The following is a 54,780-nucleotide window of genomic DNA, read 5'->3' as shown; positions in this document are numbered from 1 at the left end:
CCGCCGATGCGCGAGCTCGGACGCCGGTCCGAGGCGGCGAGCCATCCGTTCAAGAGCGAACTGCCGGTCGCGCACCGTCGTGCCGTGGTTCCGCAACAGCCCGACCATGCGCCGCTCGCGCTGGTCGGCAAGGTTGGCCGGCGCGAGGAGGTGGTCGCCGCCTGCACCGGCGCGCGCGCGCTCGGCATCCATGTCGGCATGGCGGCGACGCATGCGCGCGCATTGGTGTCCGATCTCGATTTCCGTCCGGCCGAGCCCCTAGCCGATGCAGCGCTGCTCGATCGGCTGGCGCTGCTCGCGGTGCGGCGCTGGTCGCCGATCGCAGCGGTAACGCCCAGTGACGGGTTGTGGATTGATCTTGCCGGGTGCGACCACCTGCATGGCGGGGAGGAGAGTTTCTGCCGCCGTCTCCGCGCCTTCTGCCGCCGCGCCGGCTTCACCGCGCGCGTCGCGGTCGCGGATACGCCGGGCGCGGCCTATGCGCTCGCGCGGTTCGGGCCGAGCGCGTGCAGCCGCGCCGCGCCCGGTCAGACCGCGCAGGCGCTCGCCGCCTTGCCGGTCGCGGCGTTGCGGCTTGCGCCCGCCGCATTGGTCGCCGCGCGCAAATTCGGGTTCGAGCGGATCGCGGATCTGCTCCCCGTGGCGCGCGGGCCGCTCGCGCGGCGGCTCGGGCTCGCGGCGATCACCCGGCTCGACCAGGCACTCGGCGCGGTCGCCGAACCGATCGCGCCGCGCGAGGATGCGGTGGTGCCGCGGGTCGAACGCCGGTTGCTCGAGCCGATCGGCACCGCCGAGGCGATCGAACAGGTGATGGCGGATCTGCTCGGCGATCTCGCGCTCGTCCTGCAGGCGCAGGGGCTGGGCGCGCGGTCGCTGCGGCTGACCGGGCTGCGCGTCGACGGCGGCGAACAGGTCGTCGCGATCGGCACGTCGCGCCCGACGCGCGAGGTCCCGCATCTGCTGCGGCTGTTCAAGCTCAGGATCGAACGGATCGACCCCGGCCTCGGGCTCGAGCAATTCGTGCTGGTCGCGCCGCATACCGAGCCGCTCGACGCGGTCGATCTCGGCGCGGTGCTCGCGGGCGAGACGCGCGTGCGCGATTGCGCGCGGCTGGTCGACGTCATCGCCGGGCGGATCGGCGCGCGCAGCGTGTTCCGGATCGCGCCGGTCGAGAGCCATGTCCCCGAGCGCGCGGTCACCCGGTCCGATCCGAACGACCTGCCCGGAAGCTGGCCGCTATGGCAACGCCCGGTCCGGCTGTTCGCGCGCCCCGAACCCTTGTCGCATGTCCTCGCGCTGCTCCCCGACCAGCCGCCGCGCCGGTTCGAATGGCGCGGACGGTCGCATACGGTCGTCGCGGGCGATGGCCCCGAGCGAATCCACGGCGAATGGTGGCGGCGCGACGCGGAAGTGTGGGCGGTGCGCGACTATTACCGGGTCGAGGATGCGGGCGGCGGACGCTATTGGGTGTTCCGTCGCGGCGACGGCTTCGAGGAGGACACCGGGGACCTGTCCTGGTGGATCCACGGCGTCTTCGCATGACCGATTATGTCGAGCTGCAGATGCTCACCCATTTCTCGCTGTTGCGCGGGGCCTCCAGCCCGGACGAGTTGTTCGCGGCGGCGGCGCTGCTAGGCTATCCCGCATTGGGCGTGTGCGACATCGGGACGGTCGCGGGCGTGGTGCGCGCATGGGAAGCGCAGAAGGCGACCGGAGTCCGCTCGATCGCGGGGACGCGAGTCGATCTGTCGTGCGGGCGGCGGCTGTTGCTCTACCCGACCGATCGTCCGGCGTGGTCGCGGATTACGCGGTTGCTGACGATCGGCAAGAAGCGCGCGGGGAAGGGCGGGTGCATGCTCCACTGGCCCGATCTCGCGCCCTGGTCGGACGGCATCGTCGCGATCCTGCTCCCGCACGAGGCGGATACGGACAATCTGGCGGCGCTGGCCGACCTCAAGGCGGTCTACGGCGCGCGCGGCTATATGGCGCTGTTCCAGCGGCGGCGGCCGAACGATGCGGTGCGGATCGACGCGCTCGCGCGCCAGGCGGGGGCGGCGGGGGTGCGTGCGGTGGCGACCGGCGACGTCCTCTATCACGCCCCCGATGCGCGGCTGTTGCAGGACGTGGTGACCGCGGTGCGCGAAAAATGCACCGTCGACGAGCTCGGCTACCGCCGCGAGGTCAACGCCGACCGCGCGCTCAAGCCCCCAGCCGAGATGGTCCGCCGCTTCCGCGACTATCCCGATGCACTGCGCGCGAGCGTCGACATCGCACGGGCCTGCACCTTCGATCTGGGCGAACTCGCCTACCAATATCCGCACGAACGCGTGATCGAGGGGCTGACCGCGCAACAGGCGCTCGCGCAGCTGACGCAGGAAGCGGTCGAACGGATGTTCGATGGCAACGTCCCGCAGGCCTATACCGATCAGATCGCGCACGAACTGCGGCTGATCGCCGAGCTGGAATATGCGCCCTATTTCCTGACCGTCCATGCGATCGTGCGCGAGGCGCGGCGGCGCGGGATCCTGTGTCAGGGGCGCGGATCGGCGGCGAATTCGTGCGTCTGCTTCGTGCTGGGCGTCACCTCAATCGACCCGATCAAGCATGAATTGCTGTTCGAACGCTTCGTCTCGGGCGAGCGCCGCGAGCCGCCCGATATCGACGTCGATTTCGAGCATGAGCGCCGCGAGGAGATCATCCAGTGGATCTATGAGACCTATGGCCGCAACCATGCCGCGCTGACCGCGGTCGTCACGCGCTATCGTGCGCGCGGCGCGGTGCGCGATGTCGGCAAGGCGCTGGGGTTGCCCGAGGATCTCACCGGCTCGCTCGCCGGGCTGATCTGGGGCTGGTCGGCGGAAGGAGTCGGCGAGAAACAGGTCAAGGAACTCAACCTCGACCTCGGCGACCGGCGGCTGCGGCTCACGCTCGAGCTCGCGCGCAAGCTGATCGGGGTGCCGCGCCACATGAGTCAGCATCCCGGCGGCTTCGTGCTGACGCACGACCGGCTCGACGATCTCGTCCCGATCGAACCCGCCGCGATGGAGGACCGGCAGATCATCGAATGGGACAAGGACGATATCGATGCGCTGAAGTTCATGAAGGTCGACGTGCTCGGGCTCGGCATGCTCGGCTGCATGAACCGCGCGTTCAACCTGCTCGAACAGGAAAAGGGGATCCGCGTCGGGCTCGCCGACCTGCAAAGCGACGATCCCGACGTCTATGCGATGATCTCCAAGGCCGACACGCTCGGCACCTTCCAGGTCGAGAGCCGCGCGCAAATGTCGATGCTGCCGCGGATGAAGCCGCGGCGTTTCTACGATCTGGTGATCCAGGTCGCGATCGTCCGGCCAGGGCCGATCCAGGGCGACATGGTCCACCCCTATCTGCGCCGCCGCGAGGGGTTGGAGCGGCCCGAATATCCGCGCCCCGAATTGCGCGCGGTGCTCGAGAAGACGCTCGGCGTGCCGCTGTTCCAGGAACAGGCGATGAAGGTCGCGATCGTCGGGGCAGGGTTCACGCCGTCCGAGGCGGACCAGCTTCGGCGCGCGATGGCGACCTTCAAGTTCACCGGCGGGGTCTCGCATTTCAGCGACAAGTTGATCGAGGGGATGGTCGCGCGCGGCTATCCGCGCGATTTCGCCGAGCGCACCTTCCGCCAGCTCGAGGGCTTCGGCTCCTATGGCTTTCCAGAAAGCCACGCCGCGTCCTTCGCCAAGATCGCTTATGCGTCGTGCTGGATGAAGCATCATCACCCCGACGCCTTCTGCGCGGCGCTGATGAACGCGCAGCCGATGGGGTTCTACGCGCCCGCGCAGATCGTCCGCGATGCGCGCGAGCATGGTGTCGAGGTCCGCCCCGCGTGCGTCAACGCCAGTCGCTGGGATTGTACGCTCGAGCCGACCGGGGGGCGGTATCTCGCGGTCCGGCTCGGGCTGCGGCAGATTCGCGGGCTGTCCAACGCGGATGGCGCGGCGATCGTCGGCGCGCGCGGCACGGGGGCGTTCGATTCGGTCGAGGACGTGTGGCGCCGCTCGGGCGTCCAGCGCGCGGCGATCGAAAAGCTCGCCGACGGCGATGCGTTCCAAGCCTTCGCGACCGACCGGCGGCAGGGGCTGTGGAAGGTGCGCGGACTCGGCGAAGCACCGCTCCCGCTGTTCGCCGCCGCCGATCGCGCGGCCGACAGCGTCAGCGCCGAAGGGGTGGAGCCCGATGTCGCGCTGCGCCCGCTGACCGACGGGCGCGAGGTGATCGAGGATTATCGCACGCTCCAGCTATCGCTGCGCGCACACCCGTTGAGCTTTGTGCGCGACGAACTCGCGCGGCGTGGCGTCACGCGCTGCGCCGAACTCGCGACGATCCGCGACGGGCGGCATGTCGAGGTCGCGGGGATCATCCTGGTGCGGCAGAAGCCCGGCAGCGCGAAGGGCGTGCTGTTCATCACGATCGAGGACGAGAGCGGAATCGCCAACGGCATCCTGTGGCCCGACCGGTTCGAGGCGCAGCGGCGCACGATCATGTCCGCGTCGATGGTCGGGCTGAAGGGGCGGGTGCAGAAGGAAGGCGAGGTGATCCATGTCATCTGCGACAGGATCATCGATCATGGCGACCTGCTCCACCGCGTCGGCGACATGTCCTTCCCGCATCGCACCGGGCGTGGCGACGGCGCGCAGCATCCCGGCTCGCCCGATCGCGGCGACAAGGACTGGAACCCCGCGCCGCGCAATTGCTACTGGCCGCCGCACGCAGACGGCATGGACCCGGAAGAGGTCGTGCGGTTCAAGTCGCATGACTTCCACTGATCGGTGCGGATCGCCTCCCGGCATCAGCGGATCGTGATTGCCCTGTCGGTCCATATCCTGCGCACTGCGGTCGCGCGTTGCGGGGAGCGGCGTGTCGACGGGCCTGAAGTGCGGCTTGCGCTGCGCACGTTGCTGCCGTTCTGCCCGGAGCGCTGGCCGCTCGTGCTGTACTGGGATGCCGCGGGGCAGGAGAATGAGATCGGCCGCGCGCAGGGCGTCACCGCGGCGTTCAACGGAATCGTCCGCCAGTTGCGCCGCGCGGGCTGTTACGAGGAGGTGCCGTCCGCAGGGTCCACGCCGACGCCGCCCGAAACAGGCGGTCGGCGTGAAGCGTGACCCGCGGACGGCGCCTGCTTATTCGAGGTCGTTCTCGCTGATGACGATCGTCGCCTGGTCGCTGTTGCGTGCGAGCGCGACGAGGCCGGCTTCGGCGATCGTATCCTCGAACAGGTTTAACTGCTCGACCGCATCGCCGTCGGGTACGTCGCCGCTCAGCGCTTCGAGCACGGCATATTGCACCGCGAACTGATATTCGTCGCCGTCCACCTCGGCGACGAATTCGACCAGCTTCTCGTCCTCGTTATCGAGGATGGTCGTGTGCGAAATATCCATTTTGTCGGCAGCCATGTCTTCACTCCAGATCGTGTCGGTTCGCGATGTGCGCTTGAACGGACGGGATCAAGGGTGGGTTCGCGAGGGCCGTCGAAATTCTTTCGCTCACTCGGTCCGCTGCAGCAGGTCGACCAGATCCTGCTTCCAGAAGCGCGCGGCGGTATGCGTGCCGTGCCCGCGGGTTTCCGCGCTCTCCGGGATCAAGCGGAACCGCGCATCCTTCATCCGCGCGACCGCACGCTGTGGCAGGTCGAGATTGCGCGGGTTGATGAAGTCGTCGGCGGAATTGATCCAGGTCGTCGGCACGGTGATCTTCTCGAGCTGCGCCCACGGCGCATAGGTGCGCGAGGCGTCGATCTGGTAGATCAGGTCGTTCGCATCGATCTGCGCGATCGACGCCGCGACGCGTTCCCGCGCGAACGTCTCGGCCTGCGCGCGGCGCGGATATTGCGCCTGGAAATACAGCGGTGCAGCACCCGCGACGAACAACAGGCTGGCCGCCGTCCGCAGCCCCTGTGTCGGCGGCGCGCGATAGTCGCCGCCCGCCCACGCCGGATCGGCCTCGATCCCGTCGATCGCGAGCTGCCGCCACATCCGGTTGAGCCCGGCGATCTCGACCGGCTCGCATGCGAGCGGCATCAGCGCGCGCAGGAAGTCGGGATGCGTCTCGCCCCAGACGAGGCCGTGCATGCACCCCATCGACGTTCCCATCACCAGCCGCATCCGGCGGATCCCGAGTTCGTCCTTGAGCACCCGATAGTCCGCCTCGACCATGTCGTCATAATCATAGTGCGGGAAGCGCATGTGCAGCCCGTCGGACGGCTTGGACGATTTGCCGTGGCCGATCCCGTCGGGGAGGATGATCCAGTAGCGCGTGATGTCGAGCGGCTGGCCCGGGCCATAGAGCTCGTCGGCGAATTGCGGGCTGAGGAACTGGCGTCCGGTGCCGCCGGTGCCGTGGAGGATCATCACCGCATTGTCGATCTCGCCGCGCGCGTTGCGATGCGGCTGGCCGAGCATGGTGTAGCCGATCCGCAGTTCGGGGAGTGTCTCGCCCGAGCGGAAGCGGAAATTCCGGAGCGTGGCCTGCGCATCGCGCGCTGGCCATTGCAGCGCAGGCTTCGCCGGCGCGGTCGCCGCCGCCAGGGGCGGAACCTGTGGGGGAGCGGGTGGGGTCTGGGCAACCGACCCCTGGGCGAGCGCGAGCAGCAGCGAGAACAGCATGGCGCTGTTCTGCACGCGAACGCACCCGTCGCCAAGCCACGCTTTGCATCCGCGACAAGGGACGATTGTCGTGCCTGATCCCGCCATTGCACGACCGCCTGTCTGCGCGGCAGGGATTGACCTGGCCCGTCATCGCCGCTTTTCCCTGATCGCAGTTGCGCTACAGTGCGCGGCGATGCGATCGCGAGCCTGTGGTGCCCGCTTTCCTGCTGATAGGAAGATGTACGTGACCGAACTCTGGCAGCATATCGCCACGGACTTTGCCAATATCGGGTCGCCCGCTGCGCTCGCCGCGTTCGCGCAGGTGGTGATGATCGACATCATGCTTGCCGCCGACAATGCGATCGTCGTCGGCGCGCTCGCGGCTGGGCTGCCGGCGGCGATGCGCCGCAACGTGATCCTGATCGGGGTCGCCGCCGCGCTGATCCTGCGCGTCGTCTTCGCGCTGGTCGTGACGCAGTTGTTGCAGGTCGTCGGCCTCGTGCTTGCGGGCGGGTTGCTGCTGGTGTGGGTCGCGTGGAAGATGTGGCGCGAACTGCGCTCCGACGACGGCGGGACCGACGCCGACGCGCTCGCCAGCAAGGCACCGCGCAAATTCTGGGCGGCAGCCTGGGCGGTCGCGGTCGCGGACGTGTCGATGAGCCTCGACAACGTCCTTGCGGTCGCGGGCGCGGCGCGTGACCATCCGGGGATCCTGGCGATCGGGCTGATCCTGTCGGTCGCGCTGATGGGGCTCGCCGCGAACGGGCTTGCGCGCGTGATCGAACGCTATCGCTGGCTCGCCTACGTCGGGCTGCTGGTGATCGTCTATGTCGCTGGGCGGATGATCTGGGAGGGGTTCACCGATCCCGCGCGCGGCGTGCTCACGCTGTTCGCATGACCAGGTTACCGTCCCGCCATCGCCGCCTCGACGACGCGCTGGCGGACCTCCCGCTCGAGGAGCCGATGCTTCTGAGCGAACTCGACGGGTTCCTGACCGGGGTGCTGCTATCCCCGGCCCCGATCCTGCCCGACGAATGGTTCGTCAGCATCTGGGGCATCGCGGAGGACGGCAGCCCCCCGTTCGGGGAGCCGGCGGATGTCCGCTGGTTCACCGACGCGGTAATGGCGCGTTACACCGAAATCGCGCGCGATCTCGGTCGCGGCAAGCCGCAGCCGATCTTCGAGGTCGATGAGCGCAACGGTGACGTGATCTGGGAAATCTGGATCGCGGGATTCGCCGAGGCGATGGATTTGCGCCCCGAAAGCTGGGCCGCACTGGCCGAAGGCGACGATCCGGCAATTGCCGCCGCCGTCGCCGAGCTGTCCCTGCTGATCGCGATCGTGGACAACACCAGCGCGCTCGACACGGTCCAGATCAACGCAATGCAGGACGCGTTTCCCGTGACGATCACGACGACCGTTTTGCGCCTGCACGCGGCCGGGACAGGCGGCGTCGGGGCGCCGCCGCTCTCGCTCGTCGCGCCAGCGCCTGCGAAGGTCGGCCGGAACGACCCGTGCCCATGCGGGTCGGGCAAGAAGTCGAAGCGCTGCTGCGCATAACAGGCGACGCGTTGCCTCGCTGGCCGGGATGCCGCAAGCTGGCCCGTGACGAAACGCGGCATCCGGTCGCGGAGTGAATCAATACGGAGCCGCCTCATCCTCGGACCCAGCGTCCTGCTCGCGATCCTCGGCTATTGTGCGGTGCTGTTCGGCATCGCGTGGGTTGTCGACCGGCGCGGGTTGCCGATTCGGTTGGGGCGGTTCGCCTATCCGCTGTCGCTCGCGGTCTATTGCAGCAGCTGGACGTTCTTCGGCGGGGTCGGCACCGCGGCGATGCGCGGGTGGGACTATCTCGCGATCTACCTCGGCCCTGCGCTCGTCTTCCTGCTCGCACCGCGCTTCCTGACCCGGCTCGTCCGGCTCGCGCGCGACGAGGGGTCGAGCTCGATCGCGGATTTCATCTCCGCGCGCTACGGGCGCAGTCGCGGCACCGCGGCGATCGTCGCGGGGACCGCGCTGCTCGCGTCGATCCCCTATATCGCGCTCCAGCTTCGCTCGGTGACGTTCAGCTTCGGCGCGATCACCGGGGTCGACCGCTCGTCGTCGATCGGGACGTTCGTCGCGCTGCTGCTCGCGGGGTTCGCGATCCTGTTCGGCGCGCGGCGGTTCGAGGTCACCGGGCGTAACCCGGGGGTGGTCGCGGCGATCGCGGCGGAATCGCTGATCAAGCTGCTGTGCTTCGTCGCGCTCGGCGTGTTCACCATATTGCTGCTGGTCGACGTCCCCGCCGCCACGCTCGCACCCCCGATGGCGCGGCTCGGCAGCGGGTTTACCTGGGCCGCGCTGACCTCCGATTTCTGGGTGCGCACGCTGCTGTCCGCACTCGCGATCGTGTGTCTCCCGCGCCAATTCTACGTCGGCGTGGTCGAGGCCGGGAGCCCCGAGGCGGTCCGGCAGGGGCGGTGGCCGTTCATCGGCTATATGGTGGTGATCTCGCTGCTGGTGCTCCCGCTCGCGCTTGCGGGGATGACGGTGCTGCCGGCCGATGCCGCGCCCGATCTTTACGTGCTCGGCGTCCCGCTCAGCCAGGGGCGGCACGCGATCGCGCTCATTGCGTTCATCGGCGGCTTTTCAGCGGCGACCGCGATGGTCGTGGTCGAGACGATCGCGCTGTCGACGATGGCGACCAACGACTTGCTCAGTCCCTTGCTGTTGGGCCGCCAGGGGGATGCGCGCGGCGGCGATCTCGGGCGGCGGCTGTTGCGCGTGCGGCGGCTGATCATCGCGGCGATCGTCGCGGTGGCGTTGCTCTATGGGCGCAACCTCGATGCGGATGTCTCGCTTGCGTCGATCGGGCTGATCGCCTTTGCCGGAGTCGCGCAATTCGCGCCCGCGCTGATTGCGACGGTCGGCTGGGGGTTCGCCGACGAGGAAGCCGCGCGGCGCGGGCTGGTCGGGGGGGTGATCGTATGGATCTACTGCCTGCTGCTCCCGTCGATCGGCGACGGGATCGGGCCGGCGCTCGCGCGGCTGTCGTTCGGGGTGCTCGATCCCGAGGCGCTGCTCGGGTGGCGGATGGGGTCGCCGCTGGTCAACGGCACGGTGTGGAGCCTCGGCGTCAACGTCGCGTTGATGGCGTGGCCGCAGGCGCTGCGCAGGGTCCGCCGCAATAGCGCGCTCGATCATGTCACGACGCACGGCGAACTCGAGCTGCTGGTCGCGCGCTTCGTCGGCGAGAGCGAAGCCGCCGAAGCGATGGCGGCGGTGTCGCGCGACCCCCGCGCGCCGATCGACGGCCCTGCCGCGCGCACCGCCGAGCGGCTGATCGCCGGCGTCATCGGCGCACCGTCCGCGCGCAAGATCGTCGCGTCGAGCATCGCGGGCGCGGCGATCGACGTCAGCGATGTCGTCCGCCTGCTCGACCAGCGCGGCCGCTCGCTGCGCTTCTCGCGCACGCTGCTGTCGGCGACGCTCGAGACGATCGACCCGGGGGTCAGCGTGATCGACTCCACCCTGCGGCTGGTCGCGTGGAATCCGCGTTATGTCGAGATGTTCGATTATCCCGAAGGGTATGTCGTCACCGGGCGGCCGATCGCCGATCTGATCCGCTACAATGCCGAGCGCGGCGGGGCGGGGCCGGGCGATATCGAGGCGCATGTGGCAAGGCGGATGGCGCATCTGTCGCGCGGGACGCCGCACAGTTTCGAGCGGCAACGCCCGTCGGGGCGCTGGATCAAGGCGGTCGGGCGGCCGATGCCCGGCGGCGGCTATGTCCAGAGCTTCACCGACATTACCGCCGAGAAGGAAGCGCAGGCGGATCTCGAGGCACGCGTGGCCGCGCGGACGTCGGATCTCGCGCACTCGAACACGATGCTCGGCGAGGCGCGCGCGGTGGCGGAGACCGCAACGCGCGACAAGACGCGCTTTCTGGCGGCCGCGAGCCACGATCTGCTCCAGCCGCTCCACGCCGCGCGGTTGTTCTGCGCGGCGCTCGACGAGGGGAAGGCCCCCAATCAGACCGACCTGATCCGCGCGATCGACGGCGCGATCGGGTCCGCGGATACGTTGCTGCGCGCGTTGCTCGACGTGTCGCGGCTCGATTCGGGCGGGGTGGTGCCACGGGTCGAGCGGTTCGCGCTGGGCGAGCTGATCGCGGAACTGGCGACGCAATTCCACCCGCTCGCGGCGGAGCGGGGGCTGTCGCTGGCGAGCCACCCGGGCGCGTATTTCGTGGCGACCGACCGATCGCTGCTGCGCTCGATCCTGCAGAACTTCCTGTCCAATGCCGTGCGCTATTCGGCCGACGGGCGGATCTGGATCGGTGCGCGGCGGCGCGGGGGCGATGTGGTGATCGAGGTGCGCGACAAGGGACCGGGGATCGCGGCTGCCGATCGCGATCGGATCTTCGTCGAATTCGAACGGCTCGAAAGCAAGGGGAGCGCAGGCGGCGGGGTCGGGCTGGGGCTTGCGATCGTGCGCCGGATCGCGGATCTGCTGGGGACGCCGGTCGATTTGCGGTCCGCGCCGGGGCGGGGGTCGACCTTCGCGGTGCGGGTGCCGCTGGCGACACCGGGGCGCGACCTGCCGGTTGCGGTCGCCAAACCTGCTGCGCAGGCGGTTCCGCCCGGGCTAAGGATCCTGTGTCTTGACAATGACCTGACGATCCTCGCGGCGCTCGATGCCGCGCTGCGCGCACGGCGGTGCGTGCCGTTGCTCGCCGCGACCATCGCGGAGGCGCTGCAACTCGCGGAGGACGAGGAGCCCGATATCGCGCTGATCGATTTCCACCTGGACGAGCCCGAGGATGGCCTCGCGGTTGCGACGCGGTTGCGCGCGCTCGACCCTGCGCCCGCGGTCGCGCTGGTGACGGCCGATCGCGCGATCGCGGACGACCCGCGCTGTGCGGGAATGACGGTGCTGACCAAGCCGGTCGTGCCCGCGGATCTGTGGGCATTCATCGAACAGGCGTCGCACCGCGCGGCGCAGGTCGTGGCGGTGGATTCGGGACGATGATGTAAATCGCTTCCCCGGCGAGGCCGGGGCCGAGGAGCGAGACGCCAGAAGCCGACAGACGGCGCTTCATTACATCGACCATCGCGACTGGGCCCCGGCCTCCGCGAAACCATAGGTGTTCTCCCGCGAAGGCGGGAGCCCAGGGGGCGCGCGAGCTGTACGCGGTTGTTTTGCTTGGCCCTGGATTCCCGCCTTCGCGGGAAAACAGCATACGAGGGGTCCGTAAAACCGACTTTTGCAGAGGTCACGCCGCCGCCGGGGAACCCGCTAAGAAGCGCGAACCCGCCCGGATCAATCCGCGAAATCCACGTCCATCGCGCGCGCCGCGAGCACCGCCTGCGTGCGGTTCTGAACCCCTAGTTTGCGCAGGATCGCGGTCATGTGCCCCTTCACCGTCCCCTCCGAGATGCCGAGGTCGAACGCCACCTGCTTGTTGAGCCGCCCCGCGATTACGCCCAGCAGGACCTTCAGCTCGGTCGGCGTCAGGCTTGCGACGCGTTTCGAGACGGCGTCGCTCGGGAGCGCTTCGCCGAGCGCATCGCGTTCCCCCGCAAGCGCGCGTGCGACCGCGGCCTCGAGCGTCGCGAGATCGGCGGTCTTGGAGACGAACCCGACCGCGCCATACGCCCGCACGCGCGGCGCGGTAACGGCTTCGTCGGCGGACGAGATGACGACGATCGGCGTGTCGGGCCGCTCGGCATGGAGCAAGGCGACTCCGGCAAGCCCCTCCGACCCCGGCATCCGCAGATCGAGCAGGATCAGGTCGAGCCGCGCCGCCCCGCGCGCGGCGGCGGCGGCTTCGCCCAATTGCCCCGCCTCGATCACGACCGCATCGGGTGCCGCGCGCGCGACCGCGAGCTTGAGCGCCTGGCGGAAGAGCGGATGGTCGTCGGCGATCAGGATCGTGCGGCCATCCGCTGCAGGCAATACGCGCGTCATGCCGGTTCGAGCGACGCCTCCACGCGACCCGCGATCAACGCGTCCACGACCGCCGGATCGGCGAGCGTCGAGGTGTCGCCGAGCGCGTCGAGCTGGTTCTCCGCGATCTTGCGCAGGATCCGGCGCATGATCTTGCCCGAGCGCGTCTTGGGCAGGCCGGGCGCGAACTGCAGCACGTCCGGCGTCGCGATCGGCCCGATTTCGCGGCGGACCCACTGGATCAGCTCCTTGCGCAGGTCGTCGCTCGGCTCGGCGTTCGCGTTGAGCGTGACATAGGCATAGATGCCCTGGCCCTTCACGTCGTGCGGCATCCCGACGACCGCCGCCTCGGCGACCTTTGAATGTGCCACGAGCGCACTTTCGACTTCGGCGGTGCCCATCCGGTGCCCGCTGACGTTGATGACGTCGTCGACCCGGCCGGTGATCCAGTAATAGCCGTCTTCGTCGCGGCGGCAGCCGTCGCCGGTGAAATACTTGCCGGGATAGGTCGAGAAATAGGTCTGGAAGAAGCGCGCGTGGTCGTTCCACACGGTCCGCATCTGCCCCGGCCAGCTGTCCGCGATCACGAGATTGCCCTCGACCGCGCCCTCGAGCACCTTGCCGTCGGCATCGACCAGCTCGGGCTTCACGCCGAACAGCGGCTTGGTCGCGCTGCCGGGTTTGAGCGCGGTCGCGCCGGGGAGCGGCGAGATCATGTGCCCGCCGGTCTCGGTCTGCCACCAGGTGTCGACGATCGGGCAACGCCCGTCGCCGACGACGGTGTGATACCAGTTCCACGCCTCGGGGTTGATCGGCTCGCCGACCGACCCGAGCAGGCGCAGCGAGGCGCGGCTGGTGCGCTTCACCCATGCGTCGCCCTCGCGCATCAGCGCGCGCAGCGCGGTTGGTGCTGTATAGAGGACGTTGACCTTATACTTGTCGACGATCTGCCAGAAGCGGCTGTGATCGGGATAATTGGGGACGCCCTCGAACATCACGGTCGTCGCGCCATTGGCGAGCGCGCCGTACAGCGAATAGGTGTGGCCCGTCACCCAGCCAACGTCCGCGGCGCACCAGAAGATGTCGCCGGGGCGATAATCGAACACATATTGGTGCGTCATCGACGCCCAGACGAGATAGCCGCCGCCGGTGTGGAGCACGCCCTTGGGCTGCCCGGTCGACCCGCTGGTGTAGAGGATGAACAGCGGGTCTTCCGCATTCATCGTCTCGGGCGCGCAGTCGGTCGACTGGTCCGCGACGCACTCGTGATACCAGCAATCACGACCCTCGGTCATCGTGACGGCACCGCCGGTGCGGCGGACGACGATGACGGTGTCGACGGCAAGCGCGCCCTGCGTGAGCGCTGCATCGACATTCGCCTTGAGCGGGATCGTCTTGCCGCCGCGCAGCCCCTCGTCGGCGGTGATGACGAGACGGCTGTCGCAATCGTGGATCCGGTTGCACAGGCTGTCGGGCGAGAAACCGCCGAACACGACCGAATGGATCGCGCCGATCCGCGCGCACGCCAGCATCGCGAACGCCGCCTCGGGAATCATCGGAAGATAGATCGTGACGCGGTCGCCCTTCTGCACGCCACGCGCCTTCAGCGCATTGGCGAGCTTCGACACTTCGTCGCGCAATGCGGCGTAGCTGATGCTGCGCGAATCGGCGGGGTCGTCGCCTTCCCACAGGATCGCGATCGCATCGGGGCGCGCGTCCGCATGGCGGTCGACGCAATTGGCGGCGACGTTGAGCTCGCCGTCCTCGAACCAGCGGATGTGGAAATCGGCCTCGTCGAACGACGTGTCCTTGATCTTGGTCGGGGGCGTAATCCAGTCGAGTCGCTTGGCCTCACGTGCCCAGAAGGTATCGGGGTCGTGCGCGGCTTCGGCGTACATCCGGTCATACGCTGCGGCATCGATCAGCGCGTCCTTCGCCCATGCGGCGGGGACGGGATAGCTGGCCTCGGTCATCGGACTCTCCTTTTCGCGGCATTCTAACGTGTCGCAATCGCACGAACACCCCTCACCAAGGTCAGGGATGGATGTTAGGGCGCGATCCCTCATGGTCCTGGCGCTGACATCCGCGCCAAAGACCGCTGGAGAAGCAGGGAGTTAAGGATGACACGATCGGTATGGACGACGTTGCTGCTGGGAACCGCCCTGGCCGGGGTCGTCCCGGGCGCGGCGCACGCGCAGACGGCGCATGAACTCGAACTCGAGGCCCGGCTGAAGGCCCTCGAAGCCGCGGTGCAGGATCTGCGCGGCGAACTGAACGCGGCGCGCGCGACCGCCGCCACCACCACCACCGCCCCGGCGGCGACGCCCACCACGCCGCCGGCCGCACTCGCGGCGACGCAACAGACCGCACCGACCGCAGTCCCCGGCGGCCCGACCGCGCCGACCGCGGTCGCCGAAGCGAAGCCCACCGGCAAGGGCGCAGGCCCGACCGATGGCTTCAAGGTTGCGGGGACGACGGTCAAGCTCAACGGCTTCATCAAGACCTGGGCCTCGGTCAGCCGCTACAGCGGTGGCAACATCGCCCCCGAATCGGTCGGGCGCGATTTCTATTATCCCAGCATGACCCCGGTCGGCGGGCGCAACGAGGGCAACAGCGTCGAGGCGCATGCCAAGCAGACCCGAATCGTGCTCGCGACCGAGACCCCGCTCGCCGGACACAGCCTGAAGGGCCTGGTCGAGCTCGATTTCCAGGTCGTGCCGGGAACGCAGGGCAACCAGCGCGTCGTCAACGGGTACAATCCGGGCCTGCGCCGCGCGTTCTTCACCTTCGACAACTGGTTGTTCGGGCAGGAATGGACGACCTTCCAATATATCGGCGCGCTGCCCGAGACGACCGACTTCATCGGCCCATCGGAAGGCACGGTGTTCGTCCGCCAGGCGCAGGTCCGCTATACCCGCAAGCTGAGCGACGCGTTCGCGCTGTCGGTCGCGGTCGAGAACCCCGAGACGTCCTCGACCAACGTCGCGTCCGCGACGATTGTCGAGAATTCGGACGATCGCCTGCCCGACGTGGCTGCACGCCTCAACTACAAGGCGAGCTTCGGCGAATTGTCGCTCGCCGGGATCGGGCGCAAGCTCACGATCAACACCGGCACGTTCAAGGACAATGCGACCGGCTGGGGCGTGTCGTTCGCGGGCAAGGTGCCGTTCGGCACCGCGGCGCGCTCCGACCTGCGCTTCATGGTCACGCATGGGGTCGGGATCGGTCGCTATGTCGGGCTCAACCTCGCGCCCGACGCGGTCTATGTGCCGGCCGCGGGTGCGCAGCTCTACATGCCGAGCCTGACCGCGGGCTTTGCCGCGCTGAAACTGGGGTGGACGAGCAAGCTGCGCTCGACCTTCATGGGCAGCGCGCAGGGGATCGATTACGCCACCGCCGGCACCCCCGTCGGCGCGAGCAAGTCGGCGTGGAGCGCGTCGGCCAACCTGTTCTACTCGCCGGTCGAGCATGTCGATCTCGGGATCGAACTGCGCCACGCCGAACGCAAGCTGGTTGACGGGCAAGTCGGCAAGCTTGACCGTGGCGAACTCGCTGCACGTTACTCCTTCTAAAAAACAGAAACGAACATGGAGAGGATGCCGTCATGGCTACAACGGTCGGGGATTCGCCCCTAGGACATACGAAACAAAGCCAGCCACTGATCATCATCGCGTCGTCCTTGGGTGCGGTGTTCGAATGGTATGACTTTTATCTGTACGGCCTGCTCGCGACGATCATTACCGCGCAGTTCTTCTCTGGCGTCAACGAGACGACCGGGTTCATCTTCGCGCTCGCGGCGTTCGCGGCGGGGTTTGCGGTGCGGCCGTTCGGGGCGCTCGTGTTCGGGCGGATCGGCGATGTCGTCGGGCGCAAGAACACCTTCCTCGTCACGATGGCGATCATGGGCCTGTCGACCTTCCTCGTCGGGCTGTTGCCGAGCTACGCGTCGGCCGGCGTCGCCGCGCCGATCATGCTGGTCGCGCTGCGCCTGTTGCAGGGCCTCGCGCTCGGCGGCGAATATGGCGGGGCGGCGACCTATGTCGCGGAACATGCGCCGCAGAAGAAGCGCGGGCTGTTCACCAGCTTCATCCAGACGACCGCGTCGCTCGGCCTGTTCGCCGCGCTGCTGATCGTGATCGGCGTCCGCACCGCGGTCGGCGAGGCAGCGTTCGCGTCTTGGGGCTGGCGGATCCCGTTCATCGTCTCGATCGCGCTGCTCGCGGTGTCGTTGTGGATCCGGATGCAGCTCGAGGAAAGCCCTGTCTTCCAGAAGATGAAGGAGGAGGGCAAGACCTCCAAGGCCCCGCTGACCGAGGCGTTCGCCAAATGGGGCAACCTCAAGATCGTGCTGATCGCCTTGTTCGGCGCGGTCGTCGGGCAGGGCGTCGTCTTCTACACCAGCCAGTTTTACGCCTTGTTCTTCCTCGAGAAGAACCTGCGCGTCGACGGGCCGACCACCAACATTCTGATCGCGCTTGCCCTGTTGATCGCGACGCCCGGGTTCATCTTCTTCGGCTGGCTGTCGGACCGGATCGGGCGCAAGTGGATCATCCTGTCGGGCTGCGCGCTCGCCGCGCTGACCTATATGCCGCTGTTCCACGCGCTGTCGCAGGCGGCAAACCCTGCTTTGTATGCGGCACAGGCATCGTCACCGGTCGCGGTCGTCGCGAACCCGGCGGAATGCTCGGTCCAGTTCGACCCCGTCGGCAAGAACAAGTTCGACAGCAGCTCGTGCGACATCGCCAAATCGTATCTGGCGAAGGCGGGCATTTCCTACGCCAACGTCGTGGCACCGGCGGGAACCGTCGCGCAGATCAAGATCGGTACCGCCACGATCCCGGTGGTCGATCCGGCCAAGGTGACCGGGCCTGCCCGCGCCGCCGCGATCAAGGTGTTCGGCGGCGAGGTGAAGGCCGCGCTGACCAAGGTCGGCTATCCCGAAAAGGCGAATCCTGCGCAGATCAACAAGCCGCTCGTCGTCGCGATCCTCGTCGTCCTCGTGCTGTACGTGACGATGGTCTACGGCCCGATCGCGGCGTTGCTGGTCGAGCTGTTCCCGACGCGGATCCGCTACACGTCGATGTCGTTGCCCTATCATATCGGCAACGGCTGGTTCGGTGGGTTCCTCCCGACGATCGCCTTCGCGATGGTCGCCGCGACCGGGGATATCTATTACGGGCTGTGGTACCCGATCCTCGCCTGCGCGGTGACCGCAGTGGTCGGGCTGGTGTTCCTGCCCGAGACGTTCCGACGGTCGCTCGACGGCTGACGCCTTCGTAAAGAAACATTAAACCGGCCCGGGATCGTATGGCGATTCCGGGCCGGTTGCGTAACGGGCGCGGTACAATTTACTTTGTTCGCGATCAACGCGGCGAACCTGTTCGACAAGAAGTATGTGTCGACCGGTTACCTCGATTACGCCTGGTGCTGGTACGGCAACCGCCGCACGGTGCAGGGGACGGTAGCCTTCAGCTGGTAAGCTAGCCGTTCCGCGACCTTACCGTGCGGCGCGAGAGCACGTCCGCGTACAGCGCGTGATAGTCCGCCGCCATCCGGTCCGCGGAGAAGCGCGTGATCACATCGGCGCGGCACGCGTGCCGGTCGATCCCGGCAACCCGGTCGATCGCCGCGACCGCCTGTTCGGGGGTGTCGACGACGAAGCCGGTCACGCCGTCGCGGACGATGTCGGGCATCGACCCGCGTCGGAACGCGATCACCGGGGTTCCGCAGGCCAGCGCCTCGACCACCGACAGCCCGAACGGCTCCTCGAAATCGATCAGGTGGAGGAGCGCCATCGCCGATCCGAGTGCGGACAGCCGTTCCGTGCCCCCGAGCGCACCCGAATAGCGCACGGTGACGCCGTCGATGTGCGGGCGGACCTCTTCCTCGAAATAGCGCTCGTCCTGGACGATCCCGGCGATGTGCAGCGGGATCCCCGCGGCGCGCGCGACCGCGATCGCGACCGCGGTCCCCTTGTCGGGATGGATCCGCCCGAAGAACAGGAGTTCGCGCACTGGTGTCGCGCCGAACGGGAACGCCTCGACGACGATCCCGTGCGGGATCGTCGCGGCGTAGCGCAAGACCGGGCTGCGGTCGGTCGCGCTGATCGCGACATAGTCGACGTCGTGCTGATATTCCTCGAGCATCGGCAGGATCCGCTTGGACGGCATGCCGTGGAGCGTCGTCACGATCGGGGTGCGGATCATCCGGCTGAACGCGAGCGGGACGAAATCCGCCTGGTTGTGGATGATGTCGAACGCATCCGCTTGTTCCATGACATGCGCGACGTGGCGCATCTCCCAGACCTTGGCGTCGATCCCGGGGGCATCGTTATACGGCCGCGGCACTACGCCTGCGAGCGTCCCCGCGGTTGCGCTGTCCAGCGTCGCGAACAGCGTGACGTCGACGCCGCGCGCGACCAGCGCCTCGGTCAGCACGCTCGTGCTCAATTCCCACGGGCCATAATGGTGCGGCGGGGTGCGCCACGCGATCGGCGCGAGCATGGCGATGCGAAGGGGGGCGTTCTGGGTCATGGTTTATCGACGTTCATAGGATTGCACGCGCCACCGGCCGGTGCGGGTATCGCCGACGCCACGCCAGCGCACGCCGGTCGCGGCGAGGAAGCGGGCATGGATGTGCGCGGCATGCTGGACGAAATCGGGATAATCGACGCGGTGATGCGCGAGCACCAGCCGCCCGCCGCTCCGCAGCGAGGCGGCGACATCGCGCGCGACCTGCCGCAGCGCGCGGGGCGACAGATAATATAGCACCTCGGCGACCACCACCGCGTCGTAGCGCGCCGCCGGGAAGCGTCCCGGCAGCACCAGCCGCCGGACTTGCACATGGCGATCAGCCCCCACCGCGCGACGCACCAGTTCGACCCCGCTCTCCGCGCCTTCGGTCGCATCGAGCCGCAAGGCACGATGCGCGAGCGCGACGCTGTTGGAACCGTTGCCCGCCGCCAGCTCCAGCACCCGCCCGATCGGTCCCGACCCGAGGCCGTGGAGGATCGCGCCGCGCTTGTGCGCCTCGTCGCGATTGGTGAAGGTGCTCCACGGGTCCGCGTCGCTCGCAAATTTCTGCTCGAACCCGGCGAGATCGATCGGCTTCATCGCGCCATCGCGCGATAGCGTTCGACCGGATGCGCGAAGGCGGCAAGCTCGCCGCGCGAGATGGTGAACCCGGTCGGATCGTCGTCGATCATCCCGAACTGGCTGTAATAGCGCAGGATCGCGCCCCGCTTCGCCGCACCCGACGGACCGAGCGCCAGCCGGTGCGTCGCCGGACGCGCGCGAATCTGGCGGTTGGGCCAGACGAGATATTCGAGCCGCCGCACCGCCGGGCAGTCCGCCGCGACCGCAGCGACGATCCGGTGATCGGGATGATCGTCGTCCTGCGCGGGGATGACGAGCAGGTCGTGCCCGCGTCCCTGCGCGAGCGCCCGCGCCAGCGTCGCCCGCACCATCGTGCCGCCAGCGGTCATCCCGCCATCGGGCAGCCCGAGAAACCGCACGTCGCGCGCCGCGACCCCAATCCGCGCCAGCACCGCGCGAGTCTCGCGCCGTCGCTGCGCGACCAGGCGTGCGCGCGGCCAGCGCAGGCTGTTGGGGTGCGACCCCGCGCCATCGGTCGCGATCACCACGCGGACCCGCGCCCCGCGCCGTCGCAACCGCGAGATCAACCCGAACGCGCCGATCGCCTCGTCGTCGGGATGCGGCGCGACGATCAACGCGCTGCGCACCCGGTCGAGCGAAAGCGGCTTCACAACGTGGGGACCAGCACGGCATCGACCGCTGCGGTGCCGACCCGCATCCGCTGCGCATCGGGGGCGGGCTGGCGCAGATACACCATCAGGTCGGTCATCGCCGCCGACAGCGGATGCGCGACGAACATTCCCGACAGCCCGACCGCCTGTTGCGCGAGCAAGAGTGCGCGTTCAGCCGCAGCAGCGACCGCGAGCCGCGCCGCCGCGACACGCTCGATGAACCCGGCTTCACCCCAGTGTCCGGCGGTCGACCGGACCGCAGCGGCGGCGGCGTCGGCCGCGCCGTAGAGGTCCGCGAGTCGCCCGAGCTGGTGCGGGTCGCCCGTCCGACCGGTCGCGACGAGATGCGCGCGGACATGATCGAACAGCGCTGCGACTCCACCGGCATGGCACGCGACGAACCGCAAGGCACCCCCGCTGAAATACGGCTCGCGCGCATAATCGCCCGGAGCGCCGATCGTGCGGAAGCTCGCGGAGTCCGCGCCATGCCAGCGCACCACATGCGTCTGCGACCGTTCCATCCCCACGACGTTCCACCAGTCGCGATCGATCTCGGGCGCGGAGGCGGCGAGATCGATCAGCACGAGCCGATGCCCCTCGGGCGTATCCGCGCCGGCAAGCGCATGGCTGAGGATCCCGGAACCCGACGCGAAACTCTTGCCGCCCTCGAGCCGCGTACCGGCGACGCGGAGCGGTTCGTCGGGGATCGCGGCGTTCCACACGCCGAACAGCCCGCCATCGGCAGCGGTCGCCAGCACCGACTCCGCCTGGTCGTCATAGCGCCCGATGATCTGAAGCGCGTCGACATGCCCCTCGAACAACCGCGCGAGCGGCAGGTCGTGCCGCCCGATCCGGTACAGCATCCGCAACAGGGTCAGCAGCTCGGCGGCGTCCCGCGGATCGCCGCGTACCGGGAGCAGGCCATGCAAGGCGCGTAACGTCTCCGCCATCGACCACGCTTCGGCCCGCGCGGAAGCGAGCAGCGTGTCGAGCGGATCGGGCGCGAGAGTCATGCGGCAACGCCTTGATGCTGGAGCAGGAGCGTCGCCAGCGCGGCTTCGGCGGTGGCGAGGTCGACCAGCCGTTCGCCGCCGGGAACATCGGGCACGACGCGGATCGCGAACGCCTCGGCGGTTTCCGCATCCGCCGCAGCCTCGTGGATATGGTCATGGCCGCAGCACAGGGCTTCCGCCAGCACCCCGGCACCAGCAGCGGTCACCGGCCACGCTGCCCGCGCGACCGCGTGCCGGGCATAGCGCCACGCGACGTCCTCCGGATGCGCCATTCGCGCCGAACCGCCCCCGGATTGGTCGAGATCGCGGAGATGGTCCGCCAATCCGCCCCGCGCGCGCCCGTCGCGCCGCGTCGAGGTTTCGACCCGGATCGCGCAGTCGCGCCGAACGCGTAGCCCGAGGCGATAGGCCTGATCGACCAGCCGCGCATCCTCGCCCGCCGCCACTGCTGCGAATCCGCCCAGACGCAGGTAGGTGGCACCCGAACAGCCAAGGCTCGCGGCGCTCGTATAATGATGCGGTGCTCCGTTTTCCCATGGGACGGGATCGAGCAACCGGCGCAACCGGGCGAGCCCGTCATAATAGGCCTCGATCCGGTCCTGAACCGGGCTGGCCGCACCGCCGCTGCGGACGATCAGCCCGGCTGCGATGTCGGCCAGGTCGAGCGCTTCGATATTGCTGGCGATCCAGTCCGTCGCCGGGACCGAGTCCGCGTCGGTCGACAGGAGCACACCCGTCTCGCCGACCGTCGCCAGCCCGAGCGCCATCGCCGCCGCCCGCGCGCGGCCTGCGTTGGGGGCGGTGTTCGGCGGGAGCACCTGCGTGACGACTGCGTACGGCAATGCCGCGCAACGCGCCGCGACCACCGCTGCGCTGTCGTCGGTACAGGCGTCGAAGACCACGCACAGCACGAACGATCCGGCGCGCTGCTGGCGTGCGAGCGCGTCGAGCAAACGGGGCAACAGCACCGCTTCGTTGCGGACCGGAACGCACACCGCGACCATGCCCGCCCGCGGGTTCGCGACTGTTGGTCGATTTCGCGGCAAAGGGGGGGCGTCTGCAATCGCAGAATGCGCATCGGAACGAGACATCAGGCGAATTCTCTCCCTTTCGCCCGACAAACGCCGTCGGGAGGGAAATGGATCAAATTTCATTACGGTCGCGCGTCATTTTGTTTCTGCGCTGTGACATTCGGCGGTCGTGCCCGCTCCCACCTGATGTCCATCAACCCGAATGCCCGGAACGGCCACGTCGGCCGTGGGTTCACCGACATGGTCCGTGTTGCGGGGCCGCAGCAAATCGGGGCGTGTGTGGACGATCAGGGGAAAAATGCGGACAGCCCGTGGCAGATGCCGCGCGCGGCGTGGATCGCGGTGCTCAAGCGGACATGGGCCGAGACGGGTGCCGACAATATCGGGCTGATCGCTGCGGGCGTCGCCTTCTACGGTTTTCTCGCAATCGTTCCGATGCTCGGCGCGATCGTGCTGGTGTACGGCCTCGCCGCCGACCCCGCGACCGTCGTCCACGACATGACCGAGCTGACCTCGATCATGCCGAAGGATGTCGCCAAGCTGATCGGCGAGCAGTTGATGAGCGTCGTCCAGACCTCCGACGGCAAGAAGGGCTTTGGCCTCTTGCTGGCACTCGCGCTCGCCTTGTTCGGCGCGCGCAACGGTGCGGGCGCGGTGATCACCGCGCTCAATGTCGCTTATGAGGAAACCGAGAAGCGCAACTTCTTCTGGGTCAATCTGCTCGCGATCGGAATCACCGCGGCGGCGGTGATCGGCGCGATGCTTGCGCTCGTCGCGATCGCGGCGCTCGGTTATCTCGGCACGCTGTTCCCGAACGCGCCCGATTTCGTCGTCGTGCTGGGGAAGATCGCGGTCTACCTGCTGCTGACCCTGGTGGGCGCGGCGGCGGCGGCGACGTTGTACCGCTATGGCCCGTCGCGGCGGCACGCGCGCTGGTCGTGGCTGACGCCGGGGTCGATCTTCGCCGCGCTGTCGTGGCTGCTGCTGACGATCGGCTTCGGGATCTATGTCGCGCAATTCGGCAATTACAACGCGACCTATGGCTCGCTCGGCGCGGTCGTGGTGACGCTGACGTGGCTGTACCTCTCGAGCTACATCCTGCTGTTCGGCGCCGAGCTCAACTCGGAGCTCGAGCACCAGACCGAGCAGGACACGACGGCTGCTCCGCCCGAAGCGCAGGGGGACCGGGGCGCGTGGGTGGCGGATCATGTCGCCGATACGCCTGAGACGGTTGGCACCGCGACGGGAGACAAGCCGGGACGCGTTTCGTCCTGGCAGGGTGCCGCCGGCGGAATTGCGGGCGGGCGGGCGGCGGCAGTGGCCGGCTTGCCGAAGGTCGGCTGGAAGACTTCGGCTGCCGCGACGGTTGGCCTCGCGTTGCTGCGACGCGGTCGCGGCTGGGAAGGCGCGCTGCTCGTCGCTGGCACCGCTGCGCTTGCGTGGAGCGGGCGGAAGCGCGCGCGCCGGGTGGAGGCAGTGTTCTTCGACGTCGACGGGACGCTGGTCGACAGCAACGACCTCCATGTCGACGCCTGGGACACCGCGTTCCGCGCGCACGGCTTCATCGTCGATCGCGCGGCGATCCGGGGGCAGATCGGCAAGGGCGGCGACATGCTCGTCCCCACGCTGCTGCCGGGAACCCCGGAGAAGACCGTCAAGGCCCTGTCCGACCGCCACGGCAAAGTGTTCAAGCAGCGCCATCTCGGCGCGGTCGAGCCTTTTCCGCAAGCCGCCGCGTTGCTGGAACACGTTCATGCCAGCGGCTGCCGTGTCGTGCTCGCCTCGTCCGCCGATGCGCATGAGGTCGATCATTACGTCAAGCAGCTCGGGATCAAGCGGGTGATCGACGCGCGGACGACGATCGACGATGCCGCGACGTCCAAGCCTGCGGGCGACATTTTCGCGGCGGCGCTGCGCAAGGTCGCGCCGGTCGACGCCGCCGCGACGATCGTCGTCGGCGACACGCCGTTCGACGTCGAGGCGGCGACAAAATGCGGAATCCGCACGGTCGCGCTGCGCTCGGGCGGGTTCGATGACGCCGCGTTGCGCGCGGCGGGGGCGATCGCGCTGTACGACGACGTCGCCGACCTGCTCGCGCGGTTCGATACCTCACCGCTCGCGGAGTGAGGCAGGCCGCTTGATCGCGGCGCAGCATCATGGTCTGTGTGGGGGTGATGCTGTCCGCCTCCCTGCCTCCTGTCGCCACGCCCCGCTGGCATCCCCGGTTGATGGAGGCGGCGCTCGCGCTCCACGACAACCGCCTGTCGGATGCGGAGCCGTTGCTCCGCGCGCATCTGAAGGCGGACCCGTTCGATGCGGCGGCGATGCGGATGCTGGCGGAACTCGCCGGGCGGATCGGGCGGTACAAGGATGCCGAGACGTTGCTGCGGCGTGCGCTGGAAGTGTCGCCCGCCTTCCACGCGGCGCGCGCGAACCTTGCGATCGTGCTGTACCGGCTCAACCGCCCGATGGAGGCGATCGCCGAACTCGACGCATTGCTCGAGGAGGAGCCCGACCATGCCGGGCACGCCAACCTCAAGGCCGCGGCGCTGGGGCGGGTCGGCGGATTCGACGATGCGATCACGCTGTACGAGACCGTGCTCAGGACCGCGCCCGACCAGCCGCGCGTGTGGATGAGCTACGGCCATATGCTCAAGACGGTCGGCCGGCAGGCGGACGGGATCGCCGCGTACCGCCGCGCTGTCGCGATCACGCCCAGTCTTGGTGAAGCATGGTGGAGCCTCGCCAACCTCAAGACGCTGGTGTTCACCGACGCCGACATCGCGACGATGCAGGCGGCGCTCGCGCAGGAGGACCTGAGCGACGAGGATCATTTCCACCTCGATTTCGCGCTGGGCAAGGCGTGCGAGGATCGCGGCGCGGCGGATGCGGCGTTCGGCCATTATGCGGCGGGGAATGCGTTGCGGCGGACCAAGCTCGTCTACGACGCGGATGAGACCACTGCCTTCGTCGACCGCAGCATCGCGACCTTCGACGCGGCGTTCTTCGCGGCGCGTGCGGGGCAGGGCTGCGCCGCGCCCGACCCGATCTTCATCCTCGGCATGCCGCGCGCAGGATCGACGCTGGTCGAACAGATCCTGTCGAGCCATCCGCTGGTCGAGGGCACGTCGGAGCTGCCCGACATCCCTGCGCTCGCGCGTCAGGTGGCGGACTATCCGGCGGGGGTGGCGTCGCTCGATCCTGCGGCCTTGCGCCGGATCGGGGCGGCGTATCTCGACCGCGCGGCGGTGCAGCGGCGGACCGACCGCCCGTTCTTCATCGACAAGCTGCCCAACAACTGGGCGCATGTGCCGCTGATCCTGGCAATTTTGCCCAACGCCAAGATCATCGATGCGCGGCGCCACCCGCTTGGTTGCTGCTTTTCGAACTTCAAACAGCATTTTGCCCGCGGGCAGGCGTTCAGTTACGCGCTCGACGACATGGGGCGCTATTACCGCGATTACGTCCGGTTGATGGCGCATGTCGACGACGCGTTTCCCGGCCGGATCCACCGTGTCGTGTACGAACGGATGGTGGGGGATACCGAAGCGGAAGTCCGCGCGCTGCTTGCAGCCTGCGGGCTGGACTTCGACCCCGCGTGCCTCGCGTTTCACGAAACCCAGCGCTCGGTACGGACCGCAAGCTCGGAACAGGTACGCAAGCCGATCTTCCAGGAAGGGACGCGCGCGTGGCACGCGTTCGATCCGTATCTGGGCGCGCTGCGCACCGCGCTGGGCGACGTCGTGGACTGCTACCCCGAGGTGCCGCGCTTCGGCTGAATTCGCTGCGTTGCAAAACTGTCACGCTGCACCTGCGAACGTTTCGTAGGTAAACTGTCATATTGACCACGCGCCACCACCCGTGCAGCTTCGCAACATAATTTCTGACTGGGGGGTCTGCATGCACATTTCGAAGCGTCGTTCGCTGTTCGTGGCCTTGATGGTGTCGAGCGCCGTCACTGCCTGTCCGGCGATCGCGCAGACCGCAGCGGCCCCTGCGACCACGACGCCTGCACCCGACGAGCAAAGCGACATCATCGTCACCGCGCAGAAGCGCGACGAGAATATCCAGAACGTGCCGATCAGCATCCAGGCGCTCGGCACGCGCAAGCTCGACCAGCTCAACGTCACCAGCTTCGCGGATTATTCGCAGCTCCTTCCCTCGGTCGCGTTCCAGAGCTCGCAGCCGGGCGTGACGACGATCTACATGCGCGGCGTCGCGAGCGGCGGCGACGGCAACCATTCGGGCTCGCTGCCCTCGGTCGGCGTCTATCTCGACGAACAGCCGGTCACGACGATCGGCGGCACGCCGGACATCCATATCTACGACGTCGCGCGGATCGAGAGTCTCGCCGGGCCGCAGGGCACGCTGTACGGCGCGTCGTCCGAGGCGGGGACGATCCGCATCATCACCAACAAGCCTGACGTTTCGAGCTTCTACGGCCGCGTCGATGCCGAGGCGAACACGGTCAAGTCGGGCGGGCAGGGCGGCCGGATCGAGGGGATGCTCAACATCCCGCTGTCGACGCAAGCCGCCTTGCGCGTCGTCGGTTTCTACCAGCATGACGCAGGCTATATCGACAACGTCCCCGGCACGCGCAGCTTCACCGGCGGGATCACCGCCAACAACGCCGCGTTCGTCGAGAAGAATTACAACGATTCGGACATCTGGGGCGGCCGCGCCGCGCTCAAGATCGATCTCGACGACAATTGGACCGTCACGCCGACGGTGCTGTACCAGGAACAGCGCAACCACGGCAGCTTCGGCTACGATCCCAAGGTCGGCGACCTGCAGGTCCAGCACTTCTTCCCCGAATATCGCCGCGACCGCTACGTCCAGGCGGCGCTGACGATCCAGGGCAAGGTCGGCAATTGGGACGTGACCTATGCCGGCGCCTATTTCGACCGGCGCGACACCCAGTCCTCCGATTATACTGATTATGCCGAGGCATATGACTCGCTCTATTCCTCGGTCGGCGGGATCGCGGGCTATTTCTATTTCCAGAACAATGCCGGCCAGCAGATTGATTCGCGTCAGCACATCATCGGCACCGACCATTTCAAGAAGACCAGCCAGGAACTGCGCGTCGCCTCGCCGCAGGACGAGCGCTTCCGCGTCGTCGCTGGCGCCTTCTACCAGCGGCAAAGCAACGCGATCCACCAGGATTATCAGGTGGCGGGCCTAGCCGATACGTTGTCGGTCAACGGGCATCCGGGAACGCTCTGGCTTACCGAGCAGCACCGCGTCGACAAGGATTACGCGGTGTTCGGGGAGGCGAGCTTCGACCTGCTCCCGCGCCTGACGCTGACCGCCGGGGGGCGCGCCTATATCTTCGACAATTCGCTGATCGGCTTCTTCGGGTTCGGGCGCGATTTCAACGGGCCGCCGTATAATGCCGCGGGCAGCTCGAAGACCGGGGTCGCCGGCTGCTACACCACGACCGGGCAGGTGGTGCGCGACAATCCCACCGGCACGCTGCTTCCGGCGGCGGTCGCCGGAAGCCCGTGTACCAACCTCGCGCAATATGCGAGCGGGGCGCTCTCGCCGCGCAAGATCGACGGGCAGGGCGCGACCTATCGCTTCAACGCGACGTGGAAGCCGATCGACAAGGTGATGGTGTACGGCACCGTTTCCAAGGGCTTCCGCCCGGGCGGGATCAACCGGCGCGCGACGGTCGCGCCCTATGCCGCGGACACGCTGATCAATTATGAAGTCGGCTGGAAGACGACGCTGCTCGACGGGCTGATCCGCTTCAACGGCGCGGTCTATCAGCAGGACTGGAAGGGGTTCCAGTTCGCCTTCCTCGGGCAGAACAGCTTCACCGAGATCCAGAACGGGCCGGATGCGCGGATCCGGGGCGTGGAATCGGACGTCACGCTGTCGCGCGGTGGTCTCGCGCTGACCGCGGCAGGCTCCTACACCGACGCCAAGACGCGGCGAAACCTGTGCGCGATCAACGAGCCGACCTTCACCTGTACCGGCACCGGCAACTTCATCAGCGCGCCCGCGGGGACTCGCCTGCCGGTGACGCCGCGCTTCAAGATCAGCGGAAACGCGCGCTACACAAAGCCGGTCGGGACCGCGAAGGCCTATGTCCAGGCGCTCGTGACGCACCAGAGTTCGGCCTCGTCCGATATCCGCACCGCGATCCTCCAGACGGGGACGGGCGACACCGTCAATCCGGCCGCGCTGCAGGGACGGCTTGCCGCCTACACCACCGCCAATTTCGCGATCGGCGCGGATTTCTCGGGCTATACCCTTGAGCTGTTTGCGCAAAACGCGTTTGATGAGCGCGCGCAATTGTCGCGCTTCCAGGAGTGCGGAAGCTGCGGGCAACGGCCGTATATCGTCACCAACACCCCGCGGACGATCGGCATCCGCGCCGGGGCCAAGTTCTGATCCCTTCCCTTTTCCGGAAAGACTGCTGCATGCGTTTCAATCTCTGCCTGTCCGTCGCGGTCGTTCTGGCTGCGGCGGCGGGGGCCGCGCCCGCGTCCGCCAAGACCGTCGTCGTCACCGCCGCGCACATGATCGACGTGCTCGGCGGCAAGCGTGTCGACGATGCGCAGATCGTGATCGTCGACGGGCGGATTACCACGGTCGGCAAGCGCGGCGACGCCATTCCGGCAGGCGCGGAGCGGATCGATCTCGGCAACCGCACGGTGCTCCCGGGGCTGATCGACATGCACGTCCATCTGACCAGCGACCCGACGCTCAGCGGCTATCGCGGGCTCGAGTTCACCGACAGCTACTGGACAGTGATCGGCGTTGCCAATGCGCGCAAGACGTTGGATGCCGGGTTCACCACGGTGCGCAACGTCGGCTCGAGCGGCTATGCCGACGTCGGGATCAAGCAGGGGATCGAGCGCGGCGAGATCCCGGGCCCGCGGATCGTCCCCGCAACCTATGCGCTCGGCGTGACCGGCGGGCATTGCGACGCGACCGAATTCCCGCCCTCGATCACGGTGCCGGCACCACAGATCGCCAATTCGCCCGAGGGCTTTCGCGCGGCGGTCCGCACGATCCGCAAATATGGCGCGCAGGTGGTCAAGGTCTGCATGACCGGCGGCGTGCTGTCCAAGACCGACTCGGTTGGCGCACAGCAGTTGAGTTATGAGGAGATCAAGGCGATCGTCGACGAAGCGCACATGCTCGGGATGCGCGTCGCGGTCCATGCGCACGGCACCGAGGGGATCAACGTCGCGCTGCGCGCCGGGGTCGACACGATCGAACATGCAAGCCTTGCCGACGCGACCTCGTTCAAGCTCGCCAAGGAACATGGCGCGTGGTTCGACATGGATATCTATGACGACGACTATATCCTCGGCGAAGGCGCGAAGAACGGCGTGTTCCAGGAGAGCCTCGACAAGGAACGCGCGATCGGCCTGAAACAGCGCCAGACCTTCCGCGCGGCGCATGCGGCGGGGGTCAAGATGCTGTTCGGGACGGATGCGGGCGTCTATCCCAACGGCAACAACGCGCTCCAGTTCGCCAAGATGGTCGAATGGGGGATGACCCCGATGGAAGCGATCCAGTCCGCGACGAGCAGCGCGGCACAAGCGCTCGACCGCACCGCCGACGTCGGCGCGATTGCGGCGGGGCGCTACGGCGATCTGATCGCGGTGGACGGCGATCCGCTGGCGGATATCCGGACGCTCGAGCGTCCGTCGTTCGTGATGAAGGGCGGGACGGTCGTGCGCGGCGGGAGCGCGGGGTAGGGGCTGCTTTGAGAGGTGGCGTGCTTTTTCCTGAAGCCCCTCCCCTTCAGGGGAGGGGTTGGGGGTGGGGCAGTGCCTCGCAGAGAGGCAAGGTTTGCTGAACTGCCCCACCCCAACCCCTCCCCTGAAGGGGAGGGGCTAGAGTGTTGTGAACTCTCGCCAGCCCGTTATCCGGATGCTCGATCATCCGTCGTTTGTGATGCCGAGCGGGATCGCCGTGCGTCGGGGACGGAAGGGGTGAAGGCCATGCAAAACCTCAAAGCCCCTCCCCTTCAGGGGAGGGGTTGGGGTGGGGAAGTCTAGCAGAGCGCGTTCTCGGTGAGACACTTCCCCACCCCAACCCCTCCCCTGAAGGGGAGGGGCTAAGAGTCAGTCCCGCAAAACCTCCACCACATCCCCGCACGCCGGAATAAACCCAACCATCGCCTCAAGCGGTTCCCCCGCCTGCCAAGCCCGCACCGCCGCGATCGGCCCACCATGCGCAACCACCAGCGTGGTTCCGGAACCCGGCAACCGCCCCCACGCCGCGCAGGCCCGTTCCGAGAGATCAAGCCCGGTCTCGCCCCCACCCGGACGAAACCCCGCCGGATCAGTCATCATCCGGTCCATCAGATCCCCGGTCTCGCGCCAGATCGCATGCCACGTCCGGCCCTCCCACGTCCCGAAGTCGCGCTCCAGCCAACCCGTGTCAGCCTGCACCGGAACCCCGCTCCGCGGTGCGATCATCGCGGCCAGCCGCGCCGTCCGCAGTGCCCCGGAATGAACGATCGCATCGATCCGCACCGCCGACAGTTCCTCCGCCAGCCCCCGCGCCATCGCCAGACCCGCGCGGCTCCACCCCATGTCGGAGCGCCCATAGCAGCGCTTGCGCCACGCCAGCGCGACCGGCGGATGCCGCACCAGCAGCACCGTCCCGCTCACGGCGCCGCCGCCGCGAGCAGCACGACGAGCTGCCCGACATAAGCCGCGAACCCGAGGCAGTCGCCGGTACTCCCGCCGATCCGCCGCCGCAGAAAAGCGGCCAGCCAGAGCAGGAACACCAAGCCGACGATCCCGCATGCCAGCATCGACACCGGGCGCAGCAGCACCAGCGGAACAACCCCCGGCAACGCCAAGACCACCGCCAGCAGCACCCGCCCGCGCGGCACCTTCCCCGCGCGCACCGCCATCCCGTCGCCGCGCACCGGCGCAACGACCCCTGCGAGCACCACCGCCCACAGCCGCCCCATCGTGGCGGCGGCAACGATCGCCGCGACCGCGAGTCCCGCCGGGAGCGCGACGATCGCCGCAAGCCGCAGCGCCACCGCCAGCCCGAGCCCGAGCGTCCCGTAACTCCCGATCCGGCTGTCCTTCATGATCCGCAGCGCGGTCTCGCCCCGCGCGGTGCCGCCGAACGCATCGCAGAAATCGGCGACCGCATCCTCGTGGAACGCGCCGGTCAGCAGACCCTCGACCATCAGCGCCAGCACCGCAGCCACGACCGGCGGCCACACCGCACCCGCGCCCGCGAACACCCCCGCGGTCACCAGCCCGACCAGCGACCCCACCGGCGGCAACCACGCCATCGCGCGCGCGAGGCCATCGGCGGCTTGCTCCCCCGACAGCCGCGCGAGCACCGGCACGGGCACCCGCGTCAGGAATTGCAGCGCGAGCAACGGCGGGGCCCAGGACGGGGCCAGAAACGGGGCGCGCGTCATGTCAGTCCGCCCGCTCCGCGCCGATCGCATCGAGCCGCGCGACGTCGTTCAATAGCGCGGCGGCGGCATCGAGCAGCGGCAATGCGACGAGCGCGCCGCTCGCCTCGCCGAGCCGCATTTCCCATGCGAGCACCGGATCGAGCCCCAATGCCGCAAGCGCGGCGGCGTGCCCCGGTTCGGCCGAGCGATGCCCCGCGATCATGCGGTGCCTGGTCCCGGGCGCAAGCCGCTCGGCGATCAGCGCGGCGGCGGTCGCGACATAGCCGTCGAGCAGCAGCGTACAGCCGAGCGCCGCCCCACGGGCGTAAAACCCCGCCATCGCCGCGATCTCATAGCCGCAGACCGAGGCGATCGCCGCCGTCGCATCCTCGGCGAGAAGCCGCGTCGCCCGCGATACCGCATCGGCGACGATACGCGCCTTGATCGCCAGCGTCGCATCGTCCGCGCCCGCGCCACGCCCGACCGCCACGTCGGTATCGAGCCCGGTCAGCAATGCGGTCAGGCAAGCCGCGGGGGTGGTGTTGCCGATCCCCATCTCGCCCGCGATCAGCAGCGCCGCGCGCTCCGCGACGGCGCGGTCCGCCTCGTCCGCGCCGACCTGCCACGCGGCGTCGAACTGCGCGGTGGTCATCGCCGGACCGTGCGCGAGGCTGGCACTGCCGTCGCCGACGCGCGCATCACGGAAGAAAGCGGGCGGATCGGCCATGCGCGTCCCCGCCACCCCGACATCGACCAGCCGCAACGGGCAATCGTTGGTCGCGGCGAGCGCGTTGCTCGTCGCCTGTCCGGCGAGGATCGTCCCGATCATCATCCCCGTCACCGCCGACGGCCACGCCGACACGCCGTCCGCGACGCACCCGTGATCGCCCGCGAACAGCACGACGCGGCGGGGCCGCGTGCGTGGATCGCGCCGGTCCTGCGTCAGCGCGAGCGCCACCGCGAGCCGTTCGAGCTGGCCGAGGCTGCGTCGCGGCTTGGCGAGCGCGTCGAGATGGTCCCAGAGCGTCTGTTCGTCGATCATGCGGCTTCCTTTGCGATGGCGATCAGTGCGGCCACGTCGAGCACCCGTTCCAGCGTGGCGGCGATTGCGTTCAGCGCGGCATCGATCGTCTCGCGCCGGTCGAGCCCGTCCGACACCGCGCCGAGGCTGGCGACGAGGTGCGCGCGCGCGTCCGGCTGGTCGAACAGGCCGTGGACGTAGCAGCCGCCGATCTGCCCGTCGCGCGCGGTCGCGCCGTCGTGCGCGCCATCGGCGAAGCGGAGCAGCGCGGGGGCATCGGGGTCGACGGTCGTGACCCCGGCGTGGATCTCATACCCCGCGAACGCTGCCTCGCCCGAGACGAACCGCCCCGTGATCGGCCGCGTCCGCTTGTCGCCCCGGATCACGGTATCGACCGGGAGCAGGCCAAGCCCGGCGACCGACCCCGCGTCGCCCTCGATCCCATCCGGGTCGGCGATCGTCCGCCCGAGCATCTGATACCCGCCGCAAATCCCGAGCACGCGCCCGCCGCGCCGGACATGCGCGGCGAGATCCACGTCCCACCCCTGCGCGCGCAGGAAGGCGAGATCTGCAATCGTCGCCTTGGTCCCCGGCAGGATGACCAGCGCGGCATCCCCCGGCAGCGGCATGCCCGGCGGGATCATCGCGAGCCGCACGCCGGGCTCGTGCGCGAGCGCGTCGAAATCGTCGAAATTGGCGATCCGCGCCAGCATCGGCACCGCGATCAGCGGCCCCGCGCCATCGCCGGTGTCGCGCCCGAGCGCCACTGCATCCTCGGCTGGCAGCCGCGCCGCATCGCCAAGCCACGGCACCACCCCGATGCTCCGCCAGCCGGTGCGTGCGGTGATGGCCGAGAGCCCGTCGTCGAACAGCGACACGTCGCCGCGAAACTTGTTGATCACGAACCCGCGGATCATCGCGGCATCGGCGGGGTCGATCACCGCCTGCGTGCCGACCAGCGCCGCGATCACCCCGCCGCGATCGATGTCGCCGACCAGCACGACCGGCACGTCCGCCGCCCGCGCAAACCCCATGTTGGCGATGTCGCCGCGCCGCAGGTTGATCTCAGCGGGCGACCCCGCGCCCTCGACGACGACGATATCCGCTTCGGCGCGCAACCGCCGATAGGCACCAAGCACCTCGGGCAACAGCTCGGGCTTGCGCCGCCAGTAATCGCCGCCGCGCAGCGTCCCCTGCGCCTTGCCGCGCACCACCAGTTGCGAGGTCCGGTCGCTTTGCGGCTTGAGCAGCACCGGGTTCATGTCGACGCTCGGCGCGACCCGCGCGGCGATCGCCTGCAACGCCTGCGCGCGCCCGATCTCGCCGCCGTCCGCAGTGACCGCGGCGTTGTTCGACATGTTCTGCGGCTTGAACGGGCGGACTAAGAGCCCGCGATTGGCGAACACGCGGCACAGCCCCGCGACCAGCACCGACTTGCCGACGTCCGACCCGGTCCCCTGCAACATCAGCGCAGCCATGCGATCCCCCCGACGACAAGCCATAGCAACCCGCACGCGATCCGATAGCAGCGCAGCGCGCGCGCAAGATCGCGCGCGTCGGGGAGGGGCCCATCCCCCAGGATCGCGCGCGCAGCGGGTTCACCGTCGTAGCGGACCGGACCGCCGAGCGTCCGCCCGAGCACCCCCGCCATCGCCGCCTCGGGCCAGCCGCCGTTGGGCGAAGCGTGACCAGGCGCGTCCCGTAGCATCGTCCGCCAGCCGCCCCGCCCGGCGAGACACAGCAACGCCCCCGCAATCCGCGCCGGAACCCAGTTGATCGCATCATCCGCGCGCGCCGCCGCCCAGCCGAACCATGCGTAACGCGGCGTGCGATGCCCGATCATCGAATCCGCGGTGTTGATCGCCTTCGCCGCGAACAGCCCGGGCAGGCCGAACAGCAGGAACCAGAACGCTGGCGCGACGACGCCGTCGCAGAAGCTTTCGGCAAGGCTTTCGATCGCGGCAGTGGCGACCCCGGCCTCGTCGAGCGTGTCGGTATCGCGCCCGACGATCATCGCGACCGCCGCGCGTGCAGCGGGCAGGTCGCCCGCAAGAAGCGGCCGCAACACCGCAGCGACGTGATCATGAAGGCTCCGTTGCGCGAGCCCCGTAGTGCCCACGGCAACCACCAGCACCAGCCCCCAGCCACGCCCTGCACCCCGCTCGATCCCCACGCCAAACACCGCAGACACCGCGATCAACACCGCCAGCAGCGCAACGCCCCCGATCCGCTGCCACGCCGCATCCCCCCGGTTCCACCGCCGATCGAGTGCCGCGATCAGCGCCCCCGCCGCCATCACCGGATGCCACCAGCGACGCGGATAGCCGAACGCGGCCTCCGCGATCAGCATGGCGAGCAGCATCCCGGCATGGCTCACCGCGCGATCGGCAGGATAAAGCGATGCCCCGCCGGGGTCCGCCCGATCTCGACATCCACGCCATACGCCTCGGCGATCAACGGCGGGGTCAGCACATCGTCGGCCGCCCCCGCAGCAACGACCCGGCCGCCCCGCAACAGCACCGCATCGTCCGCGATCCGCGCCGCGAGGTGGAGATCGTGGAGCACCAGCACCACCCCGCTCCCCGCATCCGCGATCGCCCGCAACCGCGCCAAAACATCAAGCTGGTGCGCGGGATCGAGGCTCGCGAGCGGTTCGTCCGCCAGCAGCCAGTCGGGCTCCCCCGCCAGCACGCGCGCGAGCAACGCGCGCCCGCGCTCGCCCCCCGACAGATGCTCGACCCCGCGCGCCGCCAGCCCGGTCATGTCGGTCGCCGCCAGCGCGCGCGCGACCGCATCGCGATCCGCCGCGCTCTCGCCCCAGCGCCCGCGATGCGGCAGCCGCCCGAGCCCCACCAACGTCGACACGTCGATGTTCCAGTGCACGTCGGCGGCCTGCGGCAACAACCCGATCGCGCGCGCACGGACCCGCCGGTCGATCCGCTGCACGTCCGCCCCGTCGAGCGTCGCCGCGCCCTCATCCGGCACACGCAGCGCGGCGAGGCAGGCGAGCAACGTGCTTTTCCCCGCCCCGTTCGGCCCGAGCAACGCGGTCACGCGCCCGCGCCGGAACGCGAAGCTGACCGCATCGAGGACACGCTTGCCCCCCAGCGACAGGCCGATCCCCTCGGCAGCAAGCGTGCTCATGCAAGCCTCCGGCGCATGCGGATCAGCAGATACAGGAAGAACGGCCCGCCCAGCATCGACATCGCAATCCCCAGCCGCAATTCGCTCACCGTCGGCGCGAGCCGGACAAGACTGTCCGCGACCGTCAGCAACACCGCCCCGCCAAGCGCGGAGGGCAGCAGGATCGCGGACGGCCGGTTGCCCGCGAACGGGCGCACCATGTGCGGCACGATCAACCCGACGAACCCGATCACCCCCGCCGACGCCACCGCCGCGCCGACGCACAGCGCGGTCCCTGCGATGACCACGAGTTGCAGCCGCCCCGGATCGACCCCGACCGAGCGCGCCGCCTGTTCGCCGAGCGTCAGCGCATCAAGCGACCGCGCGGTCGTCGCGAGCAGCGCGCTCCCGACCACGATCAGCGGCAGCGCAACCTTGACGTCGTCCCAGCTGCGATCGGTCAGCGCGCCCATCAGCCACGTCACGATCTGCGATGAAACGAACGGCGTCGGCGCAAGGCTGATCGCGAGTGCGGTGAGCGAGCCGGTGATGCTGGTCAGGATCATCCCCGCGAGCGTGAACAGGATCAAACTCCCCGAGCGTCCAGCGATCAATGCGAGCAACGCCATCGTCGCCCCGGCGCCGATCAGTGCGAACCCCGGCAGCAGCCAGAGCCGCGCCGCAAAGCCGAAATAGAGCGACACCACCGCGCCCAGTGCCGCGCCCGAGGACACGCCGAACAGGCCGGGATCGGCGAGCGGATTGCGCAGATACCCCTGCATCACCGCCCCCGACAACCCGAGCGCACCCCCCACCAGCAGCGCGAGCAAGGTCCGTGGCAGCCGCAGTTCGACGATGATGATCGAGCGCGGGTCGGCGGCGGTCCACGCGTCGAGCGGTACCCACACCTTGCCCGCCGCGACCGACAGGCACGCCGCGCAGACCAGCGCGACGACGAGTCCGAGGTTGAGCCGGGTCACGCGGTGAACCCGCGGCGGACCTGCTTCAGCCGCGCCATCGCATCGATGATCGTCGGCCCGCCGCAATTCATCAGCCGCGCCGGATAGGGCGCGACCGTGATCCGCCGCGCGAGCCGCCTGACCGCCGGGTGCGCGGTCAGCCGATCCTCGCCCGCTTCGGCGGCAGCGACCGACAGCAGCACGCGCGGCGGCTTGGCGATCAGATATTCGAGCGGGAGCACGTCCCATTTCTTGAGGCCGTACGCCGCGCTCATGTTGCGGAACCCCGCGCGGCGGAGCAGTTCGTCAGGAAGCGTCCCGCTGCCGGGCACGAGCCCGCCGGATTGCCAGATCAGCGCCGGCAGCGGCGTGGCGCGGGTCGGGGTTGCTGCCGCCGTGATCCGCGCCGCCAGCGCCACGCCGCGTTCGACATGCCCGGTCACGGCAGCGATGTCGCGGACCTGCACGACGCTTTCGGCGACCGACTCCGGCACCGTAAACTGGACGAGCCGGATATGCAGCCGCTTGAGCGCGGCAACCGTCGCGGGTTCGGTATGCGGCCCGGTCAGGACCACATCGGGCCGCAGCGCGACGACTTCCTCGGCAGTCCCCGAGGTCGCGCGGAAGCGGTTGGCGACGCCGAGCGGGATCGAGGTCGCGCGCGGGTCCTGCGAATAATGGCTGATCCCCGCAATCTGCGCAGGGTCGGCGACGCGCACCAGCACCGCGTCGATACACGGGTTGATCGACACGATCCGCGGCAGGCGCGCCGGGGCCGCCGATGCCAGCAGCGCCGCCATAATCAGCAAGGTGGGGGGCAGGGCGACCAGCCGGATCAAAACTCCACGCCCTTCTGCGCCGCGAACCCTGCGTTATACGGGTGCTTCACCTCGGTAAAATCGGTGATGAGGTCGGCAATTTCGAGCAGTTCGGGCTTCGCGCCGCGCCCGGTGATGCAGATATGCTTGGTCAGCGGGCGGTCCTTGAGAAATTCGACGATCTCCGCGATCGGCAGCGTGTCGTTGCGCAGCACGATGTTGAGCTCGTCGAGGATCACGAAGTCGATCGCCGGGTCGAGGATCATCTCCTTCGACCGCTCCCAAGCGGCCTTCGCAGCGGCAATGTCGAGTTCGCGGTCCTGCGTGTCCCAGGTGAAGCCTTCGCCCATCACCTCGAAGGTCGCGAGATCGGGATGCGCCTCGAAGAAGTTGCGCTCGCCCGTCTCCCACTTGCCCTTCACATATTGCAGGATCGCGACCTTCATCCCCCAGCCGATGCTGCGGATCGCCATCCCGAACGCCGAGGAGGACTTGCCCTTGCCGTTGCCGGTGTGGACGATCAGCAACCCGCGCTCGAGCGTGCGGCGCGCCTGCATCCGCTCGCGCGCGGCGGCGATACGCTTGCTGCGCGCATTGTGGCGGGCGAAATCCTCGGGGGTCTCGGTCATCGTGGGAACTCCTCAAGCGCGGTGGCAAGACGGACGAGGCCAGCCGCACCGCGCGGCAGGCCGATGCGGAGCCGGTCGGGCTGATCGGCGAAGGGGCGGGTCAGGATCGCGTGGCGCGCGAGCGTCTCGAACAGGCGGGTTGCCGCCTTGCAGGCAATCAGTCGGAACAACGGCGCGTGGCCGATCAGGTCGAGCCCGGCGTCGCGCAGCACTTCGTCGAGCAGCGTGCCGGTCTCCGCGATCCGCGAGGCTTGCGCCTGGCGCCAGCGGTCGTCGCGATACCCCGCCGTTCCGATCGCGACCGCGGCGGACGAGACCGGCCAGTCGCCGAGCAGCGTCCGCAAACGCGTTGCAAGATTCTGACCGGCAACGACGAAGCCGAGCCGCACGCCGGGGAGCCCGTAGAATTTCCCGAACGACCGCAGCACGATCAGCCGGTCGCTCGCGTGCGGGCAGAGGGCGGGGGCGGGGTCGGCATAGGCTTCGTCCACGACGACGGTCATCGTCGCCGCGAGTGCGCGCAGCAGCGCGGGATCGGTGACGCGTCCATCGGGATTGGCGGGCGAGGCGAGCACCAGCAGGTCGGCGTCGTTGAGCGCGCCGCGCTCCGCAAATCCCGCCGTCACCCCGGGCTTGGCCCGGGGTCCACCGGGGTGCGTATCCGCCGGCCCTTGATCGCGCGGCACGGTGGACCCCGGGCCAAGCCCGGGGTGACGCGTGGGGTGGGGGAGAGCCTGACCCCCTGCCAATGCATCCACCGCATCCGCCAAAACCGCCACCGCATCCGGCCACGCCGCCAGATGCCCCGCATAGCCCGGCCGCACCAAGCTCGACCGTTTCGCGCCCAGTAGCGGTGCCAGCACCCGCATCGCAAGGTCGGTCCCCGGCACCGCGACGACCTGCGCCGGATCGGCCACCCCGAACGCCGCCGCCGCCGCCGCCTCGAGTGCGGCGATCGCCCCCGGCTCGGGCAGCCGCTCCCAACCCGGATCGACCCCCGCCACCGGCCACGCCCAGGGCGCGATCCCGGTCGACAGGTCGATCCAGTCCGCCCCCCCGAACGCGGCCCGCGCAGCCTCGACCCGTCCGCCGTGGGCGTGAAACAGGGCGAGGTCGCGGGGTGTCATCGGGCGGTCAATAGGTCAGCCGGATGCCGCCAAAGGCAGCGCGGCCGGGTTGCCCATATTGGTAGATCGTCTGATATTGCGTATCGAGCACGTTCTCGATCCGGCCGTACACCTCGACCTTCCTGGTGACCGGGAAGGATGCGCGCAGGTCCGCGAGCACATAGCCGTCGAGCCGTCGCGCGTTCGCGGCATCGTCGAAACTGTCGCCGACCGAGGTCAGCGTCGCGCCGGTCGTCAGCCCGAAGGTCCAGCTATAGTCGGCGTTGACGGTGATGCTCTGGCCCGGCCGCCGCGCGAGCGTGTATCCGAACGTGGCGGAACCGGGCGAGCGATCGGTCGCGTCGAGATAGGTGTAGCTCGCGCTGACCGTCAGCGGCGCGACCGGGCGCAGCAGCAGCGTGAGTTCCACCCCCTGCGCGCGGGTCCGTGCGATATTGTCGTAAGTGCCGAACGGGCGGTCGGTGCAGATCCCGGTCAATGGTCCGTCGCACGATACGAAGGTGATGAGATCGCGCGAGTTGCGGTGAAAATACGTCGCGCTTGCCTCGACCGCGCCGTCCAGCGCCTTTTGCGTGATCCCGGCGTCCCAGCCGTGCGAGCGTTCCGGGGTCAGGCCGGCATTCCCATATTCGCTCTGCAGCTGGTACAGCGTCGGGGCCTTGAACCCTTCGGAATAGCTCGCACGCAGCGTGGTCGCGCCGGCGTTGGGCGAATAGACCCCGCTTCCCGAAAACGTCGTCGCACCGCCGAAGATGTTGTGGTCGTCATGCCGCACGCCGCCCGTCGCGGTCAGCCCGGCGATCGGCGTGATCGCGAGCTGGCCGTAGCCGCTGAACAACCGCGCCCGCCCGCGCGTGACCGGGCCGCCATAGCTCGACGAGGAAAAGCGCGAGACCTCGCGTTCGGCACCGAAGGTCGCGAACACCGCCTTGGTGATGTCCGCCGTCCCCTGATATTCGATCCGGTCGTTGCGGCCGAGCCCGCGGAACGTCTCGGTCGGGTCGCTGTCGGGGTCGAAATTGCGGCGGTCGGTATCGGTGTGCGCATAGCCGATGCGGTTGCGCAGGCGCCCGTCGAACAGCGCGGCGTTGAGCCCGGCATAGCCGATCCATTGTTCGGAATCGCCATATTCGCGCGTGTCGCCGAACGTGTAGTCGGGCGGCGGGAAGCCATCGAAATCGGTGCGGCTGTTGGTGTAGAAACCCCGCAGGTCGACCGAGACGGTGCTCGCGAGCGCGATCCCGAGGCTGCCGTTGGCGGCATAGCTACGGAACCCGTCGCGTTCGGTGCCGGGCGCATAGGCCGAGATCCCGCCGGTACTATAATACCCGTCGCCGAAGCTCGCCGACACCGGCCCGGCCTTGCCCGAGACGTTGGCGAACCCCTGCCCGGTGCCATCGCCGCCGCCCTCGGCACGTGCGATGATCGCGATGTTCTCGGTCGGCTGGCGGGTGATGAGGTTGACCACCCCGCCGATCGCCTGGCTCCCCCACAACACCGATTGCGCACCGCGCAGCACTTCGATCCGCGCGATATTGCCGATCAGCAGGTTGCCGAAGTTGAACCCCCCGCCCGGCGCGGACGGATCGTTGAGCTTGATCCCGTCGATCAGCGCGACGGTCTGGTCGCTCTCCGCGCCGCGGATGCTGACCGAGGTCGTGGTGCCGATCCCGCCGTTTCGGACCACGGTGACGCCGGGTGTCTGGCGGAGCAGGTCGGCCACGACCACCGCCTGGCGCTGCGTGATGGTGGCGGTGTCCAGAACGGTGACCGACTGGCCGACGGTATCGACCGGGCGGGCCGCGCGGTTGGCGGTGACGACGATCTCCTGCGCGGCATCGGCGGCCTTCTCCAGCCCAGTGGTGGACTGCGCGCTCTGCGCCAGCGCGGGCGCGGCAAGCGCTATGCACGGCAGCACGATTAGATAGGTACAGGTCTTCACATGGTTCCCCTTCGCAACAGCTCATGGGACCACGCATGGCGATATGCCGGAAAACGACTTCCCGCGACGCACGACCCCAACCATGTCGTCTCGCGAGGAAACCCTCGATCGCTCGGCACTCCCCGGCCGGACGAAGGACAACCGCGACAGGCAGGTCTCCTGGCTTCCGGGTCCTCATCTTGCCCGGCCTTCCCGGATCCGGAGATCCAGTGGCGCACGAAGGGGCAAGACTCGCCGGTCACAGTTGCGGGGACAGCCCCGGATGACGAGCCTGCGCTCGCTTCCGGGTTCCCTTTTCATCCCATCTCTGGGAACCTGTCGCAGCTGCGCGTCTAGAACGCGCGTTGGACAAGGGCAAGCCGTGGCACGATCGACACTATTCCTGGGCGGCGCACGGTCGGGCAAGAGCCGGCTTGCGCAGCAGGCGGCGGAGGCGTGCGACGGGCCGCTGACCTATCTTGCGACCGGGGAGGGCCGCGACGACGAGATGGCGGATCGCATAGCCCGGCACCAGGCGGATCGCGGCGCGCGGTGGCGGACGGTGGAATGCCCGCTCGCGCTCCCCGAGGCGATTGGCGCGGTCGGGGCCGGCGCGGTACTGGTCGATTGCCTGACGTTGTGGCTGTCGAACCTGATGCTGGGGGAGCATGACATTGCTCGCCGTACCGCGGATCTGCTCGCCGCGATCGCCGGAACGCCGCTGCCGGTAATGATCGTGAGCAACGAGGTCGGGCTGGGGATCGTGCCCGAGCATCCGCTGGGCCGGAGGTTCCGCGACGCCGCGGGGCGGCTCAACCAGGCGGTCGCGGCGCAGGTGGACGCGTCCTATTTTGTCGCGGCGGGACTGGTTTTGCCGCTGCAACCCTTTGGCGGGACGCGCTAGACGTGGTCTCGTTCTCCCGCCAGCGCAGGAGAACGAGACCGCGTCCTCAGACGCGCATCGGCATCAGGACGTACAGCGCCGCCGACTTGTCATTCTCGCGGATCAACGTCGGCGCGGCGGCATCGGCGAGGTGGACCTCGATCGTGTCGCCATCGAGCTGCCCGAGGATGTCGAGCAGATAGCGGCTGTTGAACCCGATCTCGAACCCCAGCGCGGTGTATTCGCCCGGGACTTCCTCGGCGGCGGTGCCGTTTTCGGGCGAGCTGACCGACAGGATGATCTTGTCGCGGTCGAGCGCCATCTTGACCGCGCGGGTCTTCTCGGTCGCGATCGTCGAGACGCGGTCGACGCCTTCCTCGAAGCTGCGCGGGTCGATCTTGAGGATCTTGTCGTTGCCCGTCGGGATGACGCGGCTGTAGTCCGGGAAAGTCCCGTCGATCAGCTTGGACGTCAGCAGCGCCTGGCCCAGATCGAAGCGGATCTTGGTCGGCGACATCGACACGCCGACCGAGCCGTCGATCTCGTCGAGCAGCTTGCGCAGCTCGGCGATGCACTTCCGTGGGATGATGATGTCGGGCATCGACTCCGCGCCATCCGGCCGCGGCATGGTCACGCGCGCAAGACGGTGGCCGTCGGTCGCGGCGGCCTTGAGAACGGGGAGCGGATCCTCCGACACGTGCCAGAAGATGCCGTTCAAATAATAACGCGTTTCCTCGGTCGAGATCGCGAAGCGCGTCTTGTCGATGATCTGCTTGAGCGTCTCGGCTGGCAGCTCGAAGCTGACCGGGAGCTCGCCCTCGGCAATCACCGGGAAATCGTCGCGCGGCAGCGTGCCGAGCTGGAACTTGGCGCGTCCCGCCATGATCGTCATCTTGCCCTCGGCCGCGCTGAGCGAGACCTGACTTCCCTCGGGCAGCTTGCGTGCGATGTCGAACAAGGTGTGCGCCGACACGGTGGTCGAGCCCGGCTGGTCGACCGCGGCTGCGATCGTCTCGTTGATCTGGAGATCCAGATCGGTCGCCATCAGCTTGAGGCCGCCCTCGGCAGTCGCCTCGATCAGCACGTTGGACAGGATTGGAATGGTATTGCGCCGCTCGACCACCGACTGGACGTGGCTGAGCCCCTTCAACAAGGTTGCGCGTTCGATCGTCGCCTTCATGCCGTTCCCCCGGGCCGCCGCCCCATTTTTAGCCCGTTCCGGTGCGCACCGGGGGCAATTCGCCGTGTGCCTTTCCTTAAACATAAAAGGGGCCGGAGCAAGCGCCCCGACCCCTCTTTCCCGCAGCTAAATCAGCCGTGGGCCGTCTCGTTTCCGGTCGTAAGCAACCGAATCAGAAGCGGAAGCCAACGCCGGCGAGAACCTGGTGACGGTCCGTGTCGACGCTGAAGTTGTTGGTGTTGGCACCATTCGCGAACTCAAGACGTGCGTTGCCGTAGTTCGAATAGCGATATTCGAGCTTGGCATAGGTGCGCGCCGTGATCGCCTGCTCGACGCCTGCGCCGACCCGGTAGCCGTCCAGCGTGTAATGCTGGCCGGTGGTGACCGTGCCGTTGTTCGCGGTCAGATCGAGGCGGGCGTTGGTGTAGCCGCCCTTGACGTACAGCAGCGTGGTCGGCTGAAGCTTGTAGCCGACGCGCGCGCCGGCATAGAAGTCACGACCGGCCTTGACGCGGCCGTAGCCGAGCGCGGCTGCATCGACCGGGTTGTTGGTGACCTTGCTGGTCGACCCGGTGACTTCGCCTTCGACGCCGAACACGAAGCGGCCGCCGTTGTCGATGTCATAGCCGATGTCGCCGCCATAGGTCAGGCCGTCGGCACCGCGGTCGCCGCGGATGCTCGATCCGTCGGTGCTGCCGGGCTGCAGCTTGTCATAGCCGAGCAGGACGCCGGCACGCGGGCCGTTGAACGCGCGGTCGGGGGAATTGGTGGGCGGGCCGTCCTGGGCCAGTGCGGGGGCAGCCATGCCGAGGCCGAGAACGGCGGTGGCGGCGGTGAGGACGATCTTGCGCATTGGGGTAACTCCATGGTGTTCGCCCGCCGGTTCCAAATCCTTAGCAGCGGGGAAGGCTCAGATAGGCGCCCGCCGAAGGCCTTGCATGAACCTCAGATAAACACGGAAAACCGTTGCTATTGCGCCACACGGGGTTGAAGGAACGCCCATGAATTCCAACGCCCCGATACTGTCGCAAACCGCCCCGAAGTCGCCACGCGGCGGCCGCGATTACATTGCGCGGCACGGCGAAACCGTCTTCAACGCCGCAGGGCGCCTGCAGGGCGAGCACCCGCACACGCCGCTGACCCGCGCTGGTTTCGCGCAGGCGGACGAAATGGGGCGGGTGTTGCGGCAGAAATTGGGCGCCAAGCCCGCACTGACCTTGTGGGCCTCGCCGACCGGGCGCGCATTGCAGACGCTCGCGGTGATCGCGGAGCATCTCGAGCTCGACTGGCACGGCGCGCACACCGATTCACGGCTGGTCGAGATCGGCACCGGCGACTGGGCGGGGCGCTATTATGCCGATCTCGCGGCGGAAGGGCTGAAGGTCGTGGATCGCGAGACCGGGCTGCTGCATCCCGCCCCGGGCGGCGAACACTATCCCGCGATCGCCGCACGCGTATCGGGCTGGCTCGCGGATACCGACGCCGATCCGGGCGACCGGCTCGTCATCATGCACGGCGTCTCCAGCCGGGTGCTGCGCGGGGTGATGACCGGGGGCGCGGACCTGCCGGGCTATGGCGCGCCCGCATTGCCCGGGTTGCCGCAGGGCTCGATCGTGCTGATCGAGCGCGGAGTCGAGACGCTGGTCCATCGCGGCGCGGGGCATGCGCCCGCGTGATCCGGCGGCTGCTGGCGGTGCTGGCGTTGGCCGCGCTCCCGGCGGGGGCGGGGGCGCGCGAGACGCTCGGCGTGTTCGACCGGTGGGGCGCGTTCAGCGACTCCGCGCCGCGCCGCTGCTTCGCGATCGCCGAGCCGGTGCGCGCGGGCGGCGCGTCGCGCTGGCGGCCCTTCGCGAGCATCGCGAGCTGGCCGGGGCAGGAGGCTGGAGCGGGACGGGTGCGGAACCAGCTCCATATCCGGCTGAGCCGGGAGCGCGATCGCCAGGCGCGCGTCACGCTGTCGGTCGGGGACCGCCGCTTCGACCTGACCGCGACCGCTGCCGACGCGTGGGCGCCCGATGCGCGGACCGACGCCGCGATCGTCTCGGCGATCCGCTCCAGCCGGAGCATGAGCGTCGAGACGCTGGGGCAGGCCGGGGGGCCGTTTGCGGACGTCTATGCGCTGAAGGGCGCGGCGACCGCGATCGATGCGGCGGCGATTGCCTGTCTCGGCCGGTAACGGGCGGCGCGGCGAACGCAGCGAAGGTTGCACGGACCGGGCACGGGCGTCTCATCTAAGCTATTGTTATATTGGCGAAATACCGTGATTCACGCCTGCGCGCCGACGAGGCCGTAATAGACCGTCCCGTCAGCCGCCGTGATCGTGACGATCAGCGCGACCTCGGTCCCGCGCGGGCCGTACAGCGCGCCTTCGAAGCTGCCCGTCGCGCCCGAGGCGGTGTAGGTCGCGGTGCCGCTGACCCGGCCGGTCGACGGATCGACCACGCCGACCAGCGTGATCGGCTGTGGGGTGACGGGCGGGCCGTAGATGGACGAGCCCGTTCCCCCCAGCGACGCGGGATAGAAAGCGGTGCTGCCGCTGACCGACCGCGCGCCATAGTCGATCGCGAGCGACGCCGTCGCGCCGGTGCCGCCATAAACGAAGGTCGAGGTGAGGGTGGACTGCCCGCGCAGGACCACGGTCCCCGCAGTGGGAAGGTCGCTCGCAAGCGTCCGCGCACCGAACAGCAGATAGCGCAGCACGCGATTGTCGGGGTCGGTCGGATCCTGCCACGTGACATAGCCGGCATAGGTCAGTCCGAGCCCGGGGACATTGGCATCGTATCCGAGATAGACCGGCTTGCGGGTAAAGCTTTGCGGTGAACCGTCGGATGAGTCGTAGGACGCGCTCCCGCTTCCCTGCACTTGCGTGCCGACCGTGAGCGCCGCGCTGCCGTAGCGGGCCTTGTACTGCCGCGTCGCCACCGTGAAATCGAACCCCTGCGCTGCCGACTCCTGATCGAGGCGTGTCAACGGGGACGCCCCGCGGGGTTGCTGCAACGTGTAGCCGATCGCGGTGAAGACGCGATCACGCGTGAAGTCCGACGCCGCGGCATAGCTTGGCTGGGGTGTGGGCGTGGGTGTCGGCGAGGGGGTGGGTGTGGGGGCGGCTCCCGATGGTCCGGCCGGGACGACCGCGACATCGCCGCCCCCGCCGCTGCCGCTGCCGCTGCACGACGCCGTCATCAGGCCGATGCCGATCAGCATGCACCAGTTCGTCTTTGCAAGTACCGTCATTCGTCCGTCCCCCCGACCCGGCGGGACGAATAGCGGGATCAGGAGGGGCCGACAAACCCTTCCCGCACGATGGTGAAATGCCGGATAGGCGCGGCGTGACAGATTTGAGGTGTGGGACACTTGCGGGGAACCAGGCGGCCAGTCTTCCTCACAAGGCGGCAGCGACGGCATCGGCCTGGCATCCGCGCAACTCCTCGTGGCGTGATCGTCGGCAACGGTTCGATTGCGGGGTCCGAGGCGTATCCGTCCCAGTCGCTGTATCATGCCAGCAAGGCGGCGGTTCGCTCCGTTGCACGGAGCCGGACGAACGATCTGACGGGCCGCGGCATCCGCGTGAACGTCGTCTTGCCGGGCAGCGCCGACACCCCCTTGGTGCCAAACGTCTTCGACGGCCTTCCCGATGCGGCCGGCGGAGCCTTCTCGCCGTTCGCCGATCGAGGGGCAGGATGTTCCAGGACCAGTATCGCGCACGGTATCTTCAATCGATCGAAGTCTGTCCGGCTTCGAGCGGAGCGGTGGCCGGCACGGCGTCGAGCGAGACGCTCACGGCCGCTTGCAGTTCCGCCAGACTGTACCCGTCCCGCGCCTGGATGGCCAAACCCTGCATGATCGCCGTGATGAACCGCGACAGACGCTCCGCGGGCTCTGCCGTCAGCCACTGCCGCAGTTTCTCCGCCAGCAAGGTGCGGAAGGCGGCACGACGTTGGACGAGTTCCTGCGCAAGCTCGGCATGGTCCGGATGGCTGGCGATCATCCCGGTGTTGAGCATGCAGCCGATCTCTCCCTTCGGATCGAGCAATCCCCGGGCGGTGCCGTCGAGCACGAGGTGCACCGCCTCCCGAAGCGACCCCGCCGCATCCATGAACGACAGATCGGAGGCTCCGCGGAAATCTGCGTACCGGTCGAGCGCTTCGCGATAGAGCGCCGCCTTGTTGCCGAACGCGGCATACAGGCTGGGTGCCGCGACGCCCAGCTCCGCCGTGAGCTGCTGGAACGATACACCCTCATAACCGTGCCGCCAGAACAGACGCATGGCGCTGTCCAACGCTGCGTCCCGGTCGAACCCGCGGGGTCTTCCACTCGGTCGGTTTGACGGGGTTTCCATAATGCCCGTTAAACAACGATTGACAGGCGGAAGCAACCACTCCATTCTTTTATGACCGTTAAAGAATACTGAGGTGATACCAATGCCGTCAGCCAATCCCATCGCCGTCATCACCGGGGCATCCTCTGGCATCGGTGCGGTGTACGCCGATCGCCTCGCCGCGCGCGGCTATGATCTCGTGCTGGTGGCGCGCCGGATCGATCGCTTGCGAATGCTGGCGGAAACCTTGTCGGCGGCGCACAACGTCGAGGTCCAGGCGATCGAGGCCGACCTTACCGACGAAACAGGTCTTGCACGGGTCGAGCAGCTGCTCCGCTCCGACGAGCGGATCGCGCTGCTGGTGAACAACGCGGGCAATGGCAAGCTGAGCGGTACCCTCGACATGTCCGATGCGGATACGGCCTCGACGATCGCGCTCAACCTCGTCGCGCCTACCCGGCTGGCTCGCGCCGTCCTGCCTGCGTTCGTGAAGCGGAATGCCGGTGCGATCATCAACATCGCGTCGGTCATGGCGCTGCACGCGCTTCCCATCACGACGCTGTACAGCGCGACGAAGAGCTACGTGGTGATGTTCAGCCGTGGGCTGCAAGGCGAGTTGCAGGGGACCGGCGTTCGCGTCCAGGTAGTCCTTCCGGCCGCTACGGTCACCGAATTCTACGACCAGGCCGGTCTTCCGCTTTCGGCGCTCGATCCTGCGGTCGTCATGACGGCGGAGAATCTGGTCGATGCTGCGCTCGCCGGGTTCGATGCGGGCGAGGCGGTGACGCTTCCTTCGGTCCACGACGCCCAACTCTGGACCGCCTATGACGACGCGCAGGATGCGCTATTTGGTGCCACGCAGGTCGGCAGTCCGGCACCGCGCTACGCCCCGGCTGTTTGAAGAGGTCCTAATCTAAGCAGGTCCCGGAAGTTCGTGCCGAGTCGCGGCTTCGTTCTTCCGGTTCCTCCGGTGATCGCGCCGCCAGGGGGCCGGCCCGAGCGCGGGCGGCAGCCGCGCTGGCCTGCCGTGCGCGTTCCCGCCGTACGGGGAGTAGAAAAACCGTGCGTTTTGCCCTATGTGCGCCCCATGCAGACAGCACCAGCCTTCTCCATGCCCATCCCGGGGCATATCGACCCTGTACCCGTGCCGCGCGCATTGGTGCCGCGCAGCGACGGGCGGATCGATCTGCTCGGCCTGTCCAAGCCCGATCTGCGGATGGCGCTCGAGACCTCGCAGCTCGACCCCAAGCAGGCGAAGCTGCGCGCGAAGCAATTGTGGCACTGGATCTACAATCGCGGCGTCACCGACTTTTCGCTGATGACCGACATCTCGAAGACGATGCAGCCGTGGCTCGAGCAGCGCTTCACGATCAGCCGCCCGCAAGTGGTCGAGGCGCAGGTGTCGACCGACGGGACTCGCAAGTGGTTGCTGCGGACCGACGACGGCAATGATTACGAGATGGTGTTCATCCCCGATGCGGACCGCGGCACTTTGTGCGTGTCGAGCCAGGTCGGCTGCACGCTCAACTGCCGCTTCTGCCACACCGGCACGATGCGGCTGGTGCGCAACCTGACCCCGAGCGAGATCGTCGGGCAGGTGATGCTCGCGCGCGATGCTTTGGGCGAATGGCCGAGCCAGCCCGAGGGGCGGATGCTCACCAACATCGTGATGATGGGAATGGGCGAGCCGCTCTACAATTTCGACAATGTCCGCGACGGGTTGAAGATCGTGATGGACGGCGACGGGATCGGCCTGTCGCGCCGCCGGATCACGCTTTCGACCTCGGGCGTGGTGCCGCTGATGGCGCGCGCGGGCGAGGAGATTTCGGTCAACCTCGCGGTGTCGCTCCATGCCGTCACCAACGAGATCCGCGACGAGATCGTCCCGATCAACCGCAAGTACAAGCTCGAACAGGTGCTGCAGGCGTGCGCGGACTATCCGGGCGCGAACAACGCGCGGCGGATCACGTTCGAATATGTGATGCTCAAGGACAAGAACGACAGCGACGCGGATGCGCGCGAGCTGGTGCGGTTGCTTAAACTTTATGATCTGCCGGCGAAGGTCAATCTGATCCCGTTCAACCCGTGGCCGGGGGCGCCGTATGAGTGCTCGACGCCGGAGCGGATCAAGGCGTTTTCGAACATCGTGTTCGATGCGGGGATCAGCGCGCCGGTCCGTACCCCGCGCGGGCGCGACATCGATGCGGCCTGCGGGCAGCTCAAGACCGCGAGCGAGAAGAAGACGCGCGCCGAGCTCGATCGGCTTGCGGAGGAGAAGCAGGCGGCGCTGGGGTAAAGGGGCGTGGGGTTTCGCGGCCCGTGCCGGTCCCACAACCCGCCGTCGATGAACCCACCCCTATATCTTGCCTCGATCCGCCCGCTGCGGCACAGGCGTCCGGCACAAGATGCGGCAGGACGGAGGCGCGGTGACCCTGACGACAATCGGCCTGTCCGCGGGCGCGGGCATCCTCGGCGGCGCGATGAACGCGCTGGCGGGCGGGGGCACGTTCGCGACGCTCCCCGCGCTGATCGCGCTCGGGCTGCCCGCCAATACCGCCAATGCGACTTCGAACGTCGCGCTGCTGCCGGGGGCCGGGACGAGCGCCTGGGCGTTTCGCAAGGAGCTTCAGCCGGTCGGCGGGGTCAATGTGTGGCTGCTCGGGGCGATCACCTTCGTCGGCGGGCTGGCGGGGAGCGCGCTGCTCGTCGTGACGCCGACGCGCGCGTTCGACCTGATCATCCCGTGGCTGCTGCTGTTCGCGTTCGTCGTGATCGCGTTCGGCCGCCAGGCGGCGGATGCGCTCCACAGCCGCGTCGCGATCGGGCAGCGGACGCTGATCGCGGCGCAGACGTTGCTCGGGGTGTATGGCGGCTATTTCGGCGGCGGGGTCGGGTTGATGACGACCGCGATCTACGGGTTGCTCGCGGGGGTGTCGCCGCGCGCGCTGTTTGCGCCGCGCACGCTGATGCTCGCGCTCGCCAATGCCGCCGCCGCGATCGTGTTCATCGCAGGCGGGCTGGTCGCGTGGGCGGCGGCGGTGCCGATGCTCGTCGGCGCGATCGTCGGCGGGTGGATCGGCGCGATCGTCGGCAAGCGGCTGTCCCCCGGGCTGGTGCGCGGGTGGACGCTGTTCGTCACCGCCGCGACGACGATCGTGTTCTTCGCGCGCGCCTATTTCTGATTTGGGAGCGTCAGCAGCGCGGCGAGGATCCTGGGGTCGTCCTTCGGGTCGATCGAGGCCTTGTAGGCGGTGCGCATCTTGCCGATCTCGGTCGTCCAGGTCTTGGCGTCGAGCTTCGGCTGCGTCAGCAACTGCTCGGCCGAATGGCAGGCGGTGCAGTTGGTCGTCAGGATCTCCGCGCTTGCGGGGAGCGTCGCGGTCTCGGGCGGGAGCGTGATCGACTGCGACGTCAGCGCGATCGCGGTGGGCGCGGGGGTTGCCTCGGGCGCACGCTGGCACGCGCCGAGCAGCAGCAGCGCGACGAGCGGCGCACGCGTCATGCCACCACCACGCGCGCGGTTTCGATGCTGCTGCGCATATAGCCTCCGGGGTTCCAGATCGGCGTGGCCTTCTGGCCTACGCCGCGCGTGTTGACGGTGCGCACCGCGATCTCGTGCGATCCGCGCGGCAGGCCCGCGAGCGGTATCGCCCAGCGGCGGAAGCTGTAGGGGCCGTGATCCGGCCCGAGCTGCGCCGGCTTCCAGCTTCGCCCGCCGTCGAGCGAAACCTCGACCTTCGCGACTCCCGCGTCGCCGCCCAGCGCGATCCCGCGCGCTTCCTGCGGCGTGGTGCGGGTGAAGAAGGCGCGCGGCGGCATCCGGCCGATCGGGACGGTCGCGAAATCCTTCGCGCCGGGCTGCACGCCCGCGTCGGCGGTCGCGGGGATGCGATACGCCTTTTCCATCCAATAGCCGGTGTCGGGCGCGGTCAGCAGTTCGATCGAGTCGAGCGCCTTGATCCAGTAGGTCGAATAATAGCCCGGGACGATCAGCCGCAGCGGGAAGCCGTTGAGCAGCGGGAGCGCGGCGCCGTTCATCCCGTAGGCGACGATCACGTCGTCGTGCGCGCATGGTCGAGCGCGAGCGATTTGGCGAAATGCGGTGCCTCGCCCGGGGCCTGGTCGAGCCCAGAGAGCTTCACCTGCACCACGCCCGGCGCGACGCCCGCGCGGTCGAGCAGGTCGCGCAGCCGCACGCCGGTCCAGCGCGCATTGCCCATCGCGCCATTGCCCCATTGCGCACCCGGCACGCGCGGGGCGAACAGCCCGCGCGAATTGCCCGAACACTGGTTGACCGCCGCCACCTCGACCCTGGGCATCGCCTGGATGTCGGTCAGCGACAAGGACGTCGCGCGCTTGACCGCGCCGCCGATCCTGAGCCGGAACGCCGCCGCATCGACCGACAGCGGAATGTCGGCATAATGCCAGCGGACGTAGAAACGGTCGTTCGGGGTGAACGGATCGTCGCCGAGCGCGCCGTCGAACGCCGCCATCGGGGTTTCCAGCAGGGGCGCACGGCTGCGTTGCAGGATCATCCCCGTCTTGCCGGGGAAGGCGTTGGTCAGCGCGCGCTGGCCGGTGCCGTCCGAGAGACCGAGGTCGACCATCGCCTGCGCCCAGAGCGGTGCGCTGGCGAGCGCGCCGACGCCGAGGCCCCCGAGCGCGAGCGCGGCGCGACGGTCGACGGGCTCAGCCATGCTGGATCGCCACCGGCACGAACCGCGCGACCTGCTTGCCGACCAGCGAGAGCTGTTCGATCACCGCGGCATCGTTCGCGCCGCCATCCTCGTCGAACTTGGTGAGCTGCGTGTTGACCGCAGCCGCGAACGGCGTCGGCCAGCCGCGCAAAGCGTGGACGATCGAGCGCAGCGCGGCGATCGTGCTGCCGGTCGCCTGCCAGCCATAAGCGGTCGCGATCAGGCCGACCGGCATGTCCGCAAGGTACTGGCGATGCGGGTCGCGCGCGGTTTCCTCGAGCAGGTCGAGCGCGTTCTTGACCACGCCCGAGATGCTGCCGTGATAGCCGGGCGACGCGATGATGATTGCGGATGCCTGGCGGATCGTGTCGACGAATTCGGTTTCGTCGGGGGTGCGGGTCGTTGCCTTGGGATCGTAGAGCGGGAGCCGCGCCATGTCCGCGCCGCCGAACATGCGGGTGCGGAAGCCTTCGCGCCCCGCCGCGTCGAGCGCGATGCGCAGCGCGCGTTCGGTCGAGGAGATACCGCCGATCGTCCCGCCGATCCCGACGACGAGGGGCTGATCGGATACGGGTTCGGCCATCGGGGCAAGGCTTTCGGCTGGGTCCAAACGGACCGGGAGCGCGCTCAATAGCCCGGCAGGGCAATTGTCTCAATGCCTCTGACTGCCCCTCTGACTGCCCCTCTGACTGCGGTGTCATACCGGCATGCGCAACATTGCTCGCGCCAGGGCACCGGGCCTGCTAAAAGCCCGCGATGCTGTCCCCCTGCTTGCGCGATCTGTCATACACAGATAATACACTCGTTCGTCCTGTCGGGATCTGCTGAGTATGCGCCCATATCCGTTCGATGCCGACCCGGCTTCCTCGCGCAATGGCCCGCTCGAGCTGAAGGACGGGGTTCCGCCGCCCGAACGCTATCTCCGCGAGACGCCGTTCGAACCCGAGGACGACGACTATCCGCGCCCGCCGCGCCGGCGGCGGCAGATCAACTGGATGCGCTGGATCATGCGCGGGCTTGGCGTAGGGATCGTGCTGTTCGTGCTCGCGGTCGCCTGGCTCGCGGTGACCGCCCCCTTGTCCAAGTCGCTCCAGCCGCCGACGCCGCCGAGCGTCACGCTGCTCGCGGACGATGGCACGCCGATCGCGCGGCGCGGGGCGATCGTCGGCGCGTCGGTCGATGCCGCCAAGCTGCCCAAGAACGTCACCAACGCGTTCCTCGCGATCGAGGATCGCCGCTTCCGGTCGCATTGGGGGATCGACCCGCAGGGGATCGCGCGCGCGTTCGTCCACAACCTGCGCTCGAGCGGGCGCGACCAGGGCGGCAGCACGATCACGCAGCAGCTCGCGAAGAACGCCTTCCTCGATTCGGACCGCACCGCCGCGCGGAAGATCCGCGAAGTGCTGATCGCCTTCTGGCTCGAGGCGTGGCTGACCAAGGACCAGATCCTGTCGCGCTACCTTTCGACGGTCTATTTCGGCGACAATACCTACGGGCTGCGCGCGGCCGCGAAACATTATTTCGGGCGGACCCCGGAGAATCTGTCGATCGCACAGGGGGCGATGCTCGCAGGACTGGTCAAGGCGCCGTCCAAGCTCGCGCCGACGGTCAACCTGTCGGGCGCGCGCGCGCGGGGCGCGCTGGTGCTGGCGGCAATGGTCGATGCGGGGTTCCTCGACAAGACGACCGCCGCCTCGGTCCGTCCCGCGCGGCTCGCGAGCGACCGGGTCGCGCCGCTTCCGAACGGCACCTATTTCGCGGACTGGGTGCTCCCCGCCGCGCGCGACCAGGCGGGCGAACTCGCCGCCGAGAGCAAGGTCCGCACCACGCTCGACCGCCGGTTGCAGAAGGCCGCCGAACGTTCGGTCAAGCGCGCCGGGTTGCGGCAGGCGCAGGTCGCGCTCGTCGCGATGCGCCCCGACGGCCGCGTCGTCGCGATGGTCGGGGGCAAATCCTATGCCGCGAGCCCGTTCAACCGCGCGACGCAGGCGATGCGGCAGCCCGGATCGGCGTTCAAGCTGTTCGTCTATCTCGCGGCGATGCGCCACGGGATGACCCCGGATTCGATCATCGACGACAAGCCGATCACGATCGCCAACTGGAGCCCGAAGAATGCGGACGGGCGCTATCTCGGCCCGATCACGCTGCGGCAGGCGTTCGCGCGCTCGTCCAACGTGGCGGCGGCGCGGATCACGCAGGAGGTCGGCGTCGCCGCCGTCATCAAGGCGGCGCGCGATCTCGGCGTGACGACGCCGATCCCGAACGAGGCGACGATCGCGCTCGGCACCGCGAGCATGTCGCTGGTCGAACTGACGCAGGCCTATGCCGCGATCGCCGCCGAGCAATATCC

46 protein-coding genes, 2 pseudogenes and 1 riboswitch (1 of these 49 cut by a window edge) are annotated in these 54,780 nt (G+C 68.6%); of the genes and pseudogenes, 21 read left to right on the top strand and 27 right to left on the bottom strand.

The window, feature by feature from the left end:
- The first annotated feature begins 6 nt into the window (after nucleotides 1-6).
- Genes RI03_RS18690 through RI03_RS18680 form a run of 3 tightly spaced genes read left to right on the top strand, consistent with a single transcriptional unit; the run spans nucleotide 7 to nucleotide 5,138 of the window.
- Complete coding sequence (locus RI03_RS18690) at nucleotides 7-1,542, top strand: Y-family DNA polymerase (protein ID WP_238542450.1); 1,536 nt, start codon at nucleotides 7-9, stop codon at nucleotides 1,540-1,542.
- Nucleotides 1,539-4,802 (top strand): error-prone DNA polymerase, encoded by a 3,264-nt coding sequence (locus RI03_RS18685; RefSeq protein WP_010219171.1) that lies wholly within the window; start codon nucleotides 1,539-1,541, stop codon nucleotides 4,800-4,802. The genes RI03_RS18690 and RI03_RS18685 overlap by 4 nt, the downstream gene beginning before the upstream one ends.
- Before the next feature lie 3 nt (nucleotides 4,803-4,805).
- Nucleotides 4,806-5,138: a hypothetical protein gene (locus RI03_RS18680; protein ID WP_010219170.1), complete on the top strand. Its 333-nt coding sequence runs from the start codon at nucleotides 4,806-4,808 to the stop codon at nucleotides 5,136-5,138.
- Between the two features lie 18 nt (nucleotides 5,139-5,156).
- On the opposite strand, the gene RI03_RS18675 is transcribed toward RI03_RS18680, so the two are convergent.
- Both RI03_RS18675 and RI03_RS18670 read right to left on the bottom strand, forming a co-directional pair.
- Nucleotides 5,157-5,429, bottom strand: a complete 273-nt coding sequence (locus RI03_RS18675) for a hypothetical protein (protein WP_010219169.1) — start codon at nucleotides 5,427-5,429, stop codon at nucleotides 5,157-5,159.
- Between the two features lie 90 nt (nucleotides 5,430-5,519).
- Nucleotides 5,520-6,638 carry an alpha/beta fold hydrolase gene (locus RI03_RS18670; RefSeq protein ID WP_010219168.1) on the bottom strand — a complete coding sequence of 373 codons (1,119 nt, stop codon included), beginning with the start codon at nucleotides 6,636-6,638 and terminating at the stop codon, nucleotides 5,520-5,522.
- 220 nt (nucleotides 6,639-6,858) lie between these two features.
- On the opposite strand from RI03_RS18670, the gene RI03_RS18665 reads away from it, so the two are divergent.
- The 3 genes from RI03_RS18665 to RI03_RS18655 are packed head-to-tail and all read left to right on the top strand — an operon-like array spanning nucleotide 6,859 to nucleotide 11,633.
- Nucleotides 6,859-7,518, top strand: coding sequence for a YjbE family putative metal transport protein (locus RI03_RS18665; protein ID WP_010161715.1), 660 nt, complete (start codon nucleotides 6,859-6,861; stop codon nucleotides 7,516-7,518).
- Nucleotides 7,515-8,180, top strand: coding sequence for a UPF0149 family protein (locus RI03_RS18660; protein ID WP_010219167.1), 666 nt, complete (start codon nucleotides 7,515-7,517; stop codon nucleotides 8,178-8,180). Before RI03_RS18665 ends, RI03_RS18660 begins: the two co-directional genes overlap by 4 nt.
- A 45-nt stretch (nucleotides 8,181-8,225) precedes the next feature.
- Nucleotides 8,226-11,633: a hybrid sensor histidine kinase/response regulator gene (locus tag RI03_RS18655; protein ID WP_010219166.1), complete on the top strand. Its 3,408-nt coding sequence runs from the start codon at nucleotides 8,226-8,228 to the stop codon at nucleotides 11,631-11,633.
- A gap of 291 nt (nucleotides 11,634-11,924) precedes the next feature.
- Here RI03_RS18655 and RI03_RS18650 read toward each other — a convergent pair whose 3' ends face one another.
- Nucleotides 11,925-12,572, bottom strand: coding sequence for a response regulator transcription factor (locus RI03_RS18650; RefSeq protein ID WP_010219165.1), 648 nt, complete (start codon nucleotides 12,570-12,572; stop codon nucleotides 11,925-11,927).
- Nucleotides 12,569-14,524, bottom strand: a complete 1,956-nt coding sequence (gene acs / locus RI03_RS18645; protein WP_010219163.1) for an acetate--CoA ligase — start codon at nucleotides 14,522-14,524, stop codon at nucleotides 12,569-12,571. Before acs ends, RI03_RS18650 begins: the two co-directional genes overlap by 4 nt.
- A 147-nt stretch (nucleotides 14,525-14,671) precedes the next feature.
- Between acs and RI03_RS18640 the strand changes: the two genes are divergently transcribed.
- From RI03_RS18640 to RI03_RS25145, 3 genes are all read left to right on the top strand, one after another.
- The gene (locus tag RI03_RS18640; protein ID WP_238542447.1) at nucleotides 14,672-16,123 is read left to right on the top strand and encodes a DcaP family trimeric outer membrane transporter; all 1,452 of its coding nucleotides are present in this window, start codon (nucleotides 14,672-14,674) and stop codon (nucleotides 16,121-16,123) included.
- A 32-nt stretch (nucleotides 16,124-16,155) separates the two neighbouring features.
- Nucleotides 16,156-17,820, top strand: a complete 1,665-nt coding sequence (locus RI03_RS18635; RefSeq protein ID WP_026046863.1) for an MFS transporter — start codon at nucleotides 16,156-16,158, stop codon at nucleotides 17,818-17,820.
- Between the two features lie 84 nt (nucleotides 17,821-17,904).
- A complete protein-coding gene (locus RI03_RS25145; protein ID WP_010219158.1) occupies nucleotides 17,905-18,030 on the top strand; it encodes a hydroxamate-type ferrisiderophore receptor in 126 nt (41 codons plus the stop codon).
- A gap of 1 nt (nucleotide 18,031) precedes the next feature.
- Here the strand turns inward: RI03_RS25145 and RI03_RS18630 are convergent, their stop codons facing one another.
- From RI03_RS18630 to RI03_RS18610, 5 genes are read right to left on the bottom strand one after another with little or no spacing between them, the layout of a single operon-like run.
- Nucleotides 18,032-19,084 (bottom strand): glycosyltransferase family 4 protein, encoded by a 1,053-nt coding sequence (locus tag RI03_RS18630; protein ID WP_037515590.1) that lies wholly within the window; start codon nucleotides 19,082-19,084, stop codon nucleotides 18,032-18,034.
- Between the two features lie 3 nt (nucleotides 19,085-19,087).
- A complete protein-coding gene (locus RI03_RS18625) occupies nucleotides 19,088-19,663 on the bottom strand; it encodes a class I SAM-dependent methyltransferase (RefSeq protein WP_010219156.1) in 576 nt (191 codons plus the stop codon).
- Nucleotides 19,660-20,316 carry a PIG-L deacetylase family protein gene (locus tag RI03_RS18620; protein ID WP_010219154.1) on the bottom strand — a complete coding sequence of 219 codons (657 nt, stop codon included), beginning with the start codon at nucleotides 20,314-20,316 and terminating at the stop codon, nucleotides 19,660-19,662. Before RI03_RS18620 ends, RI03_RS18625 begins: the two co-directional genes overlap by 4 nt.
- The gene (locus RI03_RS18615) at nucleotides 20,313-21,329 is read right to left on the bottom strand and encodes a hypothetical protein (protein WP_010219153.1); all 1,017 of its coding nucleotides are present in this window, start codon (nucleotides 21,327-21,329) and stop codon (nucleotides 20,313-20,315) included. Before RI03_RS18615 ends, RI03_RS18620 begins: the two co-directional genes overlap by 4 nt.
- The gene (locus RI03_RS18610; protein ID WP_010219152.1) at nucleotides 21,326-22,333 is read right to left on the bottom strand and encodes a glycosyltransferase; all 1,008 of its coding nucleotides are present in this window, start codon (nucleotides 22,331-22,333) and stop codon (nucleotides 21,326-21,328) included. Before RI03_RS18610 ends, RI03_RS18615 begins: the two co-directional genes overlap by 4 nt.
- A 213-nt stretch (nucleotides 22,334-22,546) precedes the next feature.
- Here RI03_RS18610 and RI03_RS18605 point away from each other — a divergent pair, with 213 nt between their 5' ends.
- From RI03_RS18605 to RI03_RS18590, 4 genes are all read left to right on the top strand, one after another.
- Complete coding sequence (locus RI03_RS18605) at nucleotides 22,547-24,487, top strand: YhjD/YihY/BrkB family envelope integrity protein (protein ID WP_010219151.1); 1,941 nt, start codon at nucleotides 22,547-22,549, stop codon at nucleotides 24,485-24,487.
- 101 nt (nucleotides 24,488-24,588) lie between these two features.
- Complete coding sequence (locus RI03_RS18600; RefSeq protein WP_010219150.1) at nucleotides 24,589-26,139, top strand: tetratricopeptide repeat-containing sulfotransferase family protein; 1,551 nt, start codon at nucleotides 24,589-24,591, stop codon at nucleotides 26,137-26,139.
- A 121-nt stretch (nucleotides 26,140-26,260) separates the two neighbouring features.
- The gene (locus RI03_RS18595) at nucleotides 26,261-28,759 is read left to right on the top strand and encodes a TonB-dependent receptor (protein WP_010219149.1); all 2,499 of its coding nucleotides are present in this window, start codon (nucleotides 26,261-26,263) and stop codon (nucleotides 28,757-28,759) included.
- 29 nt (nucleotides 28,760-28,788) lie between these two features.
- Nucleotides 28,789-30,078 carry a Xaa-Pro dipeptidase gene (locus tag RI03_RS18590; RefSeq protein WP_010219148.1) on the top strand — a complete coding sequence of 430 codons (1,290 nt, stop codon included), beginning with the start codon at nucleotides 28,789-28,791 and terminating at the stop codon, nucleotides 30,076-30,078.
- A 369-nt stretch (nucleotides 30,079-30,447) separates the two neighbouring features.
- On the opposite strand, the gene RI03_RS18585 is transcribed toward RI03_RS18590, so the two are convergent.
- The 11 genes from RI03_RS18585 to RI03_RS18535 are packed head-to-tail and all read right to left on the bottom strand — an operon-like array spanning nucleotide 30,448 to nucleotide 41,373.
- Nucleotides 30,448-30,999 (bottom strand): histidine phosphatase family protein, encoded by a 552-nt coding sequence (locus tag RI03_RS18585; RefSeq protein ID WP_010219147.1) that lies wholly within the window; start codon nucleotides 30,997-30,999, stop codon nucleotides 30,448-30,450.
- Complete coding sequence (locus tag RI03_RS18580; RefSeq protein WP_238542446.1) at nucleotides 30,996-31,775, bottom strand: adenosylcobinamide-GDP ribazoletransferase; 780 nt, start codon at nucleotides 31,773-31,775, stop codon at nucleotides 30,996-30,998. The genes RI03_RS18585 and RI03_RS18580 overlap by 4 nt, the downstream gene beginning before the upstream one ends.
- 1 nt (nucleotide 31,776) lies before the next feature.
- Nucleotides 31,777-32,796: a nicotinate-nucleotide--dimethylbenzimidazole phosphoribosyltransferase gene (gene cobT, locus RI03_RS18575; RefSeq protein WP_010219145.1), complete on the bottom strand. Its 1,020-nt coding sequence runs from the start codon at nucleotides 32,794-32,796 to the stop codon at nucleotides 31,777-31,779.
- Nucleotides 32,793-34,253 (bottom strand): cobyric acid synthase, encoded by a 1,461-nt coding sequence (locus RI03_RS18570; protein WP_010219144.1) that lies wholly within the window; start codon nucleotides 34,251-34,253, stop codon nucleotides 32,793-32,795. The genes cobT and RI03_RS18570 overlap by 4 nt, the downstream gene beginning before the upstream one ends.
- Nucleotides 34,241-35,137, bottom strand: coding sequence for an adenosylcobinamide-phosphate synthase CbiB (gene cbiB, locus RI03_RS18565; protein WP_037515617.1), 897 nt, complete (start codon nucleotides 35,135-35,137; stop codon nucleotides 34,241-34,243). The genes RI03_RS18570 and cbiB overlap by 13 nt, the downstream gene beginning before the upstream one ends.
- Before the next feature lie 11 nt (nucleotides 35,138-35,148).
- Nucleotides 35,149-35,919, bottom strand: a complete 771-nt coding sequence (locus RI03_RS18560; protein ID WP_010219142.1) for an ABC transporter ATP-binding protein — start codon at nucleotides 35,917-35,919, stop codon at nucleotides 35,149-35,151.
- Complete coding sequence (locus RI03_RS18555; RefSeq protein ID WP_010219141.1) at nucleotides 35,916-36,878, bottom strand: FecCD family ABC transporter permease; 963 nt, start codon at nucleotides 36,876-36,878, stop codon at nucleotides 35,916-35,918. Before RI03_RS18555 ends, RI03_RS18560 begins: the two co-directional genes overlap by 4 nt.
- Nucleotides 36,875-37,696 carry an ABC transporter substrate-binding protein gene (locus tag RI03_RS18550; RefSeq protein ID WP_010219140.1) on the bottom strand — a complete coding sequence of 274 codons (822 nt, stop codon included), beginning with the start codon at nucleotides 37,694-37,696 and terminating at the stop codon, nucleotides 36,875-36,877. The genes RI03_RS18555 and RI03_RS18550 overlap by 4 nt, the downstream gene beginning before the upstream one ends.
- Nucleotides 37,693-38,304, bottom strand: a complete 612-nt coding sequence (gene cobO, locus RI03_RS18545) for a cob(I)yrinic acid a,c-diamide adenosyltransferase (protein ID WP_010219139.1) — start codon at nucleotides 38,302-38,304, stop codon at nucleotides 37,693-37,695. The genes RI03_RS18550 and cobO overlap by 4 nt, the downstream gene beginning before the upstream one ends.
- A complete protein-coding gene (locus RI03_RS18540; protein ID WP_010219138.1) occupies nucleotides 38,301-39,431 on the bottom strand; it encodes an aminotransferase class I/II-fold pyridoxal phosphate-dependent enzyme in 1,131 nt (376 codons plus the stop codon). Before RI03_RS18540 ends, cobO begins: the two co-directional genes overlap by 4 nt.
- A gap of 7 nt (nucleotides 39,432-39,438) precedes the next feature.
- Nucleotides 39,439-41,373 carry a TonB-dependent receptor plug domain-containing protein gene (locus tag RI03_RS18535; RefSeq protein ID WP_010219137.1) on the bottom strand — a complete coding sequence of 645 codons (1,935 nt, stop codon included), beginning with the start codon at nucleotides 41,371-41,373 and terminating at the stop codon, nucleotides 39,439-39,441.
- Nucleotides 41,374-41,505: 132 nt separating this feature from the next.
- A riboswitch (cobalamin riboswitch) is annotated at nucleotides 41,506-41,707 on the bottom strand.
- Between the two features lie 27 nt (nucleotides 41,708-41,734).
- On the opposite strand from RI03_RS18535, the gene cobU reads away from it, so the two are divergent.
- Nucleotides 41,735-42,256, top strand: coding sequence for a bifunctional adenosylcobinamide kinase/adenosylcobinamide-phosphate guanylyltransferase (gene cobU / locus RI03_RS18530; protein ID WP_010219136.1), 522 nt, complete (start codon nucleotides 41,735-41,737; stop codon nucleotides 42,254-42,256).
- Nucleotides 42,257-42,302: 46 nt separating this feature from the next.
- On the opposite strand, the gene dnaN is transcribed toward cobU, so the two are convergent.
- The gene (gene dnaN / locus RI03_RS18525) at nucleotides 42,303-43,415 is read right to left on the bottom strand and encodes a DNA polymerase III subunit beta (RefSeq protein WP_010219134.1); all 1,113 of its coding nucleotides are present in this window, start codon (nucleotides 43,413-43,415) and stop codon (nucleotides 42,303-42,305) included.
- 172 nt (nucleotides 43,416-43,587) lie between these two features.
- Nucleotides 43,588-44,268: an outer membrane protein gene (locus RI03_RS18520; RefSeq protein WP_010219132.1), complete on the bottom strand. Its 681-nt coding sequence runs from the start codon at nucleotides 44,266-44,268 to the stop codon at nucleotides 43,588-43,590.
- Nucleotides 44,269-44,416: 148 nt separating this feature from the next.
- On the opposite strand from RI03_RS18520, the gene RI03_RS18515 reads away from it, so the two are divergent.
- Nucleotides 44,417-45,091: a histidine phosphatase family protein gene (locus tag RI03_RS18515; RefSeq protein ID WP_010219131.1), complete on the top strand. Its 675-nt coding sequence runs from the start codon at nucleotides 44,417-44,419 to the stop codon at nucleotides 45,089-45,091.
- Nucleotides 45,088-45,591, top strand: coding sequence for a hypothetical protein (locus tag RI03_RS18510; RefSeq protein WP_010219130.1), 504 nt, complete (start codon nucleotides 45,088-45,090; stop codon nucleotides 45,589-45,591). Before RI03_RS18515 ends, RI03_RS18510 begins: the two co-directional genes overlap by 4 nt.
- 89 nt (nucleotides 45,592-45,680) lie before the next feature.
- Here RI03_RS18510 and RI03_RS18505 read toward each other — a convergent pair whose 3' ends face one another.
- On the bottom strand, nucleotides 45,681-46,649 hold the full coding sequence (locus RI03_RS18505; protein WP_238542445.1) for a hypothetical protein: 969 nt from the start codon (nucleotides 46,647-46,649) through the stop codon (nucleotides 45,681-45,683).
- Nucleotides 46,650-46,760: 111 nt separating this feature from the next.
- On the opposite strand from RI03_RS18505, the pseudogene RI03_RS25140 reads away from it, so the two are divergent.
- A pseudogene (locus RI03_RS25140) lies at nucleotides 46,761-47,021 on the top strand (SDR family NAD(P)-dependent oxidoreductase); the annotation flags it as partial.
- A gap of 106 nt (nucleotides 47,022-47,127) precedes the next feature.
- On the opposite strand, the gene RI03_RS18500 reads toward RI03_RS25140, so the two are convergent.
- Nucleotides 47,128-47,682, bottom strand: coding sequence for a TetR/AcrR family transcriptional regulator (locus RI03_RS18500; protein WP_238542444.1), 555 nt, complete (start codon nucleotides 47,680-47,682; stop codon nucleotides 47,128-47,130).
- A 154-nt stretch (nucleotides 47,683-47,836) separates the two neighbouring features.
- Between RI03_RS18500 and RI03_RS18495 the strand changes: the two genes are divergently transcribed.
- The 3 genes from RI03_RS18495 to RI03_RS18485 all read left to right on the top strand — a co-directional run bounded on the left by RI03_RS18495 (nucleotide 47,837) and on the right by RI03_RS18485 (nucleotide 50,915).
- Nucleotides 47,837-48,634, top strand: a complete 798-nt coding sequence (locus tag RI03_RS18495) for an SDR family NAD(P)-dependent oxidoreductase (RefSeq protein WP_010219127.1) — start codon at nucleotides 47,837-47,839, stop codon at nucleotides 48,632-48,634.
- A gap of 186 nt (nucleotides 48,635-48,820) precedes the next feature.
- Nucleotides 48,821-50,029, top strand: a complete 1,209-nt coding sequence (rlmN, locus tag RI03_RS18490) for a 23S rRNA (adenine(2503)-C(2))-methyltransferase RlmN (RefSeq protein ID WP_026046861.1) — start codon at nucleotides 48,821-48,823, stop codon at nucleotides 50,027-50,029.
- Nucleotides 50,030-50,138: 109 nt separating this feature from the next.
- Nucleotides 50,139-50,915 carry a TSUP family transporter gene (locus tag RI03_RS18485; protein WP_010219125.1) on the top strand — a complete coding sequence of 259 codons (777 nt, stop codon included), beginning with the start codon at nucleotides 50,139-50,141 and terminating at the stop codon, nucleotides 50,913-50,915.
- Here RI03_RS18485 and RI03_RS18480 read toward each other — a convergent pair.
- From RI03_RS18480 to RI03_RS18470, 3 genes and pseudogenes are all read right to left on the bottom strand, one after another.
- Nucleotides 50,906-51,235: a hypothetical protein gene (locus RI03_RS18480; protein ID WP_010219124.1), complete on the bottom strand. Its 330-nt coding sequence runs from the start codon at nucleotides 51,233-51,235 to the stop codon at nucleotides 50,906-50,908. The genes RI03_RS18485 and RI03_RS18480 overlap by 10 nt on opposite strands.
- Nucleotides 51,232-52,430: pseudogene (locus tag RI03_RS25410) on the bottom strand (molybdopterin-dependent oxidoreductase). Before RI03_RS25410 ends, RI03_RS18480 begins: the two are co-directional and overlap by 4 nt.
- Nucleotides 52,423-53,013 carry an NADPH-dependent FMN reductase gene (locus RI03_RS18470; protein WP_010161762.1) on the bottom strand — a complete coding sequence of 197 codons (591 nt, stop codon included), beginning with the start codon at nucleotides 53,011-53,013 and terminating at the stop codon, nucleotides 52,423-52,425. Before RI03_RS18470 ends, RI03_RS25410 begins: the two are co-directional and overlap by 8 nt.
- Before the next feature lie 247 nt (nucleotides 53,014-53,260).
- On the opposite strand from RI03_RS18470, the gene RI03_RS18465 reads away from it, so the two are divergent.
- Nucleotides 53,261-54,780: the 5' portion of a transglycosylase domain-containing protein gene (locus RI03_RS18465; protein WP_010219123.1), read on the top strand. 613 nt of this gene lie beyond the right edge of the window; 1,520 of the gene's 2,133 nt are visible here — the first part of the coding sequence; its start codon is at nucleotides 53,261-53,263; its stop codon lies beyond the right edge, outside the window.

Origin of the sequence: Sphingomonas sp. PAMC 26621, from assembly GCF_000251145.1 — a bacterium.
GTDB lineage: Bacteria > Pseudomonadota > Alphaproteobacteria > Sphingomonadales > Sphingomonadaceae > Sphingomonas.
The sequence above is the reverse complement of the archived record's forward strand: the minus strand, read 5'-3'. Positions and strand labels throughout refer to the sequence as shown.

Bases quoted from the DNA above. Each gene is read 5' to 3' on its own strand.
- RI03_RS18690 (WP_238542450.1), top strand. From the start codon at position 7: ATGCGCGAGCTCGGACGCCGGTCCGAGGCGGCGAGCCATCCGTTCAAG.
- RI03_RS18685 (WP_010219171.1), top strand. From the start codon at position 1,539: ATGACCGATTATGTCGAGCTGCAGATGCTCACCCATTTCTCGCTGTTG.
- RI03_RS18675 (WP_010219169.1), bottom strand. From the start codon at position 5,429: ATGGCTGCCGACAAAATGGATATTTCGCACACGACCATCCTCGATAAC.
- RI03_RS18670 (WP_010219168.1), bottom strand. From the start codon at position 6,638: ATGCTGTTCTCGCTGCTGCTCGCGCTCGCCCAGGGGTCGGTTGCCCAG.
- RI03_RS18665 (WP_010161715.1), top strand. From the start codon at position 6,859: ATGTACGTGACCGAACTCTGGCAGCATATCGCCACGGACTTTGCCAAT.
- RI03_RS18660 (WP_010219167.1), top strand. From the start codon at position 7,515: ATGACCAGGTTACCGTCCCGCCATCGCCGCCTCGACGACGCGCTGGCG.
- RI03_RS18650 (WP_010219165.1), bottom strand. From the start codon at position 12,572: ATGACGCGCGTATTGCCTGCAGCGGATGGCCGCACGATCCTGATCGCC.
- acs (WP_010219163.1), bottom strand. From the start codon at position 14,524: ATGACCGAGGCCAGCTATCCCGTCCCCGCCGCATGGGCGAAGGACGCG.
- RI03_RS18640 (WP_238542447.1), top strand. From the start codon at position 14,672: ATGACACGATCGGTATGGACGACGTTGCTGCTGGGAACCGCCCTGGCC.
- RI03_RS18635 (WP_026046863.1), top strand. From the start codon at position 16,156: ATGGCTACAACGGTCGGGGATTCGCCCCTAGGACATACGAAACAAAGC.
- RI03_RS18630 (WP_037515590.1), bottom strand. From the start codon at position 19,084: ATGACCCAGAACGCCCCCCTTCGCATCGCCATGCTCGCGCCGATCGCG.
- RI03_RS18625 (WP_010219156.1), bottom strand. From the start codon at position 19,663: ATGAAGCCGATCGATCTCGCCGGGTTCGAGCAGAAATTTGCGAGCGAC.
- RI03_RS18615 (WP_010219153.1), bottom strand. From the start codon at position 21,329: ATGACTCTCGCGCCCGATCCGCTCGACACGCTGCTCGCTTCCGCGCGG.
- RI03_RS18610 (WP_010219152.1), bottom strand. From the start codon at position 22,333: ATGGTCGCGGTGTGCGTTCCGGTCCGCAACGAAGCGGTGCTGTTGCCC.
- RI03_RS18605 (WP_010219151.1), top strand. From the start codon at position 22,547: ATGTCCATCAACCCGAATGCCCGGAACGGCCACGTCGGCCGTGGGTTC.
- RI03_RS18600 (WP_010219150.1), top strand. From the start codon at position 24,589: ATGGAGGCGGCGCTCGCGCTCCACGACAACCGCCTGTCGGATGCGGAG.
- RI03_RS18595 (WP_010219149.1), top strand. From the start codon at position 26,261: ATGCACATTTCGAAGCGTCGTTCGCTGTTCGTGGCCTTGATGGTGTCG.
- RI03_RS18590 (WP_010219148.1), top strand. From the start codon at position 28,789: ATGCGTTTCAATCTCTGCCTGTCCGTCGCGGTCGTTCTGGCTGCGGCG.
- RI03_RS18580 (WP_238542446.1), bottom strand. From the start codon at position 31,775: ATGACGCGCGCCCCGTTTCTGGCCCCGTCCTGGGCCCCGCCGTTGCTC.
- cobT (WP_010219145.1), bottom strand. From the start codon at position 32,796: ATGATCGACGAACAGACGCTCTGGGACCATCTCGACGCGCTCGCCAAG.
- RI03_RS18570 (WP_010219144.1), bottom strand. From the start codon at position 34,253: ATGGCTGCGCTGATGTTGCAGGGGACCGGGTCGGACGTCGGCAAGTCG.
- cbiB (WP_037515617.1), bottom strand. From the start codon at position 35,137: ATGCTGCTCGCCATGCTGATCGCGGAGGCCGCGTTCGGCTATCCGCGT.
- RI03_RS18560 (WP_010219142.1), bottom strand. From the start codon at position 35,919: ATGAGCACGCTTGCTGCCGAGGGGATCGGCCTGTCGCTGGGGGGCAAG.
- cobO (WP_010219139.1), bottom strand. From the start codon at position 38,304: ATGACCGAGACCCCCGAGGATTTCGCCCGCCACAATGCGCGCAGCAAG.
- RI03_RS18540 (WP_010219138.1), bottom strand. From the start codon at position 39,431: ATGACACCCCGCGACCTCGCCCTGTTTCACGCCCACGGCGGACGGGTC.
- dnaN (WP_010219134.1), bottom strand. From the start codon at position 43,415: ATGAAGGCGACGATCGAACGCGCAACCTTGTTGAAGGGGCTCAGCCAC.
- RI03_RS18520 (WP_010219132.1), bottom strand. From the start codon at position 44,268: ATGCGCAAGATCGTCCTCACCGCCGCCACCGCCGTTCTCGGCCTCGGC.
- RI03_RS18515 (WP_010219131.1), top strand. From the start codon at position 44,417: ATGAATTCCAACGCCCCGATACTGTCGCAAACCGCCCCGAAGTCGCCA.
- RI03_RS18505 (WP_238542445.1), bottom strand. From the start codon at position 46,649: ATGACGGTACTTGCAAAGACGAACTGGTGCATGCTGATCGGCATCGGC.
- RI03_RS18500 (WP_238542444.1), bottom strand. From the start codon at position 47,682: ATGCGTCTGTTCTGGCGGCACGGTTATGAGGGTGTATCGTTCCAGCAG.
- RI03_RS18495 (WP_010219127.1), top strand. From the start codon at position 47,837: ATGCCGTCAGCCAATCCCATCGCCGTCATCACCGGGGCATCCTCTGGC.
- rlmN (WP_026046861.1), top strand. From the start codon at position 48,821: ATGCAGACAGCACCAGCCTTCTCCATGCCCATCCCGGGGCATATCGAC.
- RI03_RS18485 (WP_010219125.1), top strand. From the start codon at position 50,139: ATGCGGCAGGACGGAGGCGCGGTGACCCTGACGACAATCGGCCTGTCC.
- RI03_RS18480 (WP_010219124.1), bottom strand. From the start codon at position 51,235: ATGACGCGTGCGCCGCTCGTCGCGCTGCTGCTGCTCGGCGCGTGCCAG.
- RI03_RS18470 (WP_010161762.1), bottom strand. From the start codon at position 53,013: ATGGCCGAACCCGTATCCGATCAGCCCCTCGTCGTCGGGATCGGCGGG.